The sequence below is a fragment of the Francisella orientalis FNO12 genome, assembly GCF_001042525.2.
In the GTDB taxonomy this organism is placed as follows: Bacteria; Pseudomonadota; Gammaproteobacteria; order Francisellales; family Francisellaceae; genus Francisella; species Francisella orientalis.
The window spans coordinates 519045-576715 of the sequence record NZ_CP011921.2 but is presented as its reverse complement, the minus strand read 5'-3'; the positions used below and the strand labels follow the sequence as shown (position 1 = coordinate 576715).

The following is a 57671-nucleotide window of genomic DNA, read 5'->3' as shown; positions in this document are numbered from 1 at the left end:
CAAGCATTTTGTCGAAACGAGCTTTCTCTACATTCAAAATCTTACCTTTTAGAGGTAGAATTGCTTGAGTTTTACGATCACGAGCCTGTTTAGCTGAACCTCCTGCAGAATCTCCTTCTACTAGATAGATTTCAGATAATGAAGGATCTTTTTCTTGACAATCTGCTAACTTACCTGGAAGACCTGCGATATCCAAAGCTCCTTTACGACGAGTCATATCACGAGCTTTACGAGCTGCTTCACGAGCTTTTGCAGAGTCTAAAATCTTCTCACATACTATTTTAGCCTCTTTAGGGTTCTCTAAAAGAAACTCTTGTAACTTCTCATTTACTAATGATTCAACAGCAGATTTAACATCTGACGATACTAGTTTATCCTTTGTTTGAGAAGAGAATTTAGGATCTGGAACTTTTACAGACAATACAGCAGCTAAACCTTCTCGAGTATCCTCACCTGTAAGTGTAACTTTAAGCTTCTTATTTAAACCTTCTGACTCAATATATGTATTCATTGTACGAGTAACAGCAGCCTTTAAACCTGATAAGTGCGTACCACCATCACGTTGAGGAATATTGTTTGTAAAACAGAAAATAGACTCTTTGTAAGAATCATTCCACTGCAATGCAAGCTCAACCTGAATATCATCTTTGATACCATTTACAGCAATAACATTTTCATGGATTGGCTTCTTACTATTATTCAAATATTTTACAAAGGCAATAATACCACCATCATACTTGAATGTTTCTGATCTATTATTGATTCTATCGATAAGCTCTATTTTTACACCTGAATTTAAGAAAGATAATTCACGAATTCTTTTCATAAAAATATCATAATCAAAATCGACAAAAGAAAATGTATCTTTACTAGGCTTGAAAGTGATAACAGTACCTTTTTTATCGGTAGCTCCAACTTCTTTAAGTGGAAATTGCGGAACACCATGAATATATTCTTGATAGTGCTCGATACCATTACGATATATTGTAAGTTTCAGCTGTTCTGATAAAGCGTTAACTACAGAGACACCGACACCATGTAAACCACCAGAAACCTTATATGAGTTGTCATCAAACTTACCACCAGCATGAAGTACAGTCAAAATTACTTCTGCAGCTGAACGGCCTTCTTCTTTATGAATATCTGTTGGAATACCGCGTCCGTTATCTGACACAGATACCGAGCCATCTTTATTTATAATGACTTTAATATCATCACAATGACCAGCCAAAGCTTCATCGATAGCATTATCAACAACCTCAAATACCATATGATGCAAACCACTACCATCATCTGTATCACCAATGTACATTCCTGGTCTTTTTCTAACTGCATCTAAGCCTTTGAGTACTTTAATACTCGACGAATCATAAGCTTTATTTTCAGACATTAACAAGCTCCAATATATATTTATGTTTAAAATCTACAACCACATGACATTATAACACAAATAAACGTTTATATTAATTTAGATCAGTAACCTTGTAATAATCCTTCAGGGGTTTTCATTTAATATAGAAATGCTAATATAATCTTATGACTTTAGATATAAAGCAAGTTTTAGAACCTTGAAAAAGAAAAATATTTTAGTAGTAGTATTGTTAATTGTTGTAATTGCTTCTAGTTTTCTGATCGGAAAGAAGTCGGGAATACAAAAAGCTGAGTCAATTCACCAAAGTGAACTTAGAATACTAGAACAAAGTAAGCTATCTCAAACACCTGAAAACAGCTTAAATTGTCGCCCTAAGGTCAGTTCAAAAAGAAATAACTATGTTATTGGCTATGGAAGTTTGATGAATAAAGATTCTCGACAAATAACTGTCCCCGAAGCAACTTATGCAGCGCCTGTAATCGTTAGTGGTTTTGAAAGGTTATGGGCATCACGTGGTGATAAATCCCATGCTACATTTTTATTAGCTGTGCCAAATAAGGGCTATGTAATGAATGCAATATATTACCAAGCTAACGCATCTGATATTTCGGCAACAGATTTAAGAGAAGCATCATACTGTCGTGTAAAAATACCACACAAAGACATTGTTCCGCTAGGTATCAAAAGCTTACCCAAAGGCGACTATTGGATGTATGTTAAAGACTTCAAAGATGCTGAATTCCCGAATAAAGACTACCCTATTTTGCAAACTTATGCTGATGTTTTTATGACAGGATGTTTACAAACTCAAGCAGAGTTTAATCTAACAGAATTCGGTAAACTTTGTTTTACAACAACTTATGGTTGGGATTTAGCTAACTGGCTGTATGACAGATCAAACCCCCAATACAGTAGATACTCAAAAGACACAGAAAAATATCGTACTCAAATAGATAGTATCATTCATCGCTTAACTTTTGATGATGATCCATTATAATTACCCATAATTCAATTTCTTGCTACACAATTAAATGAAAGTCACTGATAGAAAAATATGTATTGCTCCAATGCTAGATTGGACGGATAAGCACTATCGCTATATGATGCGTCTAATAACAAAGCATACTATGTTATATACAGAGATGATTACCTTGAATGCCATAATACACGGCAATAAAGATTTCTTATTAAAATATAATCCTGAAGAAAATCCTGTTACATTACAGCTTGGAGGATGTGTCCTAGAAGATTTTATAACATGCGGCAAACTTGCACAAAGTCTTGGCTACAATGAAATTAATATAAACGTAGGTTGCCCTAGTGAAAGAGTTAAAAAAGGTAATTTTGGCTTATCTTTAATGGCAGAGCCTGAACTTGTAGCAGATTGTGTCAAAGCTATGAAGGATAATTTAGATATACCCATTTCTGTAAAATGTCGTATTGGCTATGATTATAATGACAGTTATAAGGATTTGTACAACTTCGTTAATAAACAAGTACAAGCTGGTGTTGATTATCTTTGTATTCATGCTCGCAAAGGTTGGCTTAATGGTCTATCTCCCAAAGAAAATAGAACCATTCCTGAGCTAAAATATGATATTGTTTATAATATTAAAAAAGATTTCCCAAATCTTGAACTAGGCATCAACGGTGGTATCACAACCATAGAAGATACCCAAGAACACTTAAAGCATGTAGATAGTGTAATGATTGGTCGCGAGGCTTATCATAACCCTATGTTATTTAAGGATTTTGATAATTTGTTTTATAATCATCCGATCAAGGATATATCTCCACTTGAAGTAGCTTATGAAATGGCTGAATACATAAAAATCCAGTTAAGTAATGATCCCAATATGAGACTTAACAATACAACGAAACACACATTAAACTTATTTAATGGTTTGCCTAATGCCAAAATCTTCCGTCGCTATTTAAGTGAAAATGCAACTAAAAAAGATGCTAACGTAGATACTTTCTTAAAAGCTCTAGAAGTATTTGGATAATATTACGATCTCTACTTCATACTTTTAAGCTGTGTTTGAATTTTTGATGCTGACCATTTTACAGCCTCTTGATAATCATCTGTTACAGAATTTGTTTGTTTGTCAGAAATTACATATATTTTATCCGCATTACTCTCAAGCTGCTCAGCACTCATATTTGCTAAATCAGTAGGAAGGACTATAAATGCGTGAGAGCCATGGAATCCAATTAGCTTGCCTAGCTTTCTTGTTTCAAGTTCTTCAGTAGCCGCCTTCTGCTTAAGATTATTATCATCGACTTTAATTCCAAGTCGTTTAGCAGCATTCACGACATCTGCATTTGTCAAACGACCACTACTCTCACGCTGTGAGAAAATTGCTTTGTTGTATGCTAAAAACAATTCTGATCCACCTTGAAGATACGCTTCATTAGCAACTAACGTCGCATAATTTGCAACTTTAGCATCTCTTTTTAATGAAGGATATGCCTTAAAGATAAATTCTGTATCTGGATTTTCTTTAATTAGCTTATTCATTTCTTTTGATATTTGCGCACACATTTGCCACATGCATAGTCAAAGAATACAACTACTGCTTTTTTAGCATTTTTTGGACCAACTCTAGGAGTGGATTTGTCATCCAATAGACTACTCATTACCATAGGAATTGCTATCACTTCTGCATACGATCTAGTATCTTCACTTTTTGTCAATAGCACATCATCTACAGAGGTAGTTGGCCTAGTCTCAACTTGTTGATTAGCACAACTAGATAGCATTAAGCCTAAGATACTCAATATAGATATAATAAACCTTCTCAAAACTATTCTCTTTTTTATGAGTAAAATGTAGTACTAAACCTAGTATCTAGGCATTTATTGTAACATCATAATAAAAAAATAAAACTATTTGAACTCTATAAATAAATATTCTAACAAAGAGTACTATAGAAATATGCAAGCATCATATAAGTTAATTTGCTAAATAGATTCTAATAGAAAGCTGACTATAAATAAATTTATCAATTAATTTTGATTCCAAACTGAGAAGCTATATTTTGAACATCCTTTTTATTAATTTTTTTGATGTCATTTGCATTTAAATCCTGAATAGACTTACCATTAATCTTGGTGTTGTTAATAATTTGTTGTGCTTTCCTATCTAAACCTGCTTGCTTAGCAACTTGACTAGCAACATTTTTGACTGTATCGACATTCAATAGATTCTTCAAAGAAGAGGCATCAACACTAAAGTCAAGTTTATTCAAATCACCAGTGATAACACCATTTAATGTTAAGCTAGGAATTTTCTGAGTAAACTGGTTAAAGCTAACACTTACAATATCAAATTTTAGCTGCAGAGGTATATTGAACATTATATTTCTTACTCCGCTAAACTGCCACGTTCCTTGACCAGATACTGTTAAGCTATTAGCATCTATATTAACCCCCTGAATATTCAAACCTTTAATTGCTTTACCTGCTACATTCTGCAAATTGAACTTGACAGTATTATCAACATTTAGCTTATTTGAAACAACTACGCTAACATCAATATCACTATTATTCACAGATTTAACATTAATTACTGTTGGCTGGCCCAATAACACAGGATTTGTTGATATGTTAGTTATATTAGCATCGTAGGTAGTACCTGCATTTTGATAACCTTTTATATCAAAGTTTTGAATTACAAAACTAGGATACTTATCACGAAGCATTTCATTTTTTACATTCGCGTAACCATATACTTTAGCTTGTTGCTTTGGTGTAACTGATCCTGCCTGTTTAGCACCAGTTGTATCATCCTCACTACTAGAACTTAAGTTTGATAAGAACTCTGCTGCTTGCTTAATACCATTAGCAACTTCTTTAGTTTGTTTTGCATTAGCTTCTAACTTTTGAAGATCTACCTGTTGTAAGTTTTGACTTGCCTTACCAATACTTTCTATAGCTTTCTTCTTGAATTCTTCTGAGTTTATACTAGCACCATTTTTAGGTGTTGCTTTAGTATTGATGTATAAGCTAGCTTTCTTAGCTCTTTGTTTATCCAAAGATACACCAGTAACTATCACATTTTTTAGTGTTAATTGTCTAGTAAGTAAATTTGAAATATTTAGACTTGCATTCACATTTTTAGCATAGAATCTATCCTTATCAAGATTTTTTGGATCTGTCACGCCTAAACCTTTAATATCAAGACTTGCATTTGTAAAATCTAAACTTAACGATTGATAATCTACTGTTGCTCCATTTGCTTTAGTCAACTGTTGCTTAATGATATTTGATACCATTGATATTTCTAAAAGCTTAGGAGAATATATCAAAGTCGCAATAATTAAAGCCACAAGAACAATTCCTGTTAATCTAAATGGCTGTCTAAATTTGCGATTTTGCATTTCAACCCAGTCAACTTTTGCAATATTCTTACCTAAGAAAATCCAGCTAGCTACCTTAACAAAAAAATTCTTGGTAATTTTGTTATATAGTTCTGTACCTGACTGAATAGACGACATTTTTGCAATTATGTTTTTATATATCTTGGCAATAATAAGGCCAAATATAACACCTAAAATTATTGCTAAAACAAATCCTCCTGCAACAAGATAGTAATCAAACCCTGCATAGGCTAAGACTGGCGTATTAACCATAGCCTTGAAAATCGGTTGTGTAAAACCATCTAGCAAAAACTGTCCGAATGAGAAGCTAATAATCTCCAGCAAAAATAAAAGTGCTTTTGCGATAATCGCAATAAATACAAACACACCAATATTTATCCTAAGAATCACCACCAATGTTATTACTGCTACAAAGAGTAATGGTGAGTATGAGATTCCCGGAATAAAACCAAACACAAACGCTAATACTGATGTAATTAACAATTGTGCAGGCGTGAGTTTAGAAAAAATAGTCGATTTAATTTTATTAAATATGTAATCAAACATTCCCAATCACCTTATTTTATTTTTAAATTTACCAAATAATATTACTATAATTGCATTTTATTAACGACTTTTTTAGGACTAATCTTTCAGCATTCGAGAGTTTTAGTAAAAATTATATTTACTTTAAGTAAAATGTAACACCACCATAAGCAAAATACTTATAGACGATAAAATCAATGATATTGAGTACTCTATTACATGCTTTAGCTAAAGAGTTTTCATATATCCTATTCTTTAAGTTTAAATTCTGTTTTTTATTAGAAAAAATAGCGTAAATGAGTTATTATTTGAGATGTTATTTAACAAAAATTTTGTCAAACGATCAAATAAGGAAGAAAATCAATGAACTTACATGAATATCAAGCTAAAGATCTTTTAGAAAGCTATGGTCTAAAAGTTCAAAAAGGTATCGTAGCTCATAACCCAAATGAAGCTGCTCAAGCATTTGACCAACTTGGTGGTAAATTTGCTGTGGTTAAAGCTCAGGTACATGCTGGTGGTCGTGGTAAAGCGGGTGGTGTGAAAGTTGTTAAATCATCTCAAGAAGCTCGTGAAGTAGCAGAAAGCTTAATCGGTACAAATCTTGTTACTTTCCAAACTGATGCTGAAGGTCAGCCAGTTAATTCTGTAGGTGTATTTGAAGATGTATATCCTGTTACTCGTGAGTTATACCTTGGTGCGGTAGTTGATAGATCTAGCCGTAAAGTAACATTCATGGCTTCAACTGAAGGTGGTGTAGATATTGAAGAAGTAGCTCACAACACTCCAGAGAAAATCCTTAAAGTAGAAGTAGACCCATTAGTTGGTCTTCAACCATTCCAAGCTCGTGAAGTAGCTTTCAAACTTGGTCTTGAAGGTAAGCAAATTAATGATTTCGTTAAAACTATGCTAGGTGCTTACAAAGCATTTGTTAAGTGTGATTTTGCATTATTTGAAATCAACCCTCTTGCAGTTAGAGAAAACGGCGAAATCGTTTGTGTTGATGGTAAAATCAATCTTGATTCAAATGCTCTTTATAGACACCCTAAATTATTAGCTCTTAGAGACAAATCTCAAGAAAATGCTAAAGAACTTAAAGCTTCTGAGCATGAGCTAAACTATGTAGCTCTTGAAGGTAACATCGGTTGTATGGTAAACGGTGCTGGTCTAGCAATGGCTACTATGGATATTATCCAATTATACGGTGGTAAGCCTACTAACTTCCTAGATGTAGGTGGTGGTGCTACTAAAGAAAGAGTAATCGAAGCTTTCAAACTAATCCTAGATGATGAAAATGTAAAAGCTGTTTTAATTAACATCTTCGGTGGTATTGTGCGTTGTGATATGATCGCTGAAGCAATTATCGAAGCTGTTAAAGAAGTAAACGTAACTGTACCAGTAGTTGTTCGTCTAGAAGGTAACAATGCAGAAAAAGGCGCTAAAATATTAGCTGATTCAGGTTTAAAACTGATACCTGCTGATGGTTTAGCTGATGCTGCTGATAAAGTTGTGAAATCACTAGGTTAATAAATTAAAACAGTTAAAAGGATATTAAATAATGAGCGTATTAGTTGATAAAAATACAAAAGTTTTAGTACAAGGTTTTACTGGTAAAAACGGTACTTTCCACTCTGAGCAAGCTATTGCTTATGGTACAAATATCGTAGGTGGTGTAACTCCTGGTAAAGGTGGTACTACTCACTTAGACAGACCAGTTTTTAACACAATGGCTGAAGCTGTTGCAGCTACTGGTGCGGATGCATCTGTAATCTATGTACCAGCTCCGTTTGTAAAAGATTCTGCTATCGAAGCTATCGATTCTGGTGTTAAGTTAGTTATAATCATTACTGAAGGTGTTCCTACTCTAGATATGTTAGTAGTTAAAGAATACTTAAAAGGTAAAGATGTACAAGTTGTTGGTCCTAACTGTCCTGGTGTAATCACTCCAGGTCAATGTAAAATTGGTATTATGCCTGGTCATATTCACCAACCAGGTAAAGTTGGCATCATTTCTCGTTCTGGTACTCTAACTTATGAAGCAGTTGCTCAAACTACTAAGTTAGGCTTTGGTCAATCTACTTGTATCGGTATAGGTGGAGATCCAATCCCTGGTATGAACCAAATCGAAGCTCTCAAACTTCTAGAGAATGATCCTCAAACTGAAGCTATCATCTTAATCGGTGAAATTGGTGGTACAGCTGAAGAAGAAGCTGCTGAGTATATTAAACATAATGTGACTAAGCCAGTTATCGGATATATCGCTGGTGTTACAGCTCCTCCAGGAAAGCGTATGGGTCATGCTGGTGCGATCATCTCTGGTGGTAAAGGTACAGCTGAAGAAAAATTCGCTGCGTTTGAAGCTGCTGGTATTGCTTATACTAGATCACCTGCTGAATTAGGTTCTAAACTTAAAGAAGTTACTGGTTGGTAATTTTTATTTTCTAAATATTTTTTCTTTATTCATATTTCAATTTTATAATTTAAAAAATCTAATTTAAAGTCATAATATAGTTTCATATAAGCTATTAACTTACTAGTGAAATTATGTTTAAGAAAATAATTTTATTTTTTAGTCTTACAATACTACTCCTATCTACCAACATAGGGTATTGCTTATCAGAGAGCAAAAATATGAGTCCTGTGACATTAGAAACATTAGAAAACGAAAATCATAAACAAAACAAAGAATGTGGCACACTATCTACCATCCTTACGACGCCTATCTCAGCAATAGGTATAGGAGCAGGAACTATTTTAATGGTACCTGTAGGCCTATTGGGAGGAATGGCTGGCGGAGCTATGATGTCCCCGATGATGTTTGATAGTGGTGGCTTAAGTAAAAATTCATTTATACAGCCATTTCAAATAGGTAACGCTGTTATTTTAGGAGCTATTTTAGGTGATGGAGTAGGAGCTATTGAACTACCATCAGTAACAGCATCTAGCCTGACGCAGAAAGCAAAAGATAATTGCAATCTTATATAAATATCTAAATCACTTTAATAGAGATTACTATGATAACATCATAAATCAGTTTCAAATATTCTGTAATCCTTAGAATTACTAAACTTATATTGAATAGAAAAGCGAGAAATAATATGGCAATAATCGAAAGAAATGGTACAAAAATTTTTTATAGTATTGTTGGTCAAGGATCTCCTCTTGTTATGCTACCTGGATTAACAGGTGATCAAACAATGTGGGGAAATATAGTTTTAGAATTACAAAAATATTATCAGGTTATTCTAATTGATAATCGTGGAGCTGGTAGAAGTCAAGTTACTCAAGCACCTTTTAGCATCTCAGATATGGCAAATGATGTCATGAGTGTAATCGAAAAGTTAAATCTAAAGAAAACTTCTATATTAGGACACTCAATGGGAAGCTATGTAGCTCAAGAATTTGCAATACAATATCCTGAAAAGCTTGATAAACTGATTTTAATAAGTACTCGCTGTAAAGCATCTCCTTTATCAACAATCCAAAGCGAAATAGCATTTCATCTAATAGAAAGTAAAATTGACTCCATTGTGTTAATTAAAAACTCAATGACATGGTGCTTTGGTGAAACCTTTATGTCAAATGAGAAAAATGTCACAGACTATATTGAGCGCTCTTTAAATCGACAATATCCTACACATTTAGAAGGATTTAAACATCAAGTACTAGCTATTAACTTCTTTGAAAACAATAGCCTAGAGAAAATACAAGCCCCAACACTAATTATTAGTGGAGAAGAAGATCGAATAGCCCCTATTCCTTATAGTGATTATATGAAAAAACATATCCAAAATTCACAACAAGTAATTCTAAAAAATGTGGGGCATATGCCACATATCGAAGATTGTGATCAAGTTGTTCAACATATAAATGAATTCTTAAATCATATTTAATTATTTTTATAACTAGCAGATCTTAAAAATCTTCCTTAGCTTCTCTAGAGAGATTGTATTACCTATAAATATTAAAAAATATAAGATGTTATAATAACAAACTATAGATAAAACTAACTTATAAAATAATGCCATTGCCATATAAAAAAACTATTATAATAACCGGTGCAAATAGAAGTATAGGTCTTGGTTTCGTCAAATATTATTTAGCAAAAAACTTTAATGTAATCGCAACTTGCCGTGATCTAGCTAAAGCAAATGACCTAAAAGAACTTTCTAAAAAATATCAAAATCTTATTATAGAAAAACTAGATGTTAGTAGCTCTACAGACCAAGAGCAATTATTTCAAAAATATAAAAGTATAGTTATTGATATATTGATAAACAATGCCGGTATCTATCCTGAAGATCATAAAAAAATAAGCATATCTAATACAGACCCTAGTTGGATAATCAATGCTTTTCAAACAAACTGCTTAGGCGCTTTTTATCTTATTCATAATTTTAAAGATAATCTACTAAGATCTGATAATCCAATAGTTATCAATATGGCTAGCCAAGCAGGATCTATTAGTTAAACGAAAGCTGGTTTTGGTTATTCATACAGAATATCTAAGGCTGCTCTTAATATGTTAACAAGAACATTTGCTGCTGAGTGCCCAAAGATAACTACTATAAGTCTTCGACCTGGCTGGGTTAAGACTAAGATGGGTGGAGATAACGCTACTATGGAAATTATTGATAGCATCCAAGCAATGACGAATCTTATTGAGAATCTCCGTCATGAAGATTCTGGGAAGTTTTTAGATGCTCAAGGAAATATTGAGCAATGGTAAAATCTCCTGAAATACTTCTAAATCAACCTTGTTATATTTTAGAATCACTTAAATAGTTGCAAGTTTTATGAATTAAGCTTATAGAGTAGTTTATAAAACTTAAACATATTGCTATTCTTTATCCTAATTATTATTACAACTATAAATAAAATGTCACTACAAACTATTAAAAAACTATCTATTATTTGCATTATTGGTGCTTTAGTAATGTGGGTTTTATACCCTTTTGTTTACTCTATTCTTTTGCAGGACTTTTAGCAATAATACTTGCTCCTCTTCAAGAGTACTTAGAGCAACATATTGGTAAACATAGAAGTAGTTTCCTACTAGTTATGGGGATTCTTTTGTGTGTTTTATTCCTATATTAATTGTTCTGTATTATGCTATCTCAGAGATTGTTTCATACTTACAACATCCAGAAACACTTTCACAAATTTTTGCTACGCTTGGTGATTCTATAGGTAAAATTCCTTACATAGGAAGTATCCTTTAAGAACATTTTGACAAACTAATAAAAGCAATTAACGATGATAGCGACACCATAATCTCCAATTTAGGTCAAATATTGCCTAAAGTTAGATACGTAGGCTCAACATCTATAAGCTTTATAACAGATTTTTTGATTACACTTCTACTGGTATATCAATTCCTAGTTAGTAGCTCTACTTTAGAAAAATTTGCAAAAAAAGTAGTACTTAAAGATTTTGATGATAGTGATAGTTTCATATCTACAGCAATTATTACAACTCGTAGAGTAAACTTAGCAATTTTCTAACCGCATCACTTATTGGTAGTATCATGGCTATAACATTCTTACTAATAGGCATGCCAACACCAATTTTACTTGCATTTACTGTAGCTATAGCATCTATGATCCCATTTATGGTAGGCATTGTTTATATACTTATCGGAGCTAGCGTATTTATAGTATATGGTGCTACTAAAGCTATTATATTAGTAGTTGGTTTTGCTCTAAATATTTTTACTGATAATATTATGCAACCTAAAATTATCAACAAACAGGTACAACTTAGTTTCGCTGCCTCATTGATAGGTATACTAGGAGGAATCTAAGCTTTTGGATTTATCAGAATATTTCTTGGGCCTGTAATATTTAATGTTACATTTGTTGGTATAGAAAAACTTATGAAAAATAGTAAGTAATATTATATTTTTAAGGCGCTGGAAAAGCATCGAAACTATGAGCTGATGCTAAGTTTTCATCCCAATTAGCTTTACTAGCCATAAATATATTAGCTGTTGGCTTAATATCTACTTTATCATCTAGACTACCGGCAGGCACTACTACTAAATTAAATTCTGATTGCTCAAAAGGTAATGCTGAACCACATTCACTACAAAAACTTTTTGTATGATGTGATGCAGATAGTTTATATTTTTTGACAAATTCTTGACCAGATTGCCAATTTAATTTTGTATTTGATGAAAACAAATTAGCGGCATGAGCTGAACCAGTATCTTTACGACAATGCTCATAATGACACAAAAAGAAATTTTCAAAACTACCATTAATTTCAAATTGAACAGAATTACAAAGACACGAATCTTTGAATGACATATTTACCTCGATTAGATTATCAGATCGGAAATTATATTCGATATGCATTAGATATCAATAGTTACTAAGATTTTTTAACTATTAAAAGTAAATTTAGCACTAGCTTATCGTTTAAAGTGTTTAAATATAATCTCTAGAAAAATTTACGCCATCTTAAAACTAGATATTTAGATGAGCTAACAATTCATGTTATTGATAGTCAAGACAATCGCTATGTGGCAAGCTTTAAAGGTAGTGAACCCGTCTTCTACTGGGTTTGGACTGATGGTATGAATGAACCTGTTAAAAAACAGGCTGAATTAATATTGTAGTTATTTACTTTTCTTAATACATCTATTTAAAATAGATATATTCAAATAAAATGCTCTAGTAAATAACAAAATTACTTTTATCAGTTTTTACTATATTAATATCGCTTAGTATTTCATTCTCAGCAGAAAGAGATTATATGGGGTATCGAAAGATCAAGTTAAAAACTCTGTTCAAACAATGCAAATTTATGATGCTTCATTGATATACCCATATCCAACATGGTTTAGCACAGGTCTAATTAGAGATATATATAGAAGTCAAAAAGGGATTAGTTTTTTATATGAGCAAATACCTACAGGACAGAGTTTTGATGATTGGAAAGAAATATATACCATATCAGGATTATATGACAAAGAAAATAAGCTTAGTGTATCTCAATATGCTAACTATGTTCTATCTGGGTTTGTAAAGTTATGTGGTAAAAATGTTAAAATTCTAAATACTGCAAAGACAGAATCTTCAAGTATGTCAATTTTGCTATGTGGATCCTTATCAAATAAAAATATAAAAGCCTATAATAACAATCCTGGTGAGATAGCTATTTTTAAATTTATTAAATTCAAAAGCACTATAATACAAATTGGACAAGAATGGAAAACCAAATCATTTGATGCCCTACCTAGTATTAATCAAGCAGATTTTTTAGAAAATACCTATAAATACGTTAATAGTAAAGAGGCATTTTCAACTGCGTTCAAAGAAATTCATGAAAATGTTAGTGTTACTCAAGCTATTTCAAAACCATATTAACTTTAAGAACCTATAACCCTATACCCAAACCAATCAGGTTTTAGATTATATTCTTCATCACTCGGAGTTAAATGAATATACTTACCTCCAATAGAGCTAATCTCTAAACAATCATCGACTTCCATAAGATTATCTTTGTGCTGATGTAGAGAGTTTTTTAGTAGACTTTGCTTTGCTTTTTCTTTTGCTTCTGTTTTATCTGCAGCAACAAATAAAGCAAACTCATGTAGCTCATTTAGCTTAGATTCATCATAGCCACCAAGATTGACAAAATATAACTTTCTATTAAAGTTTTGGGGTCTATCTTGGATAGATATTTGATAACCATCTGCGCCTTTGAGAGCTTTATAACTATCCAAATGTAATCCTTTGACCGTGCTAAACCAATTTTGTCTAAGTTGCTCATAGGTATCTTCGATAGTATTACCAATTACAAACTGTACATCATGTAACTCGATATTTGCTTTGGGTGCGCTCCCGCCAAGATAAACGATAAATAGTTGACTCATAAAAAAATCTATAAAATTAATTTTGTTACAAACAATTATACTAACTCTAAAACAAATTGAAGACTATGAATTATGATTAATAAAGGGTTACTCATTAGTGGTTAGTAGCGAAACCAACATAAAACTAATGTTATAATATGATAAATCAAAGTTAGATAATCTGCTCATCCATGACAACCCTAGAAATCTGTATAGATAACTATCAATCAATTATTAATTCTCAAAAAGCCAGTGCTGATAGATTAGAACTCTGCTCTGCTCTTGGAGTTGAAGGACTTACACCCTCTCCTAGCTTAGTTAAGTTTGCCAAAGAAAATTTTACAGGTTCACTACAAGCCATGATTCGCCATCGTGCTGGTGATTTTTATTATGATGAGATAGATCAACAAATTATGCTCGATGATCTAAGAGCAATGCTTGAACTAAATGTTAATGGAATTGTAATTGGTACTTTAACTAAAGAAAATAAAATTGATAAAGAGTTTCTAAAGCCATTTATCAAGCTGGCAAAACAAGCTGGCAAAGAACTAACATTTCACAGAGCAATTGATTTAACAACAGATATATACACAGCTACTCAAGAAGTTATTGAACTAGATTTTGATAGAATTTTAACATCTGGAGCTAGGCCAAATGTAATACAAGGTTTAGAAACTATAAAATCACTACAAGAAAAGTTTGGTAGCCAAATTCAAATAATGCCTGGTGGTGGAATTAACTCAAATAATATAAAAGAAATACTCGAAACTACAAAAGTTACAAATATCCATTGCTCTGCTTCTAAAAAATTTTTGCGAGATACTGAAACTACAGCATTCCCAGCTTCTGCGTTAGAAATTAAAATTAGTCAGATTGATGAGATGAACACAATAAAATCAAATCTTAATAAAGCTATATTCTAAGCACTTTGAGTAGCTATTGATAACCTATACTTTAGCACAAATATTATTAGCATCCCTAATATAGAAACTATCATACCTGCAATTACACTACTCGAGTATGAAAAACCATAAGCAATTACTAGACCTCCAGCAAAAGCACCTATTGCATTTGCAATGTTAAATCCTGCAATACTTAGCGTAGAGCCTAACATTTCAGACCCTTTGAAAACTTCTATTACTCAGGTTTAAACAGCTGGAACTAGAGCAAATGCAAAGAATCCTAATCCAAAACTTATAACTATTGCAAAAATTTTAAAGTTAGCTGTTAGATACATCAATAATAATGCTAATACAAGACCAACTAAATTAATAACTGTAGCATTTATTGCGCCAACTTTATCAGTTAATTTACCACCATATAAGTTCCCAAAAAACATTCCTAAACTAGCTAAGAATAGTATATACGGAATAGTTTTATTTGAAAGCTCTGTTACATTTATCATTAATGGAGATATATAACTATACCATGCAAATAATCCAGCAAAACCTAAAGAAACTACTCGTAAAGCTAACCAGCTATTAGATTTTAATAATATGTGCTTATCTGATGTACTGGTAGAATCCTTAGATTTTTCTAGCTCTAGATTTGGAATAAACAACAACACTGTAACAACTGTCATAATACCTATCAAAGCAACTATCACAAATGCACTTACCATCCGACCATCAGCGCTAAAGATGTTGTCAAAGGAATACCCAGAAGATTAGCTACAGTTAATCCAACAAATATCAAAGCTATAGCTTGTGATTCTTTACCTGGATCAGCTATACGCATAGCGACTACAGAACCAACACCAAAAAAGGCACCATGAGGTAAACCCGATAAAAATCTTGCAACCATTAGGAACTCATAATTTGTCGCAAATATTGATAAACCATTAAATAATGCGAGCATAATACTTATCACTATAAATAACTTTTTAGGGCTATATCTTGATGAGAAAAATATTAATAATGGTGCTCCAACTACAACTCCTAATGCATATATACCTATCCAGTGTCCTGCCTCTGGAATACTCACATTAAAATACCCTGCTACCTCAGGAAGTATTCCCATCATGATAAATTCTGTCATCCCTATCGCAAGACCTCCTAAGATTAGTGGAATTAAACCTTTTTTCATATTAAATTCTCCTTAGAATTAAAAGTATTTCTGAATATACTCATCAAATCTGATAAAGTCATCTTCTAATGTAGGATTTTTAACCAGATCATACATCACGAAAGTTGGTATTTTCTGCATCCCTAAAAATCTAAAATTCAAATGCATAGGCAAAACATGTCATCGGGTGTTTTACCTTCTAATAAATATTGGTCTTTGTCATAAAATGCTTCAAAAGGTGCATTATATGTAAGAGCCACTAAAGAATACTCTTACAAATCAATTATTGAACTTTGATTTTATCTCGTTTAGAAATAGATAATCAGTATAACCTACAGATGTACCTCCACCAAACAAGGTATGTGAATCTGTGATTTCATTTAGTTTAGAGCCAGTTTTCACTCTTTCAGGAAAATCATAGTTAGCCAAGAATTTTCTTCCAAAACCAACCAAATCAACTAAATTATTGGCAATAAGAGTATTAGCTTCTTCAGGTGTTTTATTACCTGTTACAATAATTGTTCTACTAAATATTTTTCTTAATTTTTCTCTAAAATAAGAAGGAATCTTAGGAGCATCATCCCAGTCAGCTTCGCAAAGGTGTATATATGTCACACCCATTTTTTCTAACTCATATACCGCAAGTATTATAGTTTCCAATATTTCTGGATCAGACATATCTTTAAAACTTATAAATGGAGAAAGTCTAACACCAGTCTTATCTGCACCAACTTTTTCAATAACTGCTTTTGTAATTTCCAACAAGATTCTAATTCTTTTTTCTTTAGAACCTCCATATCCATCCGTTCTCAAGTTAGAATTACTACGCAAAAACTGGTCAATCAAATACCCATTTGCACCATGAATTTCCACACCATCAAATCCAGCGTCTATAGAATTTTTGGCTCCTATGGCGAATTCTTCTATTACATTGTTTATATCTTCTTTAGTCATCTCTCTTGGAGTCTCCACAGGAACGAATGTAGCGTCCCCATTGGGAGCGCCATCAAATATATATACAGAAGTATCTTTAGCTATAGTTGAAGATGGGCCTATTGGCTGTAGGCCGTTTACTTGAGAACTAGATACACGACCAACATGTCATAATTGCAAAAAAATTTTACTACCTTTGTCATGAACTTCTTTAGTTGTTAGTTTCCAACCTTCAATATGATCCTTTGAATAAATGCCTGGAGTCTTAGCATAACCCTTGCCCTGAAGAGAAATCTGTGTTGCCTCAGTAATAACAAGTCCCGCACTAGATCTTTGACCATAATATTCAACCATCATCTCATTAGGAACGTCACCTGGTTGAGAGCTCCTTGATCTAGTCATAGGTGTAAGTACAAATCTATTTTTTAATTCCACTTGTCCCATTTTATAATCACAAAATAAGTTTTTCATAATATTTTCCTTATAAACTTAAACTTTTAATGCCTGATATCAATTATACTTTTAACTTTTTAAATAATAATATACAAAAATATCAAATAACTTTTTAGAAAAAATAAAAGATGAAAATGTTATATGAGCTCAAATTATTTGTGGCTGCTATTAACTACGGTAACTTATCTGCTGCTGGATGAGAGTTTTATTTATCTCCCGCTAGTATTAGCAATAAAATTAAGCCCTTAAAGAGTATTACCAAACTAAACTTCTAATAAGAACTACAAGGAAAATAGAACCTACTAAAGCAGGAGAAAAGCTTTACATTACTGCTATTAAGTTGCTAGAACAATTAGAAAACTTACAAGAAGATATTCAAAATAATGAGAGTTCTGCGGAAGGCATTATTAAGATAACGATTCCTTTTGACTTAGTAAACAGATAATCCTACCAATTTTAGATGAGTTCAAAGAAAAAATCCTAACATCCAATACGATATAAATCTAACTGATGATGTAATTTCCTACAATCAATTTCCTTTTGATATAGCAATTAGATATGGCAATCTACCAGATAGTAACTTTATTGCAAAAAAGCTCGTCGATAACTATAGAATGCTATGTGCCAGCCCCGAGTATCTACAGAAGATGAATATATCTAACATCAATGATATAAATATGTTAGATAACTATGATTTCATAACACTAAAAATAAACTCTAACACAATCAAAAAATTGTACTTAATTGATCAGGAAAATAACAAATATGAAGTTGACATAAAACCATCTTACATAGTTAATAATGGCTACATAAGTAGACAAATGTGTATTAATGGAAATGGGATAAGTGAAAAATCATATTGGGATGTTAAGCAAGATTTAGAATCAGAAACATTGGTACAGGTTCTACCAAAATATAGAGTAACACTCAACAAAAATGATAAACCTGAAAACATAATATAGTATAGTACGTCCTTCGAAGCAGTTTCAGCTGTATAGAATAAGAATGTTGAGCGAATTTATAATAAATAGTTTTTCAAAACTCAAAAGTTAGAAACATTACTTAAACTTAGATATAATTCTACCTAATTAAATTGGTTAACTAGAAGTATGATAAAAAATATATTCTTTGACTTAGATGGCACACTTGTAAATACAGTTGGTGACCTAACAGTTGCAACAAATACCATGCGTAAACATTTTAGACTTGAGCCGGTATATGAAGATGTCTTAGCTAGTATTATTGGCAAAGGCTATCCTACTACTGTTAGAAAAATTTTAGCATTAGATTTCAATGATAATGATTATATTGAATCTATAGCTGATATAGGTGTCAAAATTGTCAGTCAAACATACAAAACCCTAAATAGTGCAAATAGTAGAGTATATCCCCACGTCATTGAAACTTTAGATTTCTTAAAGCAACAAGGTATCAAAATGGCTGTTGTAACAAACAAACATGAAGATGATGCCATACAGTCTCTAACTCATTTAGATTTGATTGGCTATTTTGAAGTAATTGTTGGTGGAGATACTACAACCAGCTATAAACCATACTCAGAACCTCTCCTGTTTGCTATGAATAAGCTAAATGCTAAAGCCGAAGAGAGTTTGATAGTTGGCGATTCTATGAATGATTATTTATGTGCTAAAGAGGCAAATGTAAAAACTATAATGGTAAGTTATGGTTATCATAATGGTATAGATCTAGAAGCTCTAGATAGCTTCGCTTATATTGATGATTTTGCAGCAATTAAAAACCTTGTCAAAGAAATAAATCCACATTAGCAGTTAGTAGTTTCAAAAATAAACCTCTTAAGAAGGTTATTTCAAAATTTCACTTGAACAAGCACTATGATATAATTGCGCCATAATCGTATTTTGAAGAACTTTTTAAAATGGCAACTCATCACAAATTAATAATCCTAGGATCTGGTCCTGCTGGATATACTGCAGCAATATATGCAGCTCGTGCAAACTTAAACCCTGTAATCATCACAGGTATGCAACCTGGTGGACAGCTTACAACAACTACAGATGTAGATAACTGGCCAGGCGAAGCTGATGGTATCATGGGTCCAGAGCTTATGGAAAAACTACAGAAACAAGCTGAGAGATTCGATACACAAATCACATATGACACAATTAACTCTGTAGACCTACAAACTAGACCTTTCAAATTGGTTGGAGAGATTGAAGAGTATTCTTGTGATGCTCTAATTATAGTTACTGGTGCTACTGCTAGATACTTAGGTTTAGAATCAGAAGAAAAGTTCATGGGCAAAGGTGTATCTGCTTGTGCTACTTGTGATGGCTTTTTTTACAAAAACAAAGATGTCGCAGTAGTCGGTGGTGGTAACACTGCTGTTGAAGAAGCTCTTTTCTTATCAAATATTGCGAAATCTGTAACACTAATTCATCGTAGAGATTCGCTTAGATCTGAGAAAATTCTTATCGATAAACTAATGGAAAAAGCAGAAAATGGTAATGTAAATATTATCTGGGATACTACATTAGAAGAGGTTCTTGGTGATGACATGGGAGTTAATGCTCTACGCCTTAAAAATGTCAAAACTAACGAAGAATCTAAAATAGATGTAATGGGAGTATTTATTGCTATTGGCCATACTCCAAGCACAGATATTTTCAAAGATCAGATTGAAATGGAAAATGGCTATATCAAAGTTAAATCTGGTCTAGCTGGTGATGCTACGCAAACAAATATCAAAGGCGTGTTTGCTGCTGGTGATGTAGCTGATCATGTTTACAAACAAGCAGTAACTTCTGCAGGTACTGGTTGTATGGCTGCGTTAGATGCTGAGAAGTACTTAGATAACTTAAATCAATAATTTTAAACTTATCTCTAATTCAATATCTATTACTTAGTTTTATCTAAAAATTTTAATCCTTTAAATATTGGCCATAATGTACATAATGCCAAAGCTGCCAATACATAAAACCATCTATTACTAGGTAATGGTTCTAAATAATTAATCATAAAAAATATTGTATATATAAACATAATCACTAGACCAGATAAACCATAAGCAACACCTTGTATTTTACCCTGTAAAGTTATCGGCGTATTTTTTGTGCTATAGTAACAATTATTACCCATGATGATAAATACACCAGCTACTAGATAATACCAGATAGCAAAAGCTATACTCTGGTTTAATCCCAACAATAAATACATCATAGCTGATGCACTCATAGAAAAAGCTAGCGTTAATTTTGGCGACATTTTTTCTATCATATATGGCAATAGAATATTCCCAATAATAAAACCTACTGAAAATGCCACTTCTATTAGTCCAAATTCCAAAGATGACGCATGAAGAATGTTTTTCGCATATGGAGATATAAAGATTGGTGCAATCATATATATAAGTCATGCTAACCTGAGCCAAATAGCACCAATATAGCGATATATTTTTACTAAGGTAGTTAATAACCTCCTTCTAATTACTAAAAAATTCCCTTTTTGATTTTTTACAATTCTCTTTAGCACAATCATAAAACTACACAAAGTAGCAAAAATACTTCCAGCAAGCATTATTATCATAATCTGGCGCATATCGAAATACGCCACTAAGATCCCTCCTAAAGACATTCCAATAACCATACCAAGTTCAAATAGTCCATCCATCGTACTATTTGCATACAATAGAACATCATCATTAGGAAATAACTCTCGCGACATTATCATCATTGCCGGCATAAAAAATGCTAATATAATCCCCCATATACTTGTAAACAAATATACTAGAGTTAAAGAATCTAAGTTACCCAAAAACACAAATGATGAAAGTAATATAACTCGAAAGACATTTACTAGAACTATAATTACTCTTCTAGGTATAAGATCAGCAAAATAACCGGTAATTAGAGATAATATTACTCCAAAAATCCACCAAGTAAGCATAAACAACATTATAACTTCAAGGTTATTCTTTAGAGTCAACAAATGCCAACTTATAGATATATACGCGATGCCTACCACAGTAGCATTAAATAAAGTCATCACACAAGCATAGCTGAAAGAACTATTACTAAATAGTCTACTTCTAGCTTTAAAATAATTAAGCATAATAATACCTATCTAAAATAAGATTTTAAAAAAAATCATAAGACTAAATTAATCACTAAAAATGCAGACATAAATAATCTAAGGAGATTCTATATTAAAAAAATTTATACGCGAGAGATACATCGGCAAATGCTAGCTGTGACTATCCATACTCTTAAGGATATTGGGTAGATTAGGTTTATAATTTCAATTATCTAAGACAGCTCCATTTTTTTATTGTAAGTTTAATTTTTCTCTGCTTCAGCTACTTCTTGCAATGTTACATCTAGATTATTTTCAGCCATACTCAAAAAGATTTTTGGATCTTTTAAAATCAAGCGGGTAAATGTACCTTTGACCAACTTATTATTTTTATGTCCAAGATCCCTTCTAATTTCTAAAAAAGCTCTTCCATCATAAACATAGCTTTTGCATCATTTTTACCTTCCTTTAAATGCTCCAACCAGTTAATATAATTTAATAAGACATCTTGTCCTCCCCAAAGAATTATCTTTCTCTGCCATTCCTGAAGAAAACTAACGAAGTCATCTATTTCTTTATTATTTTCTGAAGTACTATGGAAAAGTTTGAGAAATTTACATAAAAACTCATCCTATATTTGAGTTTTCTTTTCTCTATAGTGTGCTTCAATATCTTTCTTTCGTTCAAAATACTTTCCCAAAACAACTGTTACAGTTGCAGCTATCACTGTTGTAGCGGCTGTTAATAAACTAATTGAAACTTTAGGATCCAAAAGCTTAAATTGATTCCAAACAAGTGAAATAATCAAGTAGCATCCCAAACCTACCACTCCAAGTAAAATAAAACCTAAAATCGTTGATATAATTTTTTTCAAAATAGTTCCTATAAATTTAACTCTTATTAATATACTAAATAATAAGTATTTATAATTCTCATATCAATAAAACTATATTCTTACTTTATGACTTTTGCATATCAGCGACAAGTAGTTTCAAAACAAATGTCTAGAAAATAAAACTGTTTGAACGAAGTGGGGTTTTTATTTTCCATTTGTTTTGAACTACGATAGCGTAGTGCTAGGCAGTTTTGCATACTTTTTCTGCTATTGCAAAAAGTATGTTGCTATAACTTACGCAGTAAGTAGCGAAACAAAAAAGATTGAACTATAATTTTCTACTATAATGATTAGACAAGTCGCCACTGATTTCTATAAAAAACTTAGAATTATCGTCCTCTCAAAAAGAAATTATCTAATTGTGCAAAATTAAGCTTCACCCAAGTCGGTCGACCATGATTACACTGCCCTGAGTTCTCAACAGTTTCCATCTGTCTTAGTAGATGATTCATTTCTGGAATACTAAGCTTATCATTTGCTCGTACAGCAGCATGACAAGACACTGTAGCTAAAATATGGTTTAGATAAAACTCAACACTCTTTGTCTTGCCAGATGATACTAATTCTGTAGCTACATTTGATATTAGATTTTGTACATCTTTATCTTTGACATATATTGGCGTTGAACGTACTAATACTGCATCATCTGCTACTACTGATATTTCAAAGCCTAGCTTCTCAAACACTTCTAGATTCTCATCAATCGTTGCGACTATATTACTTGATAATCTACATGTTAAAGGCATTAATAGATTTTGCTTAAACTTAGCAGTATCTGCATGCCAAGTTTTTTTCATCTCTTCATAGAGTATTCTCTCATGAGCTGCATGCATATCCACAAGTACTACACCATCCTCAACTTGTGAAAGTATATATATACCATGAATCTGACAGATAGCTTGTCCTAAACCACTAGCTTTTGGCTTTTGTGATATATGAATTTCATTTTCTTGAGTGTTTTGATTATTAAAGTACCTATCTAATATAGTTGCACTATTACCTTCTTCTTTATCATCTTCAATATTGATATCTAAACTCATATTACCAATATTAAGAGGATTATTAGTGCCTTTAGATTCTTGATATGTATTATTTTCACTAAAACTAGAAGTTTCAATCTCGATGTCTGCACCTGTAGTTATCGCCTTATTGACTGTACCAAAAAGAAAATCATAAATAAATTTTTGGTTTCTAAAGCGTACTTCACTTTTAGCTGGATGAACGTTTACATCCACTTCTTTATAATCCATATCAAGATAAAGTAGAAATGCTGGATATCTATTACCATACATTACATCTTTATAAGCATTTTTTATCGCATGAGTGACAATCTTATCTTTGATAATACGCCCATTTATATAGAAACTCTGCATATCTGCTCTAGCTCTATTAAATCTAGGTCTAGCCACCCACCCCCATAAATGAGCATCACCAACTTTTTTATCTATATAGATAGCATTCTCAATAAAATCACGACTATACAAATCTAAAACACGATTATATTTAAGTTGCATATCTTCTGCTAATAATAGATCTTTGGCCTCTTTACCATTATGAATAAGTCTAAAAGCTATACCAAAATAGCAAAGCATATATTTCTTAAGTAAATCAGAAATATGTAAAAACTCGGTATTGTCTTTCTTTAAAAACTTACGGCGGGCCGGAGTGTTATAAAAAAGCTCATAAACCTCAATAGTTGTTCCTGTCACATGTGCAGCAGGAGTAACCTCTCTAGTTTCGTTATTGATTTGCCAAGCATCATCTAAATCTTGATGTTTTGAGATAATTTTTAGCTTTGAAACAGAAGCTATACTAGCCAGAGCTTCTCCACGAAAGCCCATGCTAGCAACAGACTCTAATTCTTCAAGAGTATAAACCTTACTTGTTGCATGAGGTGCTAGAGCTAGTCGCAAATCATCATAAGCAATTCCTTTACCGTTATCTCTAATTCTTATTAATGACTTACCGCCCTCTTGAATTTCTATATTAATAGCAGTTGCTCCAGCATCTATAGAGTTTTCAATAAGTTCTTTGACTACAGATGAGGGTCTTTCTATAACTTCCCCAGCTGCTATTTGATTGGCTAAATCTTCAGGTAATAATCTTATTTGGCGATAATTTTGCTTAGAATACATAGATAATCTATCATAAAGGATCTTTTACAAAATCTCTTGTTGAACACTCCTTCCATAGCTCCTGATCTATAATCTTGCCAGACTTATCTTGATATGGATAAATTTTATCTTTCGTTAGACCACATTCCCATTTTATTTTATTAGCTTGGGATTTAGGTATTCTTTGCCAGTATTCATCTTTACCTAAGAATCCCCAAAAAGCTCTAACATAAACTTTATCGCCATCTTCTATAGTTTGAGCTTTGACATGATAAAATTTACCATCATGTGGATTTAGTACAGATCCTTCAGTATAAACAGATCCTTTTCCATGTGATTTATCAGCAGAACCTGATTTTTTAATATCCCAGACAAATTCTAACCCTTGATATGTATCATGTCTACTAGAGTAATCATATTTATGTCCATAAGCATCACCCTTACCACAATTTTTACAGTAGATCATAGGTGGGTGAATCTTACCATCATCAACATTTGCTAATGGTACAAACATTTTAGCATTTAAACTACCATGGTCATTAGTATAAGCATGAATTACACCAACATTTGTATTTGTAGCGCCATCTCTTTGTAACCAATAGCCATTAGCATTTGATTTATCAAATTTCGCATAGCTAGTCATAGCCACTAAAAAACCAAAAATTAGAAAAGTAATTTTTTTAATCATTGTAGAAATTTGTTATGACTTTTAAGATAAAGTATAAAGAAAAATTGGAATTATACAAACTAATTAGACAGGACTTTTAACTCCAAATTGCTCAACAGGATAGTTAGTACAAGTGGCAGTAACTTTCTCATCTTTATTTACATATTGTCCATCAGCAGTTACGCCACAATCCGCTTTAACTTTTTCATAATCAGCTTTTGTGATTCTTTGCCAGTAAGCCGCTTTACTACCTAATTCTTTACCCCAAACAATATAAGCTGCTTTTGCATACATTGTTCTGCCTGCATCTTGAACTTGTGCTTCCGATTCATAAACCTTACCATCATTTGGATTTATTACACCACCATCCTTATATACATCGCTACTTTGACCAGCAACACCTGTACTTGATTGTGGTTGCATATTGCCTGCAAACACAAAACCTTGTAGAGGAGCATTTTTACCTTTATAGCTAAAGCCATTGTAAGAACCATTTGAACAGTTATTACAAGTTGCTCTTGGCTTAGCCGGCTTACCAGATGCATTTACATTCATTAATGGAACTACGATTTCCATCTGTAGCGTACCTTTCTTGCCATACTCATCATTCTCTGCATAATAAGTATGAATAATACCTTCTAGCATTCCTTTGCCAGCATCTGGATCTTCATCAAATTGTACCCAGTAACCTTCTGGTGATAAATTAACACCTCCTGCATCATCTGCATAAGAAAAACTTATCGCACCAAACGTTGCCAAAGCCATTAATGCTAAAATTTTAGTTTTTTTCATTACTTCTCCTTTAATTCTTCTTTAAGATTAAATATAAATTTTCTTTCTTAATCTCTCGATACTAACAAAGATAATATTTTTATTCAAATATATACAAGACATTATTAGCATTTTTATAAATAAAGCTTATAATTAACTCTAATATTAAGTAATTATAATCTTACATTCTTGCAAGGAAAAATCATAACGAATTTTGGTGGTAATATCTCTGTCAAACTTACAAATGGCGAGAAAGTTTCAGCACTATTAAGAAGCTACTTGAAAGGTGAACTCACTGTTGGAGATAATGTAGAATTAGAATATACAAATTCGACATATGTCATTAGTAGATTACTTGATAGAAAAAATCTAATTTCTCGTCCAAATCAATATCAGCGTAAAAATAAAAATATTGCTGTAAATATTGATAATGCTGTAATAATTATTGCTCACTCTCCAGCACCGGTTGAGCACTATATTGATAGATATCTAGCTGCATTACATAATAGTAATATAGAGCCTATAATTGTTATCAATAAGATAGATAATCAAACAGAAGAAGATAAAAGATATATTCAAAATTTAGCAAATGTTTACCAAGACATTGGCTATAAAGTTTTTTATATATCTGCACAAAACAATATAGGAATTAATAACCTTCTTGAAGAACTTAAAGACAAAGCATCTATATTCTTAGGCCAATCAGGTGTTGGCAAGTCTGAAACATTAAATACAATACTAGGTGAAAAAATCACTGCAACAACTGCTGTATCAGATTCTACCAAAAAAGGACGTCATACTACTACATGCTCTACTTTATACGAGATAGATGATGCCACTAATATAATCGACTCTCCTGGCATAAGAGAATTTGGACTTTGGCATATCACAAAAAAAGAGCTTTTTGATGGTTTCTTAGATTTCAAAAAATACAAAGGGATGTGCCAATTCAGAAATTGCTCGCATGAAGAGGGATCTAAAGGTTGTCAAATTGTCGAACAAGTTAAACAAGGTCATATCAACCCTGTTAGATTTAAGAATTATCATCGAATATTAGCAGAGATCAAATCATAAGATTGTAATTCTAATTCAAATTTAGGATTACCTAAATCGCCATTTATGCTTAAGGTAAAATCTACATAGTTATCTAACTTTGCAAGTAAATCATCACCAACTGGAACACCACAGCTAAGGCTAACCTCAAAAGGTTCATTAATAGCTGATTTGATGGTTAAGTCATTAACTTGTAAATCTAAAGTTGTAGACTCATTGAATAACTCTATCGTTAGTGGGGTAGACATTATTGATTACTAATATAAATAAATCTAATAATTTTAGTATAGCAAGTAAGACTTGTTCCTAAAAATATTTTTAAACATTTTTTAGAATTTTTAATTAATTTTAGCTTAGTTTATAGTACTTAGGTGTAAATTCTATGCCATATTTAACATTCATCCACACTCTACTAATAAAACTCTGCATTTCTGCATCATGAATATTAAGAACATACATCTTTTTGATCATCTCATCAGTAGGTCTAATATTCGTATCATTAAATATATCATCTAAATATTTTTCATTCTGTGTTACTGCATTAGGCTGATATAAATAATTACTATTTTGAGCGGCTACGTATGGATCTATAATATAGTTCATAAGAGCATAAGCTTTATCAAGATCTTTAGCTCCTTTTGGAATCATTAACATATCAAACCAAATATTAGTACCTTCTTTAGGTATTACATATGCTAAAGTCACATAAGGGTTAACAGTCTTTGCTCTTTTAACAGATCTAACCACATCGCCAGAGTATCCCATTACTAGACACAGGTTACCCGCTGTGAAATCATTTTGATATTTATTACTATCAAAATACTTAATATATGGACGTACGTTTTTGATAATATCTAGAGCTGCCTTCTCATACTCAGCTTTACTATTAGTATTAGGATCAATACCATGATAAAAAAAGTAATTACCGAATATCTGCTCAGGCTCATCAAGCAATGAGACTCCACATGGCGCTATCTGTTTGAGATACTTTTTATCAAATACATATTTCCAACTATCAGGAACAACATCCTTTCCTAATCTTTGTTCTATTTCTTGTTTGTTATAAGCTAGTCCAGTAGTTCCATAACTATATACTACAGCATAGTTATTACCCGGATCATTAATTTGAGATACCTTGTCATAGATTACTTTATTACGATAATCTAGATTTGGTAACTTTGATTTATCTAACTTGATAAGAGCATTAGATGCTATCTCACTATTCAAATACAAAGCACCCTGCTCTATCAAATCAAAACCTGAAGAGCCTGTCATTATCTTCGCTCTTGTCATATTATCATCAGATGTATATATATACTTAACTCTAGTATTAGACAACTCCGAAAAACAAGGCACTATATCAGAAGATATATAGTCAGCCCAGTTTGTAAAATTTAACTGGGTTCTAGACTCTGATGCTATAATTGGATTTTTGAGAACTTTATTATCACATATATACGAATCTTCTTCAGAATAAGCTACATTTAGTAAGCTAACTAGCAGGCCCAAAACAAAAACTTTTCGTTTCATAAAAGTAACACACGCTCTAGTTGTTATAAAATTCCTTTAAGTATATACTAAACCGTGGTATCGGAGAAATAGAAAAGTAGAATAATGGAACAAATTATTAGTAGTAAAAAGTTTGGTCTAATCAGACTAATAATGATAAATATTATTGCAGTTGATAGCTTAAGAAACATATCAATCACTGCTCAAGCTGGATGGATAGTTATTACATTTTATATTCTAGCTGGTATTTTCTTTTTAGTTCCATGTGCACTACTTACTGCTGAAATGTCTACAGGATCATCTCAAGAGACTGGTGGTATTTATATCTGGGCCAAAAAAGCTTTTGGTAAAAGATTAGGCTTTCTAGTGATATGGATACAATGGGTTTATAACCTCGTATGGTTTCCTTCAATTTGTGGCTTTTTCGCTGGTATCATAGCTTATGTAATAGCTCCTTCCATAGGTCAAAATGCTAATGAGCTAGTAGCTAATCCATGGTATATGATATCAATGAGTTTAGTAATGTTTTGGAGTGCTACAGCTATCAACTTATTTGGTATCAAAACATCAAGTATAGTAAGTACTCTTGGTGCTATCATAGGTACCCTTCTACCTATGTTTATTATCATATTAATAGCTATTGTTTGGTCATTTTCTCACAGCTCTGAGATAGTCTTACCCACTGTTACTGATTTTATTCCATCAGGTAATAACATAAGTAGCTGGGCTTTATTTATAACAGTTATGTTTAGTCTATTTGGCCTAGAGATGAGTGCTATTCATGCAGCTAACGTCAAAAATGCTAAAAAGAACTTCCCTAGAGCTTTACTAATCTCAGGGTCTGTAATACTAGGTTCTTTGATATTATCAAATATTGCAGTGATTTTAGTTAGTAGTCAGCTACAGATTGGTGATGTTGATATCGTTACAGGATTAATGGTTTCATTTCATTACTTCTTTAACCAAATCAATATGCCGTGGATGACATATATTATTGCTATTACCTTAATATTTGGTGCATTTACAACAACTTCAGCTTGGATTATGGGATTATCTAGAGCATTTATGGTTGTCAGTAATGATAATATTCTACCTCAAGTATTTGGTAAAACTAATAAAAATGATGCTCCTGATACTATGCTGATAACTCAGGCCCTTATTTTTACAGTATTTTGTTTTTCATATATATTTATGCCATCAGTCAATGAGGCTTACTGGTATCTTAGTGATCTAACGGCTCAATTAGCTGTTATTGCATATATACTTATGTTTATTACAGCTGTGAAGCTTAAGATAAGCTCTCCTCTTCAAGAAGGTCAATATGAAATATGTAAAGGCTCTTTTGGGACTATACTAATGGCTCTATTAGGATGTATTGGATGTATTGTTGCGATTATAGTCGGATTCATACCTATAGATAGTATGGCTATGTCTGTTTTAAACTTTGATATGATGCTTATAGGTGGAATTATTGTAACACTAATCATCCCGGCTGTCATAACTATCAAAAAATAGCTTCTTCTCAAGTTTACTTTTGATACCTTTATATATTCAATTTTTTTTAAAACTGTTACAATATCTTCAAATTTAATAATGATTTAATCATAAATGATTTTACGAACTATAAAAAGCTGGTATCGCAATAGATATCAAAACAATGAACCAATTGTGTTTTTTGGTTTAATGCTATTCTTCTACTTGGTTTTAACATTTTTAGGTAACTATATAGCGCCTATATTAGCTGCTCTTGTTATTGCCTATCTATTAGATACTCTTGTAAATATATTACAGAAATTTACCAAGATAAAACGTACCATCTTAGTATACTTCGTTTATATACTATTCCTTATATTACTTTTATCACTGATATTTGTATTATTACCAATTATTGTTAATCAGCTAATTGATTTTATTAAACAAGCTTCACATACACTATCTAGTTTAAAAGAAAGCTTAGAGCAGTTATCTGTGAAGTATCCAACAATACTTACCGAGGCTAGAATCAATTCTATAGTAACTTGGTTTGATAGTATTGACTGGCAAAAGATAAGCTCAAATATAGGATCTTTTATTCTACAAAATACTGCTACTACAATTCCTTTTCTTTTCTCCATTCTTATATATCTATTTTTAGTACCTCTTATGGTATTTTACTTTCTAAAAGATAAAGCAAGAATGATTAACTGGTTTAAATCATTTTTACCAGAGCAAAATGGTGCATTATATTTCGTTTGGAATGATCTTAAACCTAAACTTGCTGATTATGTGAGAGGCAAAGCTATTGAGTTGATTATAGTATCTATCGTAACATATATGGGTTTCGCATATTTTAATTTAAACTATGCATTGCTATTAGCTGTTGGTGTTGGTTTATCGGTAATTATACCTTATGTTGGAATGGTGATTATTACAATCCCAGTCGTCATGGTTGGTATTTTGCAGTTTGGACTAAATGGCACATTTGTATCAATGCTCATAGTATTTTTTATTATCCAAGCTTTAGATGGTAATTTACTAGTTCCTCTTCTATTCTCAGAAGTTTTAGATATACATCCTGTGGGAGTAGTATCATCTATTCTTATATTTGGTGGTATTTGGGGATTATGGGGTATATTCTTTGCGATACCATTAGGTTTGCTATTTATATCGGGGGTAAATATGTGTCGAAACCACCTCAGTGGGAAAAAAAATATTTCTAATATAAATCTATGCTAATAAAACAAAAACAGATTAATCAAAAAGTTTTAGATACTTTATTATCAAAAAGTTATGACTTATTTTCGGCACCGATTATCTCTTCTAGAGTAAGTAATTTTGAAAATATTGATCTTATTCTGAGAGGATCTATCAAAGATCTATCATCTCCATTTCTATTCAAAGATATCGATAAAGCTGTAGATAGACTTTTTCAAGCATTACAAAATAATGAAGTCATTGGATTAGAAACTGATCATGACTGTGATGGGCAAACATCTCATGCGATTTTATATGAGGCTCTGACAAAGATATTTAACTATCCTAAAAATAAGATTCGCTCATATATAGGTCACAGAATGCAGGAAGGATATGGTCTATCAGAGTCTCTAATGAATAGAATATTAACAGATAGTATTAGACCAAATCTTATCATAACAGCTGACAATGGTTCAACAGATGAGCCTAGAATTGCTGTTCTTAAACAAAATGGAATAGACACTATTGTAACTGATCACCATGGTATTCCACCAGAAGGTCCTCCGAAAAGTGCTATAGCTATACTTAACCCAACCCAACATGATTGTAATTATCCTGACAAAGCTATAGCTGGCTGTATGGTTGCTTGGCTTTTTATGGCTGCTCTTCGTAGAAAATATCTGCAAAATGGTAAATCATTATCTAAGTCTTACGGATTAAGTAATTTACTTGATTTTGTTGCAATTGGTACAGTTGCAGACTGTGTTAACATGGCAAATAGTCACAATAACCGCATTGTTACAAAACTTGGTATAGAGCAACTAAAAAATAATGATCGTCTATGTTGGGACTTCTTAGATAAAGATAAACTATCAAGTGAGTATATCAGTTTCAGTATAGCTCCTTTGCTAAATAGTGACGGCAGAGTTTCTGATGCACTAGGGTCTGTTAGCTTTTTGCTTGAGAATGATAAACGTAGAATTAAAGAAACCTTCGAAAACCTAACTAAACAAAATAGCCAACGCAAAGAAATTCAAAAAAAGCTTACTCATGAAGCAATAACCAAAGCACATCAATTAGACAATAATAACAACTCATTATGTATACTACTTAATGATGGTCACTCTGGAATACATGGTATTACAGCAAGTAGAGTCAAAGAAATGTTTGGCAAACCTGTGATTATTTTTTCTGAAACACGAAATGATCCTAACATAATATCAGGCTCTGCTAGAAGTGTGGATAGTATTAATATTAAAACAATACTTGATACTATAGCACGTAAATCGCCTACTTTGATGATAAAGTATGGTGGCCATAAAGGTGCTGCTGGCTTAATAATTAACAAATCTGATTTCGATACTTTTTATGATTTATTTGAAAGTGAAATTATTAATTTCGTTAAAAACAATAGTATATCTTTAGAGCCTATTTTAGAGTATGATTTTGAGCTTGAAGAGAATGATTTCAAACTACAAACCCTAGAAAAGATAGAATCTCTTGAACCATTTGGCAGAGAATTTGAAAAACCTCTATTTTGCAATAGCTTCACTATAGAAAATCTACGTTTAGTTGGTAAAGATAAAAATCATGCTCAACTAGTTTTACGCTATAAAAATATTCCTTCAATCAAAGCAATATGGTTTAATGCTTCAGAAAATAAGATAATTGAACGAATAGCTATTGGCGATACTATAAAAGCCTGTTATGAACTACAAAAAGAAGAGTTCCTCGGGCAGATAAACTTATCTCTTAATATTAAACTTATCGAAAAATGAAAAATCATAAATATATTAAGACAGCTCTCAATACAGTTATTGATGATATACGTGTTGAACATTTCTCTACAATAGGCTCAACCAATGACTATTTACTAGAAAGAGAGCTATCACATAAATATCATTTTTGCTATGCAGAGCAACAAACAAAAGGGCGTGGACGTCGTGGCGATAAATGGATCTCTGATAATAATGATAACATTTACTCAACATTAGCATTTAGCTGTAACTTTAACATCAATGAAGACTCTTTTATAAGCATTAAAGTAGCACTAGGAGTTTTAGAAACTATCAAGAAATATATTCTGGTTGATCAACAAGAAAAACTAAAAATAAAACTACCAAATGATATTTATTTTGAAGATCATAAATTAGCAGGAATACTCATTGAAACTAAAAATATCAAAAAAGATAGTTTTGATATTATTATTGGTATCGGTATAAATGTAAATATGACAAATATTAAAGAAGATATTGATAGGCAATGGACATCACTATCCATAATTAATAATTATGAGATAGACTCATCCAAAGTTATAGTCGATTTAGTAAGATATGTTATTAATAATTTTGAGAAATCTTACTTAGATACTCTAGAAGCTTTTTCAAAGTATGATTACACGCTAAACAAAAAGATCACCTTTAACTATTCAAGTGAGAATTTCCAAGGGATCGCAAAAGGTGTTACTGATAATCTAATGCTAAAAATTTTAGATGATAATAACAATCTTCACGAGTTTGATCTAGGAAATATCAGCAAGATAAGAGTTATATAATGAGCCTGGAAAATATTAAAAAACGTGCAGAATACTTAGATAAGATTCGCTCTTACTTTAAAAGCTTAGGTGTATTAGAAGTAGATACACCCTTAGCTTATGAATTTGGTGTAACAGATCCTTTTATAGATGTTTTTAGCATTAAGACAGTTTCTGGCAAAAAATATCTCCAAAGCTCCCCAGAGTATGCAATGAAAAGGCTATTAGCCGCAGGTAGCGGTAGTATATATCAAATTTGTAAAGCATTCCGTGATGAGCCTTGTGGACGATTCCATAAGCATGAATTTACAATGATAGAGTGGTATCGAGTAGGTTTTGACTATCTGCAACTAATGCAAGAGATGGAGAATTTATTCTTAGCGCTTAAACCAAATTTAAACTTCATATATTTAAGTTATTATGAAGCATTTGAAAAGCATTATGAAATTAATCCTCACAATATTTCTCTGGAACATTTACAAGATATAGTCAAAGAAACAGTTGGAGATATTCAAGGACTATCAAATCTAACCATTGCAGATTGTTTAGATATACTTTTTAGTTATAAAATTGAAAGAAACCTTAACCAAAAAGATACTATTTATTTTATTTATGATTATACAATCCACCAATCGGCACTTGCTAGAAAAATATATAATCAAAATCAACAACTAGTAACTACAAGATTTGAAGTATTTAGTAATGGTATTGAACTAGCAAATGGATACTATGAACTAATTGATAAAGATGAACAGCTCAAGCGCTTCAATAGTGATCTCGAAATAAGGAAACAACAAAATAAAGGTTCTTTAGATATAGATCATAAACTTCTAAACTGTATAGAAAATATGCCAGAATGTTCAGGAGTAGCATTAGGTTTTGATAGACTTCTTATGAGTTTAGAAAATATTGATAAAATACAAGATCTGAGTATTATAGATTAATCAACAATACTACTTATGCAAAGTAATTGGATTTATTGCAAACTCGACGTTCAAATCTCTTAACTCTTTTGCAATGCTTAAAAACACTTCATCTTGAGCTGTTATAAAATCAACAAAAAATACCTTCTTTACCATAGCATAAACTTGTAAATTAATACCATTAGTTCCAAAGCCACCCTCTGATCTACCCGAAATATTACTACCACTAGAAGCCAGTGATACTGATACTGTTTTATTCTGATCAATATTAGGATGAGACTTGAGCACTGCAAGAATTTTTTCTTTTATAACTGGTATTTTATCTATGTATTTATAATCAATAGTTATAAACTGTACTATCCTTCTATGAGTACGACGCGAAGTTGTTGTTATACATGTATTTAAAAACACCGAATTTGGAATATGCATTGGCGCTGTTTCATAATTATCAACCTGTGTTGTAAGAGTACCTATTTTTTTAATAGTTCCACTAAACTTAATCGATGAATTGATGTCTGATGAAATAACATCACCCTCAGAATACTTGCGATTAAATATAACAAATAATCCACCAAAGAAATTTGTAATCAGTGTACTTTGAGAAAAAGTTAAGCCAGCAAAAGCTACACCACTAAAAGCTCCTAAAGCAGTTAAGGGTACATTAAATGCTGCTAAGATTAATATAACAGAGATAGCGACAGCTCCTAGTTCAAAAGCTTTATATATAGCATTAATATCTCTGAAGTCACTATATGAATCTTTATTTTGTGCTTTTTTCTTTTCAATAGAGATATTCTTACTATTATACAAAAACTCAAATAAACTAATAATAATTGCTAAATATATACAAAAATCAAAAATTTTATCTGAATACTGAATTATAACTTCTTTATAATTTGGGAGATGAACTACTACAGGTAAATCAACACAAGTTTTGATAAAGTAAGACCAGATTATAAGATATAATGTTAGCTTAAATGATTTAACAAATGTGAACCTGATTGTATTTTTATACTTGATAACAAGAATGCTACCAAGTATAGAAATAACTACACAAAGAGCAAAGCATAATAAAAAATCTATAAATAGAATATACAGAGTAGAATAATTTTCTACTCTTAATAAAACATTATTTAAAACATTCATTATAAGAAAATATTAAAGGTTTATTTACTACTATCAATATCATCATCTATGACAATATTATTCATATTTGCAGTTGCTGGTGGATGAGCTGCCATACTATTGCTAGCAGTATCCTGATGATGTTCTTTTGATTCCATTGCTACAGAAGAGCCGCTGCTCATCTCATCGTTTGAGGTTAATGTATTATTTTGAGTGATAGATACATTATTATCAGAAGCAGAGGAGTTATCAGTAATAGGCTGTTGATTTGGTTCATTCAGATCATAATTAATCGGTGTATATATTATAGATGATTTATGACCCTCTTCTGTGCTCGCTATATACATATTTTCTTTGATATATTTGCCAACCAAAACAATTATTGCTATTGCTATTATAAGAATCGCTAACCTATTCAAATAATCAAAAAACTTTAACTTCCCATAACGAGACTTCTTATAATACAAAACATCAATTTTGTTAAGCATTGATACTATCTTCTTCTCAGGAATTTCTAAGTATTCGCAATATCTTCTGATCTGATTTTTAAGTACACTACTAGAGTTCTGTAATAATGAATTATTATTAGCTTCTTCAATTATCTCAATAGTTTGCACTGACAAATTTATAGCATCTGCCACTGTTTCTATCTGAAGTTCTTTTGCTTCTCTAGTCGTTTTAAGAAAAGTTTGAAAATTATGCATAATTTACAAATATTTTATTACATTTAAATACTAAGAAAATTATATAAGAAAAAACTAGAAATTTAAATGAAGATATATACGAAAGAAAGGATTTACTTAGACTGTTTTTTCTTTTCTAATATTTTCTCTAAGAAATGTATGTTAGTTCCACCTTTGATGAATTCTTCATGATTAAGAATTTCTTGATGAAGAGGTATATTAGTTTTGATGCCACTAATTACCATTTCTTCAAGTGCAGCACGCATTTTCTGTAATGCAGTTTGTCTATCATGTCCACGCACAATTACTTTTGCTATCATTGAATCATAATTTGGTGGTACAGTATAACCAGAATATATGTGTGAATCTACACGCACTCTTGGACCCGCTGGAGCATGATACATATCTATCTTGCCTGGAGATGGTATCATTCTCTCAGGATCTTCAGCATTAATTCTACACTCAATAGCATGTCCAACGATAGCAATATCTTCTTGTTTCCAAGCTAATCCTAAGCCAGATGCAACTTTGAGCTGTTCTTTGATAAGATCTGTAGAAGTTATAGACTCCGTTACTGGATGCTCAACCTGAATTCTGGTATTCATCTCGATGAAATAAAACTCTCCATTTTCATATAAGAATTCAAAAGTACCAGCACCACGATATTTAAGTATTTTACAAGCATTAACACACTGTTCACCAATACGCTTTCTCTGCTCATAACTCAAGCCGATTGCAGGAGCTTCTTCGATAACCTTTTGGTGTCTTCTTTGAGTTGAACAATCTCTCTCAAATAAGTAAATAGCATTACCTTGCCCATCTCCGAAAACTTGAATTTCAATATGACGTGGGTTTTCTAAGAATTTCTCCATGTATACCATGTCGTTATTGAAAGCAATTCTTGCTTCACTCTTAGTAAGAGAGATAGCACTAATCAAATCTTCTTTCTTTCTAACGATGCTCATACCACGACCGCCTCCACCACCAGCAGCTTTGATGATAACAGGATAGCCAATTTGCTCAGCGATTTCTAAGTTTTTCTTTTCATCACTTCCTAATGGACCACCTGAACCAGGTACGCAAGGTACTCCAGCTTTCTTCATATACTTAATAGCTTCTACTTTATCACCCATTACTTCGATGTTTTCAGCACGTGGACCAATAAATATGAAGCCACTTTCTTCGACTGCTTTTGCAAATTTTGCATTTTCAGATAAGAAACCATAACCTGGATGGATTGCATCTGCAGATGTTATTTCAGCAGCTGCTATAATAGCTTGAATGTTAAGGTAACTAAGATTAGGAGCAGCTGGACCAATGCAAACTGCTTCATCTGCTAACTTTACATGCATAAGATTAGCATCAGCAGTTGAATATACAGCTACTGTCTTAATCCCCAACTCTATACATGCTCTTAATATTCTAAGAGCTATCTCACCTCTATTGGCAATTAATACTTTTTTAATCATTTTGTATTACCTTTAAAAGTTTATACTAGATTTATGAAGTCTCTACTTAAGTTATTGATTTGTTATTATTCAATAATAAATAAAGGTTGATCGAATTGAACAGGATCACTATCTTTAGCGATTACTTTAACGATCTTGCCAGCTTTTTCAGCTTCAATCTTATTCATAATCTTCATTGCTTCAATTATACAAAGAACATCACCTTTTTTAACTTCTTGACCTTCTTTAACATAAGGTGCTGCATCAGGCGATGAAGCGCCGTAGAAAGTACCAACCATAGGAGATTTAATCTCCTCACCACTGATCTCTGAAGATACTTCAGCTTGCTTAGGAGCTGACGCTGCAGATGGAGTACTTGCCGCAACAGGTGCTGCAGATGTTACATTACTCACAGCAGGAACCGCTGATACAACCGTAGCAGCAGTATTATTTTTTGTCATAAAAATACTTGAGCCACCATCTTTAACTCTAATCTCTTTGATATCACTCGAGTTAAGAATCTCTGCCACTCTATCTATCGCTTTTAATAAATCCATGTTCTACTCTCCTTTCATATTAATATAGTTAATTGCTTCTATTAGCGCTAATGTATATCCGTTTGGCCCAAACCCAAATATGCACCCATAAGCGATATCCGATAGAAGCGACTTTGTCCTAAACTCTTCTCTATTATATATATTAGACAAATGTATTTCAATAAAAGGCTTGTTTATCGCCAAGAAAGCATCTCGTATTGCAATGCTTGTATGTGTATATGCTGCAAGGTTAATAATTACTATTTTTGCGGCTGATTGATGAATTTTATCAATAATTTCTCCCTCATGATTACTCTGGAAGAAATCAATAGTCACATTATTATTATGTGCTGTTTTATACAATTCATTATTGATATCCTCAATAGTTTTATTGCCATATATATGAGGCTGTCTCTTTCCTAGAAGATTAAGATTTGGTCCGTTAATAACTAAAATATCCATACTAAATATCCTTATAGCTTTTCAAAGCTTTAACACCGTAACGCTTATTAGTCTCTACACAATAACAGCTTAACCTACCACCAAAAACACAGCCTGTATCCAACGCTATAGTATCACTATCTTTTGTCTCTCCTTTGATGGCTGCCCAATGACCGAAAATTATCTTATATTTATTTTCAAATTTCTTATGTTTAAGTTTAAACCATGGCTTAAAATTTTCTGGTACTTGATCAATTGTTGAACTAAATTTAAGATTTAATCTTCCATTTTTATCTATTGTTCTCATTCTAGTAAAATAATTGAGGATACATAACCATCTATCAATACCTTCTAGCTCTTTATTCCTCTTTTCTATTTCATTATTAAAAAGATTAGCTAACAAAAGTCTTCTTGTTGTTGGATTTTTTAATACGAATTCTACTTCATTGGCTCTTTTAAGAGCTTTTTTAGGCGACCAAATATGTGGAATTCCTGCATGAACTATAAAAGTGTTATTTACTTTTACTAGAAGAGACTGATTACACAACCACTCTTGAATTTCTTTTAAATTCTTAGCTTTGACAATATCATTAAATGTATTCTTACTACTTAATGGTAAATAATTATAACTAACTGCTAAAAATAATATCTCATGATTGCCTAAGACAACTTGCGCTGATTCTCCTAAAGACATTATGAAATTAACTGTCTCAAGAGACTTTGGTCCCTTATTTAAAATATCTCCTGCAAAAATAAGCTTATCTTTACGCTTGTTAAACTTTATATCTTGCAATAACAGTTGGAGCTCATCATAACAGCCCTGTACGTCACCAATAACATATGTAGCCATTTTATTTACGCCTTATTTTAAAAAGTTTGCTAAACTAACAAAGTCCTCCATACTCAAATTTTCTGATCTGAGCTTAGTATCTACAGGCAAAGTATTAGGATCAATATCAAGTTCTTTTAATATTCCCTTAAGATTATTATGCAGATTTTTTCTGCGTTGCGCAAAGCTTTGTTTAACAATATTTTCAAAAAAAATATAATCGTTTATAACCAACTTATTAGCTTTTGGTTTAAGGCGCAAAATTGCTGAGTCAACTTTTGGTTGTGGATAAAAAACTTCCGGAGGAATCTTTAATATCATAGTACAATCAAAATGATACTGTAAAATCACTGATAATCGACCATAAGTTTTCGAATTTGGTTGAGATATAATTCTCTCAACAACTTCCTTCTGCAACATAAAATGAGCATCAATAATTTTGTCACTCTGTTCAACTACTTTAAATAATATTGGTGAGGAAATATTATAAGGCAAATTACCAATAAGCTTTAACTTCTGTTGCGACTCCGTTCTTACAATATCCAAATCAAACTTTAAAAAATCCTCATTAAAGACTTTGGGTTCGCCATATTTTTGACAATTTTGTAACAAAGTATCAATGACACTAGCATCAAACTCAACAACACTAACATTGTTAGAGCATTTAAGTATATAGCGTGTCAATGCCCCCAAACCAGGACCTATTTCAAGAACAACATCATCCTTTTTAATATTAGCTAATTGGACTATCTTTCTTATTATGTTTTCGTCTTGTAGAAAATTTTGACCTAATGCTTTTTTAGCTTTTGTTTTGTATTGCATTTTAATAAAGTTCTGGTGTTTTTAAATCATCTTCTAATATATCAATATACGCATCATCTTTCATTGAGGTTAACCATGTCTTATAAACTTGTTGGGCTTTCTCAGAGAAGATAGCTTCTAAAGCTTTTTGCTCTTTAAGCTCTTCTGCAGCATCATGCTCTTTAACTTTTGTATATTTCATAATGATCCAAGTCTTAGGATCTGCTTGGAATGGCTCAGAAATTTCTCCCTCTTTCATTGATTCTAGTTTTGCAAACGCTGCCGGCGGTATCGCGGGCGGGCTATCTAACCTAGAAACCCATCTAAATCTACCATTAGCATGATCATAATCTTGGTTATATTTAAGAGCCACCTTTGTAAAATCTTGCCCACTCTCTATAGCAAGTCTTGCACGATCTAAAGAACTCTTAGCGCCTTCCTCTGTCATACCGCCATCTAATTTTATTTCAATAGCATAAACATAGTACTTAGTAACTTTTTTACTTAATATCGGCGCTTTTTCATCAATGTTATCTATGTATATCATTTGTAATGTATGATTTACAATAAAAGGCTTTGATACTTGGTGCTCTTTCAAATCTTTTACATACTCTTGATACATACTAGGTATTGAATCAAATTTAACTTGTTGACTAACAATACCTCCATAAGTAGCATTAGGAGCTTGAGAAAACTGCTTGACCACTTCAGAAAAATCAACATAGTCTTTGTTAACTGCAATTACCAGTTTCTTAAATAAGTCTATTTTCTTTTGTTGAGCTTTTTTTGAATATGGTAAAGCTACAATAAGATTTTTTAAAGTGTAAAGCTTAACAGGAGCCATTTCTCTATCAAATTGCTCTTGATGTTTCTTAATATACTTTTGAATTTCTTCTAGTGAAACATATACTTGTTGAGAAATAGCTTGCTGTTGTAACTGACTAACCATGAGTTGCTCTCTAATTCTTCTCTTATAGCTATCAAAAGACATACCTGAAGCTTCAACATTTAATTTTAGAGACTCAACCGAAACTCCATTTTTTGCTGCTATATCTTTTATTGCAGCATCAAGTTGTTGATTAGAAATTATTATATTATTTCGTTCAGCTAATTGTAACAATACACTCTGAGATATCAACTCCTGCAATGCTTCTCTTCTAAGTTGTAATGAATCAGCATTAAAGTTTGAATTTGGATTCATAACTTCAAGTTTCGCAACCTCTCGATCTAACCCAAAAGAAGTAATAGGTTTACTATTAACTATTGCTACTGTTTTGTTAACAAGATGTCTTTTATCTTCTGACATTCCTGATGAGTCTGTTGGTGCATCGATACTAGAATTAAAAGAGTTTTGAAATAAGCTAGAGGATATATCTGATAGACCGCTAGAGACAGTCAGCAATGTAATAATAACTGAAGTCAACAGCCTCTTCATTATATACCTTCTCCCCATTGACCCACTTTGTAGCCATTTATCTGCTGCAAACGCGACGATAAGTTACTAGTGTCTCCTACACCTCCAAGACCTTTTAGTTCAAACTCTAGCATATAAGTGCTTGTAAGATTTGCCAAAGCATTAGGATCATTAGGATTCTCATTTGTATAAGCAGTAGCTTGCCACATAGCTCTAAGAGCCCAAGATTTAGCATTATACTGAAGACCTGCAAATACGTTTGATATTTTTTGCTCTTTTAAATTATAGTTCCATAAAGCAGTAACACCCCAATGATCTGTAATATTTAATAGAGTTGATAAGGTTATGGTCTCTTGAGGCTTAGGAGTTTGTCCCGTATTAATTTGCTCTTGCGTAATAGAGTTCCAGTTATTTTCAATACTGTTGTAAGAAATATTAAAGATATTCTCATTTTCATCTTTGTATGATAATTGATAAACTTGATAGTCAAATTTTGATGTTTGTAGCCTATAGTTAATTTGTGCTGATAAATAGATATTCTTTATCACCTGGAATTCAAAAGATGACATAATAGGAGAAAACATATCATTTGCATATTGATCTTCCATTCCAGGATGTGGACATTTTGCATCACCTTGACATAAATTAACCTTTCTATCCTCAAAATATGCTATCTGTCCAATCTTGGCAGAAGCTAAAGTACTTCCATCATCTTTACTAGTTGTGTAAGTTTCCAAAGCATAAGTTAACTGATTAGCATTGTTAATTCTATCATACCCTGTAAATCTATTTACCTGGAACATCTGCATATACTGCTCATTCTGCATACTTGTATCAAATATTGGGATATCCGTTTGATTCTGATATGGAATATAAGTATAAAACAATCTTGGTTTAATTGTTTGTGTATATGAACCACTGTCAGTTGTATAGTCCCTATCAAAATATGCAGCTGCATCTATATTGAATATAGGTAAAACACTCGTGACGGTGCTATTATCAAACTTAATTGTATCACTTGCTTTTCTATCAAGTTGGTAATAACGAATTGGTACTTCTAAAGAAGGGTTAAGATAACCCCACTCATTATTAAAATTACCTTTAATTTTAGGTGCTTCATAAGATCTAAAACCACTTACGTTAGTTCCTTTCTCAGGGCCTACTGCAGGATTTATTGCCCAAGGTGATTTATAATAGTAAGTATTAAGAGTATCTGCACTAAGAGTCACATAGTCAGGCGTATAACCATCTGAAGTTACATTAAATTTGACCTCTGGTAACTTAGCATAAGGAATGTTTGCCAAATCAATGGCAGGGTTAACAACTCCATAATCTAGAACTGATATACCGGCTGTAACATATTGTTTATAACCATAATTAATATCAAACTCTCTGGTTAATAATGTTTTTGTAACTAGATTAACATTACCAGATGAGAAGTCATTATAATAATTCTCATCACTAACATACTCATATATTAAATTTGTAGATAATGCTCCTGCATCACCTAAAGAGTACTTACCTGTCGTGGTTATATCAAAAGCACCCCTCATTCTACCTTCTTTAAAGTCCCAAGGAACTAAAGAACCATCAAACTCACCTTCAAAGTACTTAGTCATATAACGGAATGTACCATTTTCCATGATACCTCTCTCCGACCAAATAACGTTATTAAGCAAGAAATCATAATTTGGTGCTAAATTGAAATAATATGGTACTGAAACCCCTATACCGGAATTACTATTTTGAACAAACCCAGGGAATAAGAAACCTGATTTACGCTTATCGTTTATTGGATGTGAGAAATACGGTATGTACATCACAGGCACATCATCTATCTTGAAGAAACCGTTTTTAACGTACGCCATCTCAGTATTGGTATCGATATCAATATCACTACCAGTTATCTTCCAAGCATTATCATAAGGACCGCCTGATGTGATATAACCATCAGAAAGCATTATATTACCATCTTCTTCTTTCTTGAGCGTTTTTGCATAGCCACGCAAGTAACCGGTAAAACTATCCTTATTATATATTCTAGTATCCGGTGTCTCTCGTGCTAACCTAAAATAAGCTTCTCCGGTACTGTAAGTGCCATTAGTCATATCAGAGTCTAGCTCTTTAGTCCTAATTACAATACCTGTAGATGGTTGCTTAGCAATAACATCACCTGTCATAACCATTGATCTAATTGCACTATTATCACTCGTCAGATTTACTACAGCATTATTACCATACAACTCCTGATCACATTGAAGAACTTGTACATTACCTGAAGCAATTAATGTACCATCATTATCAAATTCTGAATTTTCGTAACTAAGATCAGTCTTCTTCGATGCGCATAAAGCTTGGGTAAACTGTGAGTCGTTACTGTAATAGCCTCCCACAAAAGTTTCTGGTTTTTTAACCCATGCCAAGTCATCAGCAAGAGCCTTTTCTTTCTCTGCAGCACTAATTTCTTTATCAAAAACGTTCTTAGGCTTTTCTGTTCTTTTGCAGCTCCACTGGCCATCTACAATTTCACATTTCCAATCTTCTTTGATAGGGTTTTTACTAATAATACGCGCAGCATGTGCTTGTACTGTAAACGCTACTGTACCGAAGCACACTAGTAAATACCTGTGAATCCCCTTTAACATATTTGACCTTTGAAAGCCTTAATTTTATTGAGTTTTTAAAAATAACCGTGATATTATATCTACATTTACTAAATTTTTCCATTTTTAATTTAAAGACGGTAATTTCTAAAACAAAGAACTGGATTAACTTCAATGAATATAGAAAATTATTTATCAGACATATTTGCACAAGCATTTGAAAAGTTAGGATACTCTCAAAGTTTTGCTAAAGTTGTAACATCTACTCGCGAAGGTGTAGGTCACTTTCAATGCAATGGAGCGATGCCTCTAGCTAAATTTGCCAAAAAAGCACCTCTAGTAATAGCTCAAGAAATAATTGAGCAGATCGACAATGAAGACATTTTTTCTAAACTTGAAATAGCAAAGCCTGGATTTATAAATATATCTTTATCTGATAAGTTTCTAGCAACCACAACTGATAAATTCTTAAACTCATCTAAATTTGGTGTACAAGGCAACTCAAAGTCCAAGAAAATAGTTTTAGACTTTGGCGGCCCAAACGTTGCTAAACCAATGCATGTTGGTCATATCAGATCAGCGTTATTGGGTGATGCTCTTCAAAGATTACATAGATTCTACAATGATAATGTAATCTCAGATGTGCATCTTGGTGACTGGGGTACACAAATGGGCATGTTGATAGAGGAAATAAAACTAGAATCTCCGGATCTAATGTATTTTGATAAAAACTATAATGGTGAATACCCTAAAGAATCTCCTGTAACAGTCCAAGAGTTAGCTGAAATATATCCAAGAGCTTCAAAAAGATGTAAATCTGATATCATCGAAATGGATAAAGCAAGACAGGCAACTTTTGAACTTCAACAAGGTCGCAAGGGTTATGTATCTCTATGGCAACATTTCGTGAGAATATCTATAGAAGCTATTAAAAAAGATTTTGATAGTTTAGATGTCCATTTTGACTTATGGCTCGGCGAAAGTGATGCAAATAAATTTGTAGACGAAATGATCGCGTATTTTAAAACAAATAACTTCATATATGAAGATGAAGGAGCATGGGTCATTGACACCAATAAAGAAGGTATTCCTCCGCTTATAGTCATCAAAAAAGATGGTGGGGTGATGTACGGTACCACCGACCTTGCAACACTATGGCAGCGTGCTAAAGATTTAAGTCCTGATGAAATAATTTACGTAGTTGATAAAAGACAATCACTTCACTTTAGACAAGTATTTAGTGTTGCTAAGAGAACAAAAGTAGTTAGTGAAGAATGTAAACTTAAGCATGTTGCATTTGGCACCGTCAATGGAAAAGATGGCTGTCCATTTAAAACACGTGAAGGCGGCGTAATGCATCTTTCAGATCTAATATCTCAAGCAAAAAATTATGCTCATAAAAGAATGCCAGATGAGAACGATGAGAATATTATTAATCAAATCGCTATGGCAACTATTAAGTTTGGTGATTTGGTTAACAACTACGCTAATGACTATATTTTTGACTTAGAGAAGTTTGCACAGTATGAAGGTAAAACTGGTCCATATCTACTATACACAACAGTTAGAGCAAAAGCTATTTTGAGAAAAGTCTTCGGCGAGAATTATGACATCAACGCTTTAGCTAAAGAATACAGAATAACAAAATCAGATAATGAACATGAAGAAAAACTGCAACTACAATTAATACAATTCCCAATTGCAGTATCTCGTACTTATGAGAATTCTCAGCCTCATCACATTTGTGAATACGCATATTCTCTTGCTAATAGCTTTAACAGATTTTATGTAAATTGCCCTATTATGAATCTTGAAGAGGAGCAACTAAAAAAATCAAGAATTACACTATGTATGGCAACAGTAAAAGCCATGACTATAGCAACAGATTTACTAGGAATTTCTATTCCTGAGAGAATGTAAAAATAAATAACTTCTTTAATCCTATTAAATTTAACTTCAATTTCTACTGTAAAATCGGTTAGAAATTAATTGGAAACTAGCTTATATTAAAAATTTTTGAACAGCCTAAGGCTTTTTATACTATCTTTATGTTAGAGATATGGGAACGCTTTGGCTATCAAGCTTTAGTTGCTATTTTAGTTGTTTATCTACAACGTGGTAGAATTCAATTAAACGAAAGCTCTGCGATTGCAACCTATGCCGCATTCGCAGCACTGGTATATGCGTTTATAGTATTAGGTGGCTATATTGGCGATGCAATACTAGGAGCAAAAAGAACAATCGTTCTAGGACTTATTGTCTTACTAAGTGGATATGCTCTACTAACAATAGGAGATAAAGAGTCAACATTATAGGGACTTTCTTTTATATGTGTTGGTACAGGCTTATTTAAATCAAACCCTACAAGCCTGCTATCAAAATGTTATGAAAAAAGTAACTCCGGACAAATCAGCGATGCTTTCACTCTTTTTTATATGGCTATAAATTTAGGCTCACTACTTGGTAGCTTAGCGATTCCAACTATTGCAAAACATTATGGTTACTCTGCGAGTTTTGTAGTTATCTCTATAGCTTTAATCTTTGCTATAGCTACTTTTGTAGGCTTTGGTTTCACAATGAAACATATCTCTACTCACGCAGGTGCCAAGAAGCTTAGATTAAGTTATTTATTCTGGGTGATAGTAGGGATGATTGCTATGATATATAGTCAAGGCCCTACTTACGTATTTATTCTTAGCAAAATTAATAGTTATTTTGAGCTTTATTGCTTGTTTACTTATCTATATATCTAGCATTTTTATATAAAAAAGATGGATATTTCTACAAGATGATACTTGCTTTGATACTAATGTGTGAAGCTATAGTATATAAGATATCATACATACAAATGGCATCATCAATAAACCTATTTACTATCAAAAACATAGATCATTCAATTTTAGGATTTATAATAGTACCGGAGACATTCCAAGCACTTAATCCTTTCTAGATATTTGTTTTAAGTCCAATCTTAGCGATGTACTATGTACACAAAATTTAGCTTAAATGTATATAGTAAATTCTCTACAGGGTTACTTGTAATAGGTTTATCTTTCATACTACTATATATTTCTCAAATTTACAGCTCATAATGGCATCATCTCATCATACTGGTTATTTGGTAGTTATGCTCTTCAAGCACTAAGAGAACTACTAATACCCGCTATTGGATTATCTATGTTTAGCAGACTTGCTCCAGCTAAGGTTAATGGATTTATGATAGGAGTTTGGTGGGTATTCTTGGCATTTGCTTCGATTTTAGGTGGATTAGTTGCTCAATTAACTGCTATCAGTAAACAACAGGTATCTTCAGTAACTCTCACTCTATCTCTAAATACCTACACCAGCCTTTTCTTAATGATTGGGATTGCTATAGTAATTGTTTCATTTATATCTTTCGGTCTTTCACCATTTAAAAAGAAACTTATTAATCAACAGTAATCATCTAGATTATTAAAAACGATCAAATAATTTTTGGATCTGATTTACATTGTTTGTTTTTAGCAAACATAGCTGTAGAAATATTCTAGCTTTCTCTAGTGAAGAGTTCCTGATGATACAAGATCAAACCTATCATCTAAATTATTATAATTATGAGTAATCCGACCAGAGCCTACATAACTTGAACGTACAACAACTATACCTTTAGCTCTTGCTTTCTTAAGAAAATCTGCTTGATTAGATAGAATATTACCGTCACCAAGTCCTGCAAGAACAATACCCTTTAAATCTTTAATTTCTAAAAGACTATCTAAAAATTCTAAAGATACATCAGGTGATTAAAAAACAACCTCAACATAAGGCAATACTTTTATTTTCTCCTGATCGATCGTCTACAGATACAACATTTCCCACATATTTAGGAGTTTAATAATAGCTAACACTACTAGGAGTTACAGTACCTAATTTCCCATAATTTAATGCTTTAAAAGCATCAACATTCGTTGTATTAGTTTTAGAAACATCGTTAACAGTTAAGATCTCTTCATTCATAACTACTAATACACCTTTATCTAAAGATTGTTTATCAACCGCAACCAATAACGCATCATAAAGATTCATAAGAGCATCTCTGCTTAAAGCTGTAAATGCTCGTATTGCGCCTACTAGGACAACTGGTTTTTTTAACATCTAAAACTTGATTTTAAAAGAAGGCTGTTTGCACCATACTATCGGTACCATGAGTAATTATCACTGCATCAACATTAGAATTGTCTAATAATTTTTGTATATGCTCTGCTAGCTTAATCCGCATTGACATAGTCATATCTACACTATCAATATTATAAAACTGTTCAGACTCTATATTTGCTATTCTGCTAATCGCTGGTACTTGTTTAACAATATCATTAATCGATAAACTTCCAGCTTTGTAGACTGAATCTGTGGATGATTTAGCAACCCCTGCGATCGTACCCCCTGTAGCAACAATATATACATTAGGCAGAGCTACTCCCATAGCAACTGTTACAAAACAAATTGAGAAACTAAATATAATTTTTTTAATATTTGCCATAATGCCAGTAGACTAAAGTTAATCTATACAAATTAAATCATAATTTTGAAATAACTCAATAAGAATTATTTGAGACAAGTAAGTAATATACTTACTAGATAAGGATAAATTTTATAAGAGACCTAATTTATCAAAGCATATATTATTTAACGCCCCATACAAAATCACTGCTACTGAATTTGATAAATTAAGACTACGACTATTTTTGTGCATTGGAATTTTCAGCTGTGTTTTTTCAAGTAATTTTAAAACGTCGATCGGCAATCCTCTTGTCTCAGGTCCAAAAAGTAAAATATCATCATAATTAAAATTTACTTGATGATAATATTGTTTCGCTTTAGTTGTACACGCCCAAATCTTATTTTGTTTATTTTTCTGATAAAACTCATCAAAATTTTTATAAATTTTAAGATCCGCAAACTCATGATAATCGAGACCTGCTCTTCTAAGTTGCTTGTCTTCTAATTTAAATCCTAATGGTTCTATCAAATGTAATTTAGCGCCGACATTTGCACACAATCTAATTATATTACCAGTATTTGGTGGAATCTCAGGCTCGTATAAAGCAATATTTATCATGTCATCTAATCCAGTTTGCAACATCTAAAGCTGTATAAGTAAGAATTATTTTAGCGCCTGCTCTTTTCATCGATGTCAACGTTTCTATAGTGATTGCTTTTTCATCAACTAGACCTGCATTTGCAGCAGCTTTAATCATCGCATATTCTCCACTGACATGATATGCTGCTATTGGCAACTCTATTATATGACTCAATTCATTAATAATATCTAAATAACTCAATGCTGGTTTGACCATAATAAAGTCTGCGCCTTGTTCAACATCTGCTAGAGCTTCACGGATAGCCTCTTTTTTATTACGATAATCCATTTGATAAGTTTTACGATCTCCCTTAAGAGATGAGCTACAAGCACTTCTAAATGGACCATAATATGCTGAAGCATACTTCACAGAGTATGACATAATACTTACAGTTTCAAATCCTGACTCATCCAATGCTTGACGCATCGCAATTATCATGCCATCCATCATTCCACTTGGTGCGACGATATCTACACCAGCTTGTGCATGAGAAATAGCTGTTTTTTGTAATATCTCTAATGTTTGATCATTATCTACATAATCATGCTCATCTAAAATCCCACAATGTCCATGAGGTGTAAAACTACACATGCACACATCTGTAGCTACCACAAGCTCTGTAGCTAGCTCTTTAATTTTTCTAATTGCTTGTTGAGTTATACCATTGGGATCGTAATTCTCTGATGATATAAGATCTTTGGTTTTTGGTACACCAAATATCATCAAACTTTTTATTCCTGATTTTACAACCTGCTCAACAAGCTCATCAAGCATATCAACTGACCAATGATATTGATTTGGCATACTTGAGATTTCTTTTTTGATACCATTACCATGTACAACAAATATTGGATACATCAAATCGTCTATGTTCAAATTTGTCTCAGCAACCATATCTCGAAAGGCTTGAGTAACTCTAAGTCTACGTGGGCGTGATATTGGAAAACTCATATTTATTTAAACCTACTTTTTCTTTATATTAGGATTTCTTCTGTATAGCACTAAGATATTACCGATTATCTGCACAAGCTCGGACTTTGTAGCTTTAACAATCTCTGCGGCAATTTCTTGCTTTTCTTGTTTTGGTAGGCGACCTGCTTTTACTTTGATCAGCTCATGTGACGCTAAGGCTAGATCAATTTCTAACATTACATTCTCAGTAAGTCCTTTTTCGCCCATTAGCACAACTGGCTTTAACGCATGTGCTTGGGCTTTTAAATTTTGTTGTTGTTTTACATCCATTTTATTTTACCTATTTTATAATTTCTAATATTAAATTTTCTAATACTAACTCTTTATCAACTTTCTTAAAGTTTAAAAAATAACTCTTTGCTTCTAATGCTTTATGATAAAGATTATATATGTAATCATCTGTAAATTTAGTCGCAAGATACTTTATAACTGCTAATTTATCGTAGTTGGCAACTTCTACCTGCTCATTAAGTTTATAATTATAAACATCGATTATTATACTAGTTAACCAATATAATGCATCTCTAAAATATAGATTAATCTCCTTTAAAAATACATTAGGATTAGTTTGATTAACCAAAACCTTCATCAAGTTATTCCTAAGCACCCAAAAATGTTGTTCAAGCTTAATCTTAGCTATAATATTTATATCATCACGAGCCATTTGTAATGATTTCTCAACAGCTTCTTGAGACATATCAAATGTATACTTTAAATAGTTGTATTTATCTTTTTGGCTAAATTTAATATCATAGACTATAGATCTACTTTTAACTGTCGGCAGAATATCCGTATAGTTTTTGGTAAACATCAAAAAGAAGGTATCTGCTGTAGGCTCTTCCAATGTTTTTAATAAAGCATTAGCTGCAGATTCATTTAACAAGTCAAGTTCTTCAATTATAACTATCTTAGCTAAATTATTATGCGCGGTCAGTTCACAGTTTTTAATTATTTTTTTAATTTCAGAAACTTTAATTTCATCATTTTCTATAGCAGTCACACTTACATAGGGAGAGTCTTTATAGTCGGTAACATTCTGTCCCAACAATAGCTGACACAAAGAATTCATAAAGCTATCCAATAATACTACATCTTTTACCCTAAAAATAAGAGCATGATGTAACATATTTTTTGTTTTTTGCTCAAAAAAACTATCAAGAAGTTGCTGATGAATATCTAAAGATAACACTGTTGACCTACATTATTTTACGCGCATACAAAAAACTTGTTATAGTTTTTCTAATCATAGCAAGCTTAGATTTAATAAATCCTTTATCCTTTTTTCTAACGTAGCTAACTTCATAAACAGAATAATGATTATCAAGAAACTCAATTAAATAATCATCATAAGTTCTAATTTCATCAACCAGACCCAACTCTAAGGCATCTTTACCAAACCAATATTCTCCAGTAGCTACTTTACGCATATCTAAATTTTGACGATATGCCAAAATATGCTTTTTGAATAACTTGTGAATATTTTCTAAATCTTGCTTGAACTTTTTACGCCCTTCCTCTGTATTCTCACCAACAGTTGTCAATGTACGCTTAAATTCACCTGAAGTGTGCATTTCAATATTGATACCATTTTTTTCAAGAAGCTCTCTGATATTCGGAACTGTACCAACAACTCCAATTGAACCTACTATAGCGAAAGGTGCGGCAATAATCTTATTAGCAACCGCTGACATCATATAGCCACCACTAGCAGCAACTTGGTCAATACAAACTGTCAAGGTTATTCCTGCTTGTCTAATACGCTCTAACTGAGCTGCCGCAAAGCCATAACCATTAACAACACCACCTGGGCTATCTATTCTGACCACTACTTCATCGTCTGCCACAGCTACAGCTAGAATTGCTGTTACTTCGTTACGTAAATCTTCAACTTGAGATGCGTGAATATCTCCTTTAAAATTAATAATAAACTTTCTTTGCTTAGGTTTTTCTTGTTTATCAATTTTTTTCTGTTCTTTGACAAACTTTTTATATTCCTTTTTATCTAACAAAGTTTCTAAAATTTGCTCTTTAGTAGATTTATACTCATCGCCTATTTTATTTATTTCAAGTTTTCCTGCTGCTAATTTTGTAACTTCTTGTTTGGCCTTAGCAAGTAAAGAAAAAAAACTACCTACGACAAAAACAATAGCTGTTACAACCAAGGCTGTACTCAGAGCAAAAAATACAAAATCTATAAAACCTTGATACCACATAATATATTTTATCCTATCGATGAGCTCTTAAAGTCTTTAACAAAGACTCTCCTGCACCACCTTTTAAATTAGCTTTTTTGACAGAGTCTCTTGCAAATACGCGCTTCTTATAATTGAAAATTGATCCATATTCTTCATCAATTACAAAACCTTCTGCTTCTAAACAGATAATTAAAGCGGCTATGTAACAGTCAGCTAAAGTAAAACCTGAAGATATGAAATAATCCGAATCCGAAAAAGCTTTTTCCATAGCTAATAAACTCTCTTTAAGATCTTTAAAAATTGCTTTTAGTTTAGTTTTATTCTCTCTATTTTTTCTGATCTCATCAAGTACTGGATACCACTCATTATCAATCTTATCTAAAGAAAGACGTATCTTAATGTGGTCGTTGACAACACTTGGTAATAAACTTGGTGCTGGAAAGCGCTCATCAATATATATCAATAATGCCTTTCTATTATTTATACTATAATCTTTTTCCATCAAAACAGGAAAAGTACCATTAGGAGAAATTTTTTTAACAACATTTGGCTCTAAATCTCCTGCTTCAACAACATCCATTGCCATTTTCTTTTCTGATAAAGCGATTCTTGCTCTCAAAGAATATGGGCAATATTTTGTAGTATATAATGTAACTTTCATCAAATATGCCTTTTTATGGATTAAAACAATTATGCTAGTTTGCTATAATTGTCAGATAATAAAAAAACTAGTACCAAATTTTACCATATTTGTGGATAACTACAACATAGACAAGCAAGGCTTTTTATTAGACTTTGATAGTTGGGACATTGGCTTTTGTAATAAAGTTGCTAATGATGAGAAAATCTCGTTGACTGATGAGCATATGCTAGTCGTCAGCTTTTTACGCGATTTTTATCAACAAAATAAGAAATCCCCAGCAATTAGAGAGCTTGTAAAAGCATTAAAAGAAAAGCATGGAGAAAAAATAGGCAATAGTTTGTACTTACAAGTACTATTCCCAGTATCTCCTGCAGTGCAAGCTGCAAAATTAGCGGGCCTTCAAAAACCAAAAAGGTGTATTTAAAATATTCAATAGGAGTGAATAATGACAAAAGTTTTATGTAAAAAATACAATGAAGAATTAGATGCTATCCCATTTCAACCACTACCTAGTGAACTTGGTAAAAAAATTCATTCAGAGATTTCTAATAAAGCATGGCAAGCTTGGTTAGCTCATCAAACAATTTTGATCAACGAATATCGTTTAAATCTAATAGAACCAAAAGCTAAAGAATTTCTTAAAGAAGAAATGCAGAAGTTTTTATTTGAAAACAAAGAAGATAAACCAGAACAGTTTAACGAAATTTAAAATATCCATCTAAAGTTCATTAATATCTACTTACGATTTATCTTTTTTAAGGTTAAATTTGCACATAATCTAAGCTTTATGCCATCCGTTGAAAGTAAGAAATTTAAGAAATACATATTTTTTTGATATTTTAATATTACTAACTATATATATCATTTATTTTTTCTTATTTTTAGGATCACGTCATCTAAGCATCCCTGATGAAGGACGTTATCCAGAAATTGCAAGAGAAATGCTAACATTTGGAAACTGGATTACCCCTACAATCAACGGTGCTCCCTTCTTCGATAAACCTCCTTTATATTATTGGCTTGAAGCAACTTCAATGCACTTTTTTGGAGTCAACGCTTGGGCAATTAGATTACCTCAAGCAATATTTGGTATACTCGGCTGTGTATCAATATATATTTTTGGACGATACTTCTTCACGATTTGCAGGAGTTCTTGTAAGTTTCATACTAGCAACAAATGTACTTTATTTTTTCGAAGCTCACTATGCAAATATGGATCTGATTCTTGCTAACCTTCTATGGGTTGCTTTTTTTCTATATTTAGTTAGTTTAAAGCAATCAAAAACAACGAATAAAAGAATACTTATGTATGCCGCATACTTTGTATCTGCATTAGATTTTCTCACTAAAGGACTTATTGCGATTGTCTTCCCGTGTATGACTGTTTTAGTATGGATGTTTATCACTAATAATTGGTATAGACTCAAAGAGCTATATATACCAACAGACATAATACTATTTGTTCGAATCGTTTCCCCATGGCTAATATTAGCACAAGAACAAAATCCTGATTTTTTATATTTCTTTTTTTATTTTCAACAGTTTTATCGTTTTGTAGGACAAGGTTTCAATAATGCAATTGGTCCATGGTTTTATTTTGTGATTCTTGTGGCGGTATTCTCACCGTTCAGTATGTTAATCATCAATAGATTACCTAGAGGATTTAAAAGTATTTGGCAAAATCGAAAGTCTGATTACATAGGATTTTTGATAGCTCTTTGGTGCATACTTATTCTTATTTTTTTTCAGTATACCAAGCTCAAAAATTGTAAGTTATATTATGCCGATATTCGCTCCGTTATCACTTTTGATGGCTTTATCGTTTGAGAAAATTATAAAGACTAAAGATAATTCATCTACATTTTAAAAAATGCATTTAATTACGAGCATTCTATTTTTATTGTAGCAATTGCCGTTGTAATATTTTCTCAAATTCAGCAAAGCATCTTAGATACTCAAGCACCTTTAGTTTATACAACTTTAGTAGTAATACTAGCTTTGGCTTTAGCATATAGTTTTAGAATCTCATTAAAAAATAATATCAAACAAGCAATTATTTTTATAGTTTCTGTTATGATGCTCCTAAATGTGCTCGGACAAATCATAATACCTTTTTATGATATAAGGACATCTCAACCACTTGTAGAAAAAATACTCAATAACTCTAGTCCTGATACCACCTTTGTCTATTACAATAGAGCTCAACCAAAGCACTTTATACTCGAAGATGAACTTAAGCAAAAAGGTTATGAGGAAGATCTACCAATATTGTTAGATAAAAATATCTATATAGTTTACAACTGGAAAACTTATAAACCTGAGATTGATAATTGGGCAAGAGAATTCCATTATGGTATAAAGCAATATGAGGATTCCCATAATGGTAAATGGCCAGAATATCTAATAACTTATACACAATTTGATAAACTACTAAAGACAAATGATAATATAATAATTTTCTTACAAGAAAACCAATTGGGAGAATTACAAAAAAATATCCTAATATTGATTTTAAAATAGAAGCAACTTATAAGAAAAATATAGTTGTCAATGTGATTAAGAATTAGATATAAATATTTCTACAATTTAATTAAAGGTTCCTACTTTCATCTTCATCAATAATATAACGTGGTCTCTTTTTTGCTTCTTCAAATATCCGACTAATATACTCCCCTAAAACTCCTAAGGATATAAGTTGCACTCCACTAAAAAACATTATACTAACAACAATAGTTGGCCAACCACTTACATTGCCACCGAAGAATAAACTTTCAATAAAAATATAAAGACCGTATGACATAGCGACTAGCGAAACCAATAGACCAAATATAGATATAAGTCTCAATGGTACTGATGGAAATGAAAATATTCCAGTAAATGCTAGTTTAAAAAGCTTACGATAACCCCAACGGCTAGCTGTACCATCTTGTCTATCCGCGACATCAAAAGGAACAGGGTATCCTTTAAAACCTATCCATGCAAATAGCCCTCTAATGAACCTACCGTTTTCTGGTAAAGAATTAAATGCTTTTATACACTGCTTGTCCAATAGCCTAAAGTATCCAGCATTCGCAGGTATTTTAACTTCCATTAGCTCATTACTAACCTTAAAGAAGATCTCCGATAAAAAGCTTCTAGTAGCACTTTGGTCTGTACGATTTCTAACTCCATAGATATTAGAAAATCCCTCACACCATTTCTCATAGAATTCATCAATTACTTCTATAGGATGCTGAAAATCACAATCCATAATAATTGCAGCGTCTGCATCTTCAGATGCCTCTAGCCCTACTGTAATAGCTGCCCCTTGTCCAAAGTTTCTTGAAAAACTAATAAATTTAATATTTAATTGTCCAACCAAAGATTGAATGATTTCAACAGAGTTATCTGAGCTTCCATCACTTATAACGATTATCGTATAATTAGGAGTAATCTGCAAAAGTTTATTAGCCAAATCTCTAAGAAAAGACTCAATTAAAACTTCTTCATTATAGACAGGTATAACTGCATAAATATTTGGATCTTTAATATTTCTAACATTAGTTATTAAACAAAAATATATTAGCCTTAATTGATGCTATTATAGCCACGTCAGTATAAAATGAGTAGCAGTAAAAAATATTTTTCTAAAATAAAATAAGTAGTATATATGTCTAAAAAAATTATAATTTGTGCTGATGATTTCGGCATGAGTCAAAATATAAATAATGGCATTGTTGAACTTTAAAAAAAATATTATAAATGCAACTAGTTACATGACTAATATGCCGATTTTAAACAAGGTATCTCCGAGCTAAAGAGAATATACAATAACTCTATCTGTGTAGGTATTCACTTAAATTTAACGGAAGGAACTCCTTTTACAGAAGCTAAATCATTAGTAAGTAATGACTCTTTTATATACGTATCAAAACTTCTTATAAAATCACAGCTAAGATTTATAAAATATAAAGATGTCTATAATGAGTTAAAATATCAGATAAAATACTTCATAGATAACTGGAGAAGCTTGCCTGATTTTATTGATAGTCATCAGCACGTACATTATTTCCCAATTATTAGAAAAGCTCTAGTAAATCTCTATAAAGA

General features: G+C 32.0%; 56 protein-coding genes and 8 pseudogenes (2 of these 64 cut by a window edge). 30 read left to right on the top strand and 34 right to left on the bottom strand.

What is annotated here, in order from left to right:
* On the bottom strand, positions 1 to 1390 hold the 5' portion of the coding sequence (gyrB, locus tag FNO12_RS03015; RefSeq protein WP_014715136.1) for a DNA topoisomerase (ATP-hydrolyzing) subunit B. The gene continues 1022 nt to the left of window position 1, outside the view; only the first 1390 of its 2412 coding nucleotides appear in the window; its start codon is at positions 1388 to 1390; its stop codon lies off the left edge, out of view.
* A 178-nt stretch (positions 1391 to 1568) separates the two neighbouring features.
* Between gyrB and chaC the strand changes: the two genes are divergently transcribed.
* Positions 1569 to 2369, top strand: a complete 801-nt coding sequence (gene chaC / locus FNO12_RS03010) for a gamma-glutamylcyclotransferase ChaC (RefSeq protein WP_014715135.1) — start codon at positions 1569 to 1571, stop codon at positions 2367 to 2369.
* Positions 2370 to 2403: 34 nt separating this feature from the next.
* Positions 2404 to 3378 carry a tRNA dihydrouridine(20/20a) synthase DusA gene (gene dusA / locus FNO12_RS03005; protein WP_014715134.1) on the top strand — a complete coding sequence of 325 codons (975 nt, stop codon included), beginning with the start codon at positions 2404 to 2406 and terminating at the stop codon, positions 3376 to 3378.
* A gap of 11 nt (positions 3379 to 3389) precedes the next feature.
* Here dusA and FNO12_RS10315 read toward each other — a convergent pair whose 3' ends face one another.
* The 3 genes from FNO12_RS10315 to FNO12_RS02995 all read right to left on the bottom strand — a co-directional run bounded on the left by FNO12_RS10315 (position 3390) and on the right by FNO12_RS02995 (position 6300).
* Positions 3390 to 3893 (bottom strand): thioredoxin domain-containing protein, encoded by a 504-nt coding sequence (locus FNO12_RS10315; RefSeq protein WP_234387221.1) that lies wholly within the window; start codon positions 3891 to 3893, stop codon positions 3390 to 3392.
* The gene (locus tag FNO12_RS10310; protein ID WP_234385433.1) at positions 3890 to 4153 is read right to left on the bottom strand and encodes a hypothetical protein; all 264 of its coding nucleotides are present in this window, start codon (positions 4151 to 4153) and stop codon (positions 3890 to 3892) included. The genes FNO12_RS10315 and FNO12_RS10310 overlap by 4 nt, the downstream gene beginning before the upstream one ends.
* Positions 4154 to 4377: 224 nt before the next feature.
* A complete protein-coding gene (locus FNO12_RS02995) occupies positions 4378 to 6300 on the bottom strand; it encodes a TIGR03546 family protein (protein WP_030003397.1) in 1923 nt (640 codons plus the stop codon).
* Between the two features lie 342 nt (positions 6301 to 6642).
* On the opposite strand from FNO12_RS02995, the gene sucC reads away from it, so the two are divergent.
* The 7 genes and pseudogenes from sucC (at position 6643) to FNO12_RS02965 (ending at position 12172) form a co-directional block, all read left to right on the top strand.
* Positions 6643 to 7806 carry an ADP-forming succinate--CoA ligase subunit beta gene (sucC, locus tag FNO12_RS02990; RefSeq protein WP_014715132.1) on the top strand — a complete coding sequence of 388 codons (1164 nt, stop codon included), beginning with the start codon at positions 6643 to 6645 and terminating at the stop codon, positions 7804 to 7806.
* Between the two features lie 31 nt (positions 7807 to 7837).
* Positions 7838 to 8710, top strand: coding sequence for a succinate--CoA ligase subunit alpha (gene sucD, locus FNO12_RS02985; RefSeq protein ID WP_014715131.1), 873 nt, complete (start codon positions 7838 to 7840; stop codon positions 8708 to 8710).
* Between the two features lie 113 nt (positions 8711 to 8823).
* On the top strand, positions 8824 to 9264 hold the full coding sequence (locus FNO12_RS09630) for a hypothetical protein (RefSeq protein WP_041257351.1): 441 nt from the start codon (positions 8824 to 8826) through the stop codon (positions 9262 to 9264).
* 89 nt (positions 9265 to 9353) lie between these two features.
* On the top strand, positions 9354 to 10172 hold the full coding sequence (locus FNO12_RS02975; protein ID WP_149294481.1) for an alpha/beta fold hydrolase: 819 nt from the start codon (positions 9354 to 9356) through the stop codon (positions 10170 to 10172).
* Between the two features lie 128 nt (positions 10173 to 10300).
* Positions 10301 to 10750, top strand: coding sequence for an SDR family NAD(P)-dependent oxidoreductase (locus FNO12_RS10305; RefSeq protein ID WP_231138816.1), 450 nt, complete (start codon positions 10301 to 10303; stop codon positions 10748 to 10750).
* 51 nt (positions 10751 to 10801) lie between these two features.
* Positions 10802 to 11008: a Rossmann-fold NAD(P)-binding domain-containing protein gene (locus tag FNO12_RS10300; RefSeq protein WP_231138815.1), complete on the top strand. Its 207-nt coding sequence runs from the start codon at positions 10802 to 10804 to the stop codon at positions 11006 to 11008.
* A gap of 150 nt (positions 11009 to 11158) precedes the next feature.
* A pseudogene (locus FNO12_RS02965) lies at positions 11159 to 12172 on the top strand (AI-2E family transporter).
* 10 nt (positions 12173 to 12182) lie between these two features.
* Here FNO12_RS02965 and FNO12_RS02960 read toward each other — a convergent pair.
* Positions 12183 to 12587 carry a GFA family protein gene (locus FNO12_RS02960; RefSeq protein WP_014715128.1) on the bottom strand — a complete coding sequence of 135 codons (405 nt, stop codon included), beginning with the start codon at positions 12585 to 12587 and terminating at the stop codon, positions 12183 to 12185.
* 137 nt (positions 12588 to 12724) lie between these two features.
* Here FNO12_RS02960 and FNO12_RS11485 point away from each other — a divergent pair.
* Positions 12725 to 12898 (top strand): annotated as a pseudogene (locus FNO12_RS11485) (asparaginase); the annotation flags it as partial.
* Positions 12899 to 13076: 178 nt separating this feature from the next.
* Complete coding sequence (locus FNO12_RS02950; RefSeq protein ID WP_014715127.1) at positions 13077 to 13649, top strand: hypothetical protein; 573 nt, start codon at positions 13077 to 13079, stop codon at positions 13647 to 13649.
* A gap of 2 nt (positions 13650 to 13651) precedes the next feature.
* Here FNO12_RS02950 and FNO12_RS02945 read toward each other — a convergent pair whose 3' ends face one another.
* Positions 13652 to 14158: a DUF1543 domain-containing protein gene (locus FNO12_RS02945; RefSeq protein WP_014715126.1), complete on the bottom strand. Its 507-nt coding sequence runs from the start codon at positions 14156 to 14158 to the stop codon at positions 13652 to 13654.
* A 170-nt stretch (positions 14159 to 14328) separates the two neighbouring features.
* On the opposite strand from FNO12_RS02945, the gene FNO12_RS02940 reads away from it, so the two are divergent.
* Positions 14329 to 15060 (top strand): copper homeostasis protein CutC, encoded by a 732-nt coding sequence (locus tag FNO12_RS02940; protein WP_014715125.1) that lies wholly within the window; start codon positions 14329 to 14331, stop codon positions 15058 to 15060.
* Here the strand turns inward: FNO12_RS02940 and FNO12_RS02935 are convergent.
* The 3 genes and pseudogenes from FNO12_RS02935 to FNO12_RS10285 all read right to left on the bottom strand — a co-directional run bounded on the left by FNO12_RS02935 (position 15057) and on the right by FNO12_RS10285 (position 17536).
* A pseudogene (locus FNO12_RS02935) lies at positions 15057 to 16222 on the bottom strand (MFS transporter). The gene FNO12_RS02940 and the pseudogene FNO12_RS02935 sit on opposite strands and share 4 nt — an antisense overlap.
* Before the next feature lie 18 nt (positions 16223 to 16240).
* Positions 16241 to 16369 carry a hypothetical protein gene (locus tag FNO12_RS10290; protein ID WP_257295771.1) on the bottom strand — a complete coding sequence of 43 codons (129 nt, stop codon included), beginning with the start codon at positions 16367 to 16369 and terminating at the stop codon, positions 16241 to 16243.
* A 111-nt stretch (positions 16370 to 16480) separates the two neighbouring features.
* A pseudogene (locus tag FNO12_RS10285) lies at positions 16481 to 17536 on the bottom strand (alkene reductase).
* Positions 17537 to 17715: 179 nt separating this feature from the next.
* Between FNO12_RS10285 and FNO12_RS02925 the strand changes: the two are divergent.
* The 3 genes and pseudogenes from FNO12_RS02925 (at position 17716) to trxB (ending at position 20435) form a co-directional block, all read left to right on the top strand.
* A pseudogene (locus FNO12_RS02925) lies at positions 17716 to 18640 on the top strand (LysR family transcriptional regulator).
* Positions 18641 to 18696: 56 nt separating this feature from the next.
* Positions 18697 to 19374: an HAD-IA family hydrolase gene (locus tag FNO12_RS02920; RefSeq protein ID WP_014715121.1), complete on the top strand. Its 678-nt coding sequence runs from the start codon at positions 18697 to 18699 to the stop codon at positions 19372 to 19374.
* A gap of 110 nt (positions 19375 to 19484) precedes the next feature.
* Complete coding sequence (trxB, locus tag FNO12_RS02915) at positions 19485 to 20435, top strand: thioredoxin-disulfide reductase (RefSeq protein ID WP_014715120.1); 951 nt, start codon at positions 19485 to 19487, stop codon at positions 20433 to 20435.
* Between the two features lie 29 nt (positions 20436 to 20464).
* Here trxB and FNO12_RS10280 read toward each other — a convergent pair whose 3' ends face one another.
* The 6 genes from FNO12_RS10280 to FNO12_RS02890 form a co-directional block, all read right to left on the bottom strand.
* Entirely contained in the window at positions 20465 to 20968 is a 504-nt protein-coding gene (locus FNO12_RS10280; RefSeq protein ID WP_231138813.1) for an MFS transporter, read from the bottom strand.
* A gap of 9 nt (positions 20969 to 20977) precedes the next feature.
* Positions 20978 to 21676 (bottom strand): MFS transporter, encoded by a 699-nt coding sequence (locus FNO12_RS10275; RefSeq protein ID WP_231138812.1) that lies wholly within the window; start codon positions 21674 to 21676, stop codon positions 20978 to 20980.
* A 592-nt stretch (positions 21677 to 22268) separates the two neighbouring features.
* Positions 22269 to 22511: a hypothetical protein gene (locus FNO12_RS02905; RefSeq protein WP_030003393.1), complete on the bottom strand. Its 243-nt coding sequence runs from the start codon at positions 22509 to 22511 to the stop codon at positions 22269 to 22271.
* Between the two features lie 350 nt (positions 22512 to 22861).
* Positions 22862 to 24667, bottom strand: a complete 1806-nt coding sequence (mutL, locus tag FNO12_RS02900; RefSeq protein WP_014715119.1) for a DNA mismatch repair endonuclease MutL — start codon at positions 24665 to 24667, stop codon at positions 22862 to 22864.
* Positions 24668 to 24677: 10 nt separating this feature from the next.
* A complete protein-coding gene (locus FNO12_RS02895; protein ID WP_234393493.1) occupies positions 24678 to 25289 on the bottom strand; it encodes a DUF2147 domain-containing protein in 612 nt (203 codons plus the stop codon).
* A gap of 108 nt (positions 25290 to 25397) precedes the next feature.
* Positions 25398 to 26105 (bottom strand): DUF2147 domain-containing protein, encoded by a 708-nt coding sequence (locus FNO12_RS02890; RefSeq protein WP_014715117.1) that lies wholly within the window; start codon positions 26103 to 26105, stop codon positions 25398 to 25400.
* Between the two features lie 168 nt (positions 26106 to 26273).
* Between FNO12_RS02890 and rsgA the strand changes: the two genes are divergently transcribed.
* Positions 26274 to 27158: a ribosome small subunit-dependent GTPase A gene (gene rsgA, locus FNO12_RS02885; protein ID WP_014715116.1), complete on the top strand. Its 885-nt coding sequence runs from the start codon at positions 26274 to 26276 to the stop codon at positions 27156 to 27158.
* On the opposite strand, the gene FNO12_RS02880 is transcribed toward rsgA, so the two are convergent.
* Entirely contained in the window at positions 27128 to 27385 is a 258-nt protein-coding gene (locus FNO12_RS02880; RefSeq protein WP_014715115.1) for a hypothetical protein, read from the bottom strand. The genes rsgA and FNO12_RS02880 overlap by 31 nt on opposite strands.
* Positions 27386 to 27485: 100 nt before the next feature.
* Complete coding sequence (locus FNO12_RS02875; protein ID WP_014715114.1) at positions 27486 to 28667, bottom strand: polyamine ABC transporter substrate-binding protein; 1182 nt, start codon at positions 28665 to 28667, stop codon at positions 27486 to 27488.
* Positions 28668 to 28751: 84 nt separating this feature from the next.
* On the opposite strand from FNO12_RS02875, the gene gadC reads away from it, so the two are divergent.
* From gadC to epmA, 5 genes are all read left to right on the top strand, one after another.
* The gene (gene gadC / locus FNO12_RS02870) at positions 28752 to 30161 is read left to right on the top strand and encodes a glutamate transporter GadC (RefSeq protein WP_014715113.1); all 1410 of its coding nucleotides are present in this window, start codon (positions 28752 to 28754) and stop codon (positions 30159 to 30161) included.
* A 93-nt stretch (positions 30162 to 30254) separates the two neighbouring features.
* Positions 30255 to 31361: an AI-2E family transporter gene (locus FNO12_RS02865; RefSeq protein WP_014715112.1), complete on the top strand. Its 1107-nt coding sequence runs from the start codon at positions 30255 to 30257 to the stop codon at positions 31359 to 31361.
* Positions 31355 to 33097, top strand: coding sequence for a single-stranded-DNA-specific exonuclease RecJ (recJ, locus tag FNO12_RS02860; protein ID WP_048349210.1), 1743 nt, complete (start codon positions 31355 to 31357; stop codon positions 33095 to 33097). The genes FNO12_RS02865 and recJ overlap by 7 nt, the downstream gene beginning before the upstream one ends.
* Positions 33094 to 33873: a biotin--[acetyl-CoA-carboxylase] ligase gene (locus FNO12_RS02855; protein WP_014715110.1), complete on the top strand. Its 780-nt coding sequence runs from the start codon at positions 33094 to 33096 to the stop codon at positions 33871 to 33873. The genes recJ and FNO12_RS02855 overlap by 4 nt, the downstream gene beginning before the upstream one ends.
* A complete protein-coding gene (gene epmA / locus FNO12_RS02850; RefSeq protein ID WP_014715109.1) occupies positions 33873 to 34796 on the top strand; it encodes an EF-P lysine aminoacylase EpmA in 924 nt (307 codons plus the stop codon). The genes FNO12_RS02855 and epmA overlap by 1 nt, the downstream gene beginning before the upstream one ends.
* 9 nt (positions 34797 to 34805) lie before the next feature.
* Here epmA and FNO12_RS02845 read toward each other — a convergent pair whose 3' ends face one another.
* From FNO12_RS02845 to FNO12_RS02805, 9 genes are all read right to left on the bottom strand, one after another.
* Positions 34806 to 35921: a mechanosensitive ion channel family protein gene (locus FNO12_RS02845; protein ID WP_014715108.1), complete on the bottom strand. Its 1116-nt coding sequence runs from the start codon at positions 35919 to 35921 to the stop codon at positions 34806 to 34808.
* 20 nt (positions 35922 to 35941) lie between these two features.
* Entirely contained in the window at positions 35942 to 36604 is a 663-nt protein-coding gene (locus FNO12_RS02840; protein ID WP_014715107.1) for a helix-turn-helix domain-containing protein, read from the bottom strand.
* Between the two features lie 92 nt (positions 36605 to 36696).
* Positions 36697 to 38052, bottom strand: a complete 1356-nt coding sequence (gene accC, locus FNO12_RS02835) for an acetyl-CoA carboxylase biotin carboxylase subunit (RefSeq protein ID WP_014715106.1) — start codon at positions 38050 to 38052, stop codon at positions 36697 to 36699.
* Positions 38053 to 38117: 65 nt separating this feature from the next.
* Positions 38118 to 38588, bottom strand: a complete 471-nt coding sequence (accB, locus tag FNO12_RS02830; protein WP_014715105.1) for an acetyl-CoA carboxylase biotin carboxyl carrier protein — start codon at positions 38586 to 38588, stop codon at positions 38118 to 38120.
* A 3-nt stretch (positions 38589 to 38591) separates the two neighbouring features.
* The gene (gene aroQ / locus FNO12_RS02825; RefSeq protein ID WP_014715104.1) at positions 38592 to 39029 is read right to left on the bottom strand and encodes a type II 3-dehydroquinate dehydratase; all 438 of its coding nucleotides are present in this window, start codon (positions 39027 to 39029) and stop codon (positions 38592 to 38594) included.
* 1 nt (position 39030) lies between these two features.
* Positions 39031 to 39858, bottom strand: coding sequence for a symmetrical bis(5'-nucleosyl)-tetraphosphatase (locus tag FNO12_RS02820; protein ID WP_014715103.1), 828 nt, complete (start codon positions 39856 to 39858; stop codon positions 39031 to 39033).
* Positions 39859 to 39870: 12 nt separating this feature from the next.
* Entirely contained in the window at positions 39871 to 40659 is a 789-nt protein-coding gene (gene rsmA, locus FNO12_RS02815; protein ID WP_014715102.1) for a 16S rRNA (adenine(1518)-N(6)/adenine(1519)-N(6))-dimethyltransferase RsmA, read from the bottom strand.
* A gap of 1 nt (position 40660) precedes the next feature.
* Positions 40661 to 42073 carry a SurA N-terminal domain-containing protein gene (locus FNO12_RS02810; RefSeq protein WP_014715101.1) on the bottom strand — a complete coding sequence of 471 codons (1413 nt, stop codon included), beginning with the start codon at positions 42071 to 42073 and terminating at the stop codon, positions 40661 to 40663.
* Complete coding sequence (locus tag FNO12_RS02805; protein ID WP_014715100.1) at positions 42073 to 44697, bottom strand: LPS-assembly protein LptD; 2625 nt, start codon at positions 44695 to 44697, stop codon at positions 42073 to 42075. Before FNO12_RS02805 ends, FNO12_RS02810 begins: the two co-directional genes overlap by 1 nt.
* A 132-nt stretch (positions 44698 to 44829) precedes the next feature.
* Between FNO12_RS02805 and argS the strand changes: the two genes are divergently transcribed.
* From argS to FNO12_RS10255, 5 genes are all read left to right on the top strand, one after another.
* Positions 44830 to 46575 (top strand): arginine--tRNA ligase, encoded by a 1746-nt coding sequence (gene argS, locus FNO12_RS02800; RefSeq protein ID WP_014715099.1) that lies wholly within the window; start codon positions 44830 to 44832, stop codon positions 46573 to 46575.
* Between the two features lie 128 nt (positions 46576 to 46703).
* Positions 46704 to 46970 carry a hypothetical protein gene (locus FNO12_RS10270; RefSeq protein ID WP_030003392.1) on the top strand — a complete coding sequence of 89 codons (267 nt, stop codon included), beginning with the start codon at positions 46704 to 46706 and terminating at the stop codon, positions 46968 to 46970.
* A gap of 12 nt (positions 46971 to 46982) precedes the next feature.
* Positions 46983 to 47408, top strand: coding sequence for a POT-type proton-dependent oligopeptide transporter (locus tag FNO12_RS10265; protein ID WP_306668704.1), 426 nt, complete (start codon positions 46983 to 46985; stop codon positions 47406 to 47408).
* Positions 47409 to 47464: 56 nt separating this feature from the next.
* Positions 47465 to 47605 carry a POT-type proton-dependent oligopeptide transporter gene (locus FNO12_RS10260; RefSeq protein WP_233418149.1) on the top strand — a complete coding sequence of 47 codons (141 nt, stop codon included), beginning with the start codon at positions 47465 to 47467 and terminating at the stop codon, positions 47603 to 47605.
* 116 nt (positions 47606 to 47721) lie between these two features.
* Complete coding sequence (locus FNO12_RS10255; protein WP_306668703.1) at positions 47722 to 48096, top strand: POT-type proton-dependent oligopeptide transporter; 375 nt, start codon at positions 47722 to 47724, stop codon at positions 48094 to 48096.
* Positions 48097 to 48108: 12 nt separating this feature from the next.
* Here the strand turns inward: FNO12_RS10255 and FNO12_RS11480 are convergent.
* From FNO12_RS11480 to sspA, 7 genes and pseudogenes are all read right to left on the bottom strand, one after another.
* Positions 48109 to 49114 (bottom strand): annotated as a pseudogene (locus FNO12_RS11480) (asparaginase).
* 168 nt (positions 49115 to 49282) lie between these two features.
* On the bottom strand, positions 49283 to 49750 hold the full coding sequence (locus FNO12_RS02785) for a tRNA (cytidine(34)-2'-O)-methyltransferase (protein WP_014715098.1): 468 nt from the start codon (positions 49748 to 49750) through the stop codon (positions 49283 to 49285).
* A gap of 1 nt (position 49751) precedes the next feature.
* Complete coding sequence (gene hemB, locus FNO12_RS02780; protein ID WP_014715097.1) at positions 49752 to 50723, bottom strand: porphobilinogen synthase; 972 nt, start codon at positions 50721 to 50723, stop codon at positions 49752 to 49754.
* 12 nt (positions 50724 to 50735) lie between these two features.
* Positions 50736 to 51014, bottom strand: a complete 279-nt coding sequence (yhbY, locus tag FNO12_RS02775) for a ribosome assembly RNA-binding protein YhbY (RefSeq protein WP_004288189.1) — start codon at positions 51012 to 51014, stop codon at positions 50736 to 50738.
* A gap of 10 nt (positions 51015 to 51024) precedes the next feature.
* Positions 51025 to 51933: a DNA polymerase III delta subunit-related protein gene (locus FNO12_RS02770; protein WP_014715096.1), complete on the bottom strand. Its 909-nt coding sequence runs from the start codon at positions 51931 to 51933 to the stop codon at positions 51025 to 51027.
* Between the two features lie 7 nt (positions 51934 to 51940).
* Positions 51941 to 52957, bottom strand: coding sequence for a protease SohB (sohB, locus tag FNO12_RS02765; protein ID WP_014715095.1), 1017 nt, complete (start codon positions 52955 to 52957; stop codon positions 51941 to 51943).
* A gap of 13 nt (positions 52958 to 52970) precedes the next feature.
* Positions 52971 to 53600 (bottom strand): transcriptional regulator SspA, encoded by a 630-nt coding sequence (sspA, locus tag FNO12_RS02760; protein ID WP_014715094.1) that lies wholly within the window; start codon positions 53598 to 53600, stop codon positions 52971 to 52973.
* A gap of 91 nt (positions 53601 to 53691) precedes the next feature.
* On the opposite strand from sspA, the gene FNO12_RS02755 reads away from it, so the two are divergent.
* The 3 genes and pseudogenes from FNO12_RS02755 (at position 53692) to FNO12_RS02745 (ending at position 56149) form a co-directional block, all read left to right on the top strand.
* A complete protein-coding gene (locus FNO12_RS02755) occupies positions 53692 to 54006 on the top strand; it encodes a TusE/DsrC/DsvC family sulfur relay protein (RefSeq protein WP_041257500.1) in 315 nt (104 codons plus the stop codon).
* A 21-nt stretch (positions 54007 to 54027) separates the two neighbouring features.
* Positions 54028 to 54291, top strand: coding sequence for an oxidative damage protection protein (locus FNO12_RS02750; RefSeq protein ID WP_014715092.1), 264 nt, complete (start codon positions 54028 to 54030; stop codon positions 54289 to 54291).
* An 88-nt stretch (positions 54292 to 54379) separates the two neighbouring features.
* Positions 54380 to 56149 (top strand): annotated as a pseudogene (locus tag FNO12_RS02745) (ArnT family glycosyltransferase).
* A gap of 23 nt (positions 56150 to 56172) precedes the next feature.
* On the opposite strand, the gene FNO12_RS02740 reads toward FNO12_RS02745, so the two are convergent.
* Positions 56173 to 57129 carry a glycosyltransferase family 2 protein gene (locus FNO12_RS02740; RefSeq protein ID WP_041265062.1) on the bottom strand — a complete coding sequence of 319 codons (957 nt, stop codon included), beginning with the start codon at positions 57127 to 57129 and terminating at the stop codon, positions 56173 to 56175.
* Positions 57130 to 57231: 102 nt separating this feature from the next.
* On the opposite strand from FNO12_RS02740, the pseudogene FNO12_RS11475 reads away from it, so the two are divergent.
* Positions 57232 to 57671 (top strand): annotated as a pseudogene (locus tag FNO12_RS11475) (ChbG/HpnK family deacetylase); it runs 205 nt beyond the window's last position.

What these genes read in the sequence shown, in the direction of transcription:
- dusA (WP_014715134.1), top strand. Translation starts at nt 2,404, where the DNA reads ATGAAAGTCACTGATAGAAAAATATGTATTGCTCCAATGCTAGATTGG.
- FNO12_RS10315 (WP_234387221.1), bottom strand. Translation starts at nt 3,893, where the DNA reads ATGAATAAGCTAATTAAAGAAAATCCAGATACAGAATTTATCTTTAAG.
- FNO12_RS02995 (WP_030003397.1), bottom strand. Translation starts at nt 6,300, where the DNA reads ATGTTTGATTACATATTTAATAAAATTAAATCGACTATTTTTTCTAAA.
- sucC (WP_014715132.1), top strand. Translation starts at nt 6,643, where the DNA reads ATGAACTTACATGAATATCAAGCTAAAGATCTTTTAGAAAGCTATGGT.
- sucD (WP_014715131.1), top strand. Translation starts at nt 7,838, where the DNA reads ATGAGCGTATTAGTTGATAAAAATACAAAAGTTTTAGTACAAGGTTTT.
- FNO12_RS09630 (WP_041257351.1), top strand. Translation starts at nt 8,824, where the DNA reads ATGTTTAAGAAAATAATTTTATTTTTTAGTCTTACAATACTACTCCTA.
- FNO12_RS10305 (WP_231138816.1), top strand. Translation starts at nt 10,301, where the DNA reads ATGCCATTGCCATATAAAAAAACTATTATAATAACCGGTGCAAATAGA.
- FNO12_RS10300 (WP_231138815.1), top strand. Translation starts at nt 10,802, where the DNA reads ATGTTAACAAGAACATTTGCTGCTGAGTGCCCAAAGATAACTACTATA.
- FNO12_RS02960 (WP_014715128.1), bottom strand. Translation starts at nt 12,587, where the DNA reads ATGTCATTCAAAGATTCGTGTCTTTGTAATTCTGTTCAATTTGAAATT.
- FNO12_RS02950 (WP_014715127.1), top strand. Translation starts at nt 13,077, where the DNA reads ATGCAAATTTATGATGCTTCATTGATATACCCATATCCAACATGGTTT.
- FNO12_RS02945 (WP_014715126.1), bottom strand. Translation starts at nt 14,158, where the DNA reads ATGAGTCAACTATTTATCGTTTATCTTGGCGGGAGCGCACCCAAAGCA.
- FNO12_RS02940 (WP_014715125.1), top strand. Translation starts at nt 14,329, where the DNA reads ATGACAACCCTAGAAATCTGTATAGATAACTATCAATCAATTATTAAT.
- FNO12_RS10290 (WP_257295771.1), bottom strand. Translation starts at nt 16,369, where the DNA reads ATGCATTTGAATTTTAGATTTTTAGGGATGCAGAAAATACCAACTTTC.
- FNO12_RS02920 (WP_014715121.1), top strand. Translation starts at nt 18,697, where the DNA reads ATGATAAAAAATATATTCTTTGACTTAGATGGCACACTTGTAAATACA.
- trxB (WP_014715120.1), top strand. Translation starts at nt 19,485, where the DNA reads ATGGCAACTCATCACAAATTAATAATCCTAGGATCTGGTCCTGCTGGA.
- FNO12_RS10280 (WP_231138813.1), bottom strand. Translation starts at nt 20,968, where the DNA reads ATGATTGCACCAATCTTTATATCTCCATATGCGAAAAACATTCTTCAT.
- FNO12_RS10275 (WP_231138812.1), bottom strand. Translation starts at nt 21,676, where the DNA reads ATGCTTAATTATTTTAAAGCTAGAAGTAGACTATTTAGTAATAGTTCT.
- mutL (WP_014715119.1), bottom strand. Translation starts at nt 24,667, where the DNA reads ATGTATTCTAAGCAAAATTATCGCCAAATAAGATTATTACCTGAAGAT.
- FNO12_RS02895 (WP_234393493.1), bottom strand. Translation starts at nt 25,289, where the DNA reads ATGACTAGCTATGCGAAATTTGATAAATCAAATGCTAATGGCTATTGG.
- FNO12_RS02890 (WP_014715117.1), bottom strand. Translation starts at nt 26,105, where the DNA reads ATGAAAAAAACTAAAATTTTAGCATTAATGGCTTTGGCAACGTTTGGT.
- FNO12_RS02880 (WP_014715115.1), bottom strand. Translation starts at nt 27,385, where the DNA reads ATGTCTACCCCACTAACGATAGAGTTATTCAATGAGTCTACAACTTTA.
- FNO12_RS02875 (WP_014715114.1), bottom strand. Translation starts at nt 28,667, where the DNA reads ATGAAACGAAAAGTTTTTGTTTTGGGCCTGCTAGTTAGCTTACTAAAT.
- gadC (WP_014715113.1), top strand. Translation starts at nt 28,752, where the DNA reads ATGGAACAAATTATTAGTAGTAAAAAGTTTGGTCTAATCAGACTAATA.
- FNO12_RS02865 (WP_014715112.1), top strand. Translation starts at nt 30,255, where the DNA reads ATGATTTTACGAACTATAAAAAGCTGGTATCGCAATAGATATCAAAAC.
- recJ (WP_048349210.1), top strand. Translation starts at nt 31,355, where the DNA reads ATGCTAATAAAACAAAAACAGATTAATCAAAAAGTTTTAGATACTTTA.
- FNO12_RS02855 (WP_014715110.1), top strand. Translation starts at nt 33,094, where the DNA reads ATGAAAAATCATAAATATATTAAGACAGCTCTCAATACAGTTATTGAT.
- epmA (WP_014715109.1), top strand. Translation starts at nt 33,873, where the DNA reads ATGAGCCTGGAAAATATTAAAAAACGTGCAGAATACTTAGATAAGATT.
- FNO12_RS02845 (WP_014715108.1), bottom strand. Translation starts at nt 35,921, where the DNA reads ATGAATGTTTTAAATAATGTTTTATTAAGAGTAGAAAATTATTCTACT.
- FNO12_RS02840 (WP_014715107.1), bottom strand. Translation starts at nt 36,604, where the DNA reads ATGCATAATTTTCAAACTTTTCTTAAAACGACTAGAGAAGCAAAAGAA.
- accC (WP_014715106.1), bottom strand. Translation starts at nt 38,052, where the DNA reads ATGATTAAAAAAGTATTAATTGCCAATAGAGGTGAGATAGCTCTTAGA.
- accB (WP_014715105.1), bottom strand. Translation starts at nt 38,588, where the DNA reads ATGGATTTATTAAAAGCGATAGATAGAGTGGCAGAGATTCTTAACTCG.
- aroQ (WP_014715104.1), bottom strand. Translation starts at nt 39,029, where the DNA reads ATGGATATTTTAGTTATTAACGGACCAAATCTTAATCTTCTAGGAAAG.
- FNO12_RS02820 (WP_014715103.1), bottom strand. Translation starts at nt 39,858, where the DNA reads ATGGCTACATATGTTATTGGTGACGTACAGGGCTGTTATGATGAGCTC.
- rsmA (WP_014715102.1), bottom strand. Translation starts at nt 40,659, where the DNA reads ATGCAATACAAAACAAAAGCTAAAAAAGCATTAGGTCAAAATTTTCTA.
- FNO12_RS02810 (WP_014715101.1), bottom strand. Translation starts at nt 42,073, where the DNA reads ATGAAGAGGCTGTTGACTTCAGTTATTATTACATTGCTGACTGTCTCT.
- FNO12_RS02805 (WP_014715100.1), bottom strand. Translation starts at nt 44,697, where the DNA reads ATGTTAAAGGGGATTCACAGGTATTTACTAGTGTGCTTCGGTACAGTA.
- argS (WP_014715099.1), top strand. Translation starts at nt 44,830, where the DNA reads ATGAATATAGAAAATTATTTATCAGACATATTTGCACAAGCATTTGAA.
- FNO12_RS10270 (WP_030003392.1), top strand. Translation starts at nt 46,704, where the DNA reads ATGTTAGAGATATGGGAACGCTTTGGCTATCAAGCTTTAGTTGCTATT.
- FNO12_RS10260 (WP_233418149.1), top strand. Translation starts at nt 47,465, where the DNA reads ATGTGTGAAGCTATAGTATATAAGATATCATACATACAAATGGCATCA.
- FNO12_RS02785 (WP_014715098.1), bottom strand. Translation starts at nt 49,750, where the DNA reads ATGATAAATATTGCTTTATACGAGCCTGAGATTCCACCAAATACTGGT.
- hemB (WP_014715097.1), bottom strand. Translation starts at nt 50,723, where the DNA reads ATGAGTTTTCCAATATCACGCCCACGTAGACTTAGAGTTACTCAAGCC.
- yhbY (WP_004288189.1), bottom strand. Translation starts at nt 51,014, where the DNA reads ATGGATGTAAAACAACAACAAAATTTAAAAGCCCAAGCACATGCGTTA.
- sohB (WP_014715095.1), bottom strand. Translation starts at nt 52,957, where the DNA reads ATGTGGTATCAAGGTTTTATAGATTTTGTATTTTTTGCTCTGAGTACA.
- sspA (WP_014715094.1), bottom strand. Translation starts at nt 53,600, where the DNA reads ATGAAAGTTACATTATATACTACAAAATATTGCCCATATTCTTTGAGA.
- FNO12_RS02750 (WP_014715092.1), top strand. Translation starts at nt 54,028, where the DNA reads ATGACAAAAGTTTTATGTAAAAAATACAATGAAGAATTAGATGCTATC.